Annotated in this window: 53 protein-coding genes and 1 riboswitch (2 of these 54 only partly in view); of the genes, 13 read left to right on the top strand and 40 right to left on the bottom strand. The window is 71.6% G+C overall.

Annotated elements, in window-relative coordinates; translation table 11 throughout:
• The 5 genes in view from ribH to ribD are tightly spaced (at most 54 nt apart) and all read right to left on the bottom strand, a layout consistent with a single transcriptional unit that may run on beyond the window.
• On the bottom strand, positions 1–86 hold the beginning of the coding sequence (ribH, locus tag DSC45_RS08015) for a 6,7-dimethyl-8-ribityllumazine synthase (RefSeq protein ID WP_119288567.1). 400 nt of this gene lie to the left of the window's left edge; the window shows 86 of its 486 coding nt (coding positions 1–86); its start codon is at positions 84–86; the stop codon falls past the left edge of the window.
• Between the two features lie 54 nt (positions 87–140).
• Positions 141–1,418, bottom strand: a complete 1,278-nt coding sequence (locus tag DSC45_RS08020; RefSeq protein ID WP_119288569.1) for a bifunctional 3,4-dihydroxy-2-butanone-4-phosphate synthase/GTP cyclohydrolase II — start codon at positions 1,416–1,418, stop codon at positions 141–143.
• On the bottom strand, positions 1,415–2,065 hold the full coding sequence (locus tag DSC45_RS08025; protein WP_119288571.1) for a nicotinamide mononucleotide transporter family protein: 651 nt from the start codon (positions 2,063–2,065) through the stop codon (positions 1,415–1,417). Before DSC45_RS08025 ends, DSC45_RS08020 begins: the two co-directional genes overlap by 4 nt.
• Positions 2,062–2,676: a riboflavin synthase gene (locus tag DSC45_RS08030; protein ID WP_119288573.1), complete on the bottom strand. Its 615-nt coding sequence runs from the start codon at positions 2,674–2,676 to the stop codon at positions 2,062–2,064. Before DSC45_RS08030 ends, DSC45_RS08025 begins: the two co-directional genes overlap by 4 nt.
• A gap of 1 nt (position 2,677) precedes the next feature.
• The gene (ribD, locus tag DSC45_RS08035) at positions 2,678–3,763 is read right to left on the bottom strand and encodes a bifunctional diaminohydroxyphosphoribosylaminopyrimidine deaminase/5-amino-6-(5-phosphoribosylamino)uracil reductase RibD (RefSeq protein WP_119289181.1); all 1,086 of its coding nucleotides are present in this window, start codon (positions 3,761–3,763) and stop codon (positions 2,678–2,680) included.
• Positions 3,764–3,951: 188 nt separating this feature from the next.
• A riboswitch (FMN riboswitch) is annotated at positions 3,952–4,082 on the bottom strand.
• Between the two features lie 216 nt (positions 4,083–4,298).
• On the opposite strand from ribD, the gene DSC45_RS08040 reads away from it, so the two are divergent.
• Positions 4,299–5,060 carry an SDR family oxidoreductase gene (locus DSC45_RS08040; protein WP_119289183.1) on the top strand — a complete coding sequence of 254 codons (762 nt, stop codon included), beginning with the start codon at positions 4,299–4,301 and terminating at the stop codon, positions 5,058–5,060.
• A gap of 45 nt (positions 5,061–5,105) precedes the next feature.
• Here the strand turns inward: DSC45_RS08040 and DSC45_RS08045 are convergent, their stop codons facing one another.
• Positions 5,106–6,290, bottom strand: a complete 1,185-nt coding sequence (locus tag DSC45_RS08045) for an ROK family transcriptional regulator (protein ID WP_119288575.1) — start codon at positions 6,288–6,290, stop codon at positions 5,106–5,108.
• 135 nt (positions 6,291–6,425) lie between these two features.
• Between DSC45_RS08045 and DSC45_RS08050 the strand changes: the two genes are divergently transcribed.
• Together DSC45_RS08050 and DSC45_RS08055 are read left to right on the top strand one after the other, a co-directional pair.
• A complete protein-coding gene (locus tag DSC45_RS08050) occupies positions 6,426–7,640 on the top strand; it encodes an MFS transporter (protein ID WP_119288576.1) in 1,215 nt (404 codons plus the stop codon).
• 121 nt (positions 7,641–7,761) lie between these two features.
• On the top strand, positions 7,762–9,195 hold the full coding sequence (locus tag DSC45_RS08055) for a uracil-xanthine permease family protein (protein ID WP_119288578.1): 1,434 nt from the start codon (positions 7,762–7,764) through the stop codon (positions 9,193–9,195).
• Here DSC45_RS08055 and DSC45_RS08060 read toward each other — a convergent pair.
• The gene (locus DSC45_RS08060) at positions 9,171–10,355 is read right to left on the bottom strand and encodes a glycoside hydrolase family 6 protein (protein ID WP_240434535.1); all 1,185 of its coding nucleotides are present in this window, start codon (positions 10,353–10,355) and stop codon (positions 9,171–9,173) included. The genes DSC45_RS08055 and DSC45_RS08060 overlap by 25 nt on opposite strands.
• Positions 10,356–10,554: 199 nt before the next feature.
• Between DSC45_RS08060 and DSC45_RS08065 the strand changes: the two genes are divergently transcribed.
• Both DSC45_RS08065 and DSC45_RS08070 read left to right on the top strand, forming a co-directional pair.
• On the top strand, positions 10,555–11,247 hold the full coding sequence (locus DSC45_RS08065; protein WP_119288580.1) for a DUF5995 family protein: 693 nt from the start codon (positions 10,555–10,557) through the stop codon (positions 11,245–11,247).
• Between the two features lie 120 nt (positions 11,248–11,367).
• A complete protein-coding gene (locus DSC45_RS08070) occupies positions 11,368–12,297 on the top strand; it encodes a TIGR03619 family F420-dependent LLM class oxidoreductase (protein ID WP_119288581.1) in 930 nt (309 codons plus the stop codon).
• A gap of 61 nt (positions 12,298–12,358) precedes the next feature.
• On the opposite strand, the gene DSC45_RS08075 is transcribed toward DSC45_RS08070, so the two are convergent.
• Complete coding sequence (locus tag DSC45_RS08075) at positions 12,359–14,068, bottom strand: flavin monoamine oxidase family protein (protein ID WP_119288583.1); 1,710 nt, start codon at positions 14,066–14,068, stop codon at positions 12,359–12,361.
• 441 nt (positions 14,069–14,509) lie between these two features.
• Between DSC45_RS08075 and DSC45_RS08080 the strand changes: the two genes are divergently transcribed.
• Complete coding sequence (locus DSC45_RS08080; protein WP_240434536.1) at positions 14,510–15,193, top strand: hypothetical protein; 684 nt, start codon at positions 14,510–14,512, stop codon at positions 15,191–15,193.
• A 93-nt stretch (positions 15,194–15,286) separates the two neighbouring features.
• On the opposite strand, the gene DSC45_RS08085 is transcribed toward DSC45_RS08080, so the two are convergent.
• Together DSC45_RS08085 and DSC45_RS08090 are read right to left on the bottom strand one after the other, a co-directional pair.
• Positions 15,287–15,739, bottom strand: coding sequence for an Lrp/AsnC family transcriptional regulator (locus tag DSC45_RS08085; RefSeq protein WP_119288584.1), 453 nt, complete (start codon positions 15,737–15,739; stop codon positions 15,287–15,289).
• A gap of 112 nt (positions 15,740–15,851) precedes the next feature.
• Positions 15,852–17,255, bottom strand: coding sequence for an amino acid permease (locus DSC45_RS08090; protein ID WP_205571291.1), 1,404 nt, complete (start codon positions 17,253–17,255; stop codon positions 15,852–15,854).
• 411 nt (positions 17,256–17,666) lie between these two features.
• Here DSC45_RS08090 and DSC45_RS08095 point away from each other — a divergent pair, with 411 nt between their 5' ends.
• Genes DSC45_RS08095 through DSC45_RS08105 form a run of 3 tightly spaced genes read left to right on the top strand, consistent with a single transcriptional unit; the run spans position 17,667 to position 20,556 of the window.
• Positions 17,667–18,779, top strand: coding sequence for an LLM class flavin-dependent oxidoreductase (locus DSC45_RS08095; RefSeq protein ID WP_119288588.1), 1,113 nt, complete (start codon positions 17,667–17,669; stop codon positions 18,777–18,779).
• Positions 18,776–19,594 (top strand): SDR family NAD(P)-dependent oxidoreductase, encoded by an 819-nt coding sequence (locus DSC45_RS08100; RefSeq protein WP_119288590.1) that lies wholly within the window; start codon positions 18,776–18,778, stop codon positions 19,592–19,594. Before DSC45_RS08095 ends, DSC45_RS08100 begins: the two co-directional genes overlap by 4 nt.
• Complete coding sequence (locus tag DSC45_RS08105) at positions 19,591–20,556, top strand: GDSL-type esterase/lipase family protein (protein ID WP_240434537.1); 966 nt, start codon at positions 19,591–19,593, stop codon at positions 20,554–20,556. The genes DSC45_RS08100 and DSC45_RS08105 overlap by 4 nt, the downstream gene beginning before the upstream one ends.
• 21 nt (positions 20,557–20,577) lie before the next feature.
• On the opposite strand, the gene DSC45_RS08110 is transcribed toward DSC45_RS08105, so the two are convergent.
• The 5 genes from DSC45_RS08110 to DSC45_RS08130 form a co-directional block, all read right to left on the bottom strand.
• Entirely contained in the window at positions 20,578–21,471 is an 894-nt protein-coding gene (locus DSC45_RS08110) for an IclR family transcriptional regulator (RefSeq protein ID WP_162929169.1), read from the bottom strand.
• A gap of 77 nt (positions 21,472–21,548) precedes the next feature.
• On the bottom strand, positions 21,549–23,015 hold the full coding sequence (locus DSC45_RS08115; RefSeq protein ID WP_119288595.1) for a GuaB1 family IMP dehydrogenase-related protein: 1,467 nt from the start codon (positions 23,013–23,015) through the stop codon (positions 21,549–21,551).
• Positions 23,016–23,276: 261 nt separating this feature from the next.
• The gene (locus DSC45_RS08120; RefSeq protein ID WP_119288597.1) at positions 23,277–23,957 is read right to left on the bottom strand and encodes a GntR family transcriptional regulator; all 681 of its coding nucleotides are present in this window, start codon (positions 23,955–23,957) and stop codon (positions 23,277–23,279) included.
• Between the two features lie 87 nt (positions 23,958–24,044).
• The gene (gene cynR, locus DSC45_RS08125) at positions 24,045–24,965 is read right to left on the bottom strand and encodes a transcriptional regulator CynR (RefSeq protein ID WP_240434538.1); all 921 of its coding nucleotides are present in this window, start codon (positions 24,963–24,965) and stop codon (positions 24,045–24,047) included.
• Between the two features lie 69 nt (positions 24,966–25,034).
• A complete protein-coding gene (locus tag DSC45_RS08130) occupies positions 25,035–25,529 on the bottom strand; it encodes a macro domain-containing protein (RefSeq protein WP_119288600.1) in 495 nt (164 codons plus the stop codon).
• A gap of 461 nt (positions 25,530–25,990) precedes the next feature.
• Between DSC45_RS08130 and DSC45_RS08135 the strand changes: the two genes are divergently transcribed.
• Positions 25,991–26,563 (top strand): ankyrin repeat domain-containing protein, encoded by a 573-nt coding sequence (locus tag DSC45_RS08135; RefSeq protein ID WP_119289191.1) that lies wholly within the window; start codon positions 25,991–25,993, stop codon positions 26,561–26,563.
• Positions 26,564–26,988: 425 nt separating this feature from the next.
• Here the strand turns inward: DSC45_RS08135 and DSC45_RS08140 are convergent, their stop codons facing one another.
• Together DSC45_RS08140 and DSC45_RS08145 are read right to left on the bottom strand one after the other, a co-directional pair.
• Positions 26,989–27,420, bottom strand: coding sequence for a barstar family protein (locus DSC45_RS08140; RefSeq protein ID WP_119288602.1), 432 nt, complete (start codon positions 27,418–27,420; stop codon positions 26,989–26,991).
• 37 nt (positions 27,421–27,457) lie between these two features.
• On the bottom strand, positions 27,458–27,976 hold the full coding sequence (locus tag DSC45_RS08145) for a guanyl-specific ribonuclease (RefSeq protein ID WP_119288604.1): 519 nt from the start codon (positions 27,974–27,976) through the stop codon (positions 27,458–27,460).
• Positions 27,977–28,041: 65 nt separating this feature from the next.
• Here DSC45_RS08145 and DSC45_RS08150 point away from each other — a divergent pair, with 65 nt between their 5' ends.
• Entirely contained in the window at positions 28,042–29,577 is a 1,536-nt protein-coding gene (locus DSC45_RS08150; protein WP_119288606.1) for an ATP-dependent DNA ligase, read from the top strand.
• A gap of 50 nt (positions 29,578–29,627) precedes the next feature.
• Here the strand turns inward: DSC45_RS08150 and DSC45_RS08155 are convergent, their stop codons facing one another.
• The 4 genes from DSC45_RS08155 to fmt form a co-directional block, all read right to left on the bottom strand.
• Positions 29,628–30,677, bottom strand: a complete 1,050-nt coding sequence (locus DSC45_RS08155) for a sugar-binding transcriptional regulator (RefSeq protein WP_119288607.1) — start codon at positions 30,675–30,677, stop codon at positions 29,628–29,630.
• 85 nt (positions 30,678–30,762) lie between these two features.
• On the bottom strand, positions 30,763–31,449 hold the full coding sequence (gene rpe, locus DSC45_RS08160) for a ribulose-phosphate 3-epimerase (protein ID WP_119288609.1): 687 nt from the start codon (positions 31,447–31,449) through the stop codon (positions 30,763–30,765).
• Positions 31,450–31,535: 86 nt separating this feature from the next.
• A complete protein-coding gene (locus DSC45_RS08165; RefSeq protein ID WP_119288611.1) occupies positions 31,536–32,966 on the bottom strand; it encodes an RsmB/NOP family class I SAM-dependent RNA methyltransferase in 1,431 nt (476 codons plus the stop codon).
• A 120-nt stretch (positions 32,967–33,086) separates the two neighbouring features.
• Positions 33,087–34,019 carry a methionyl-tRNA formyltransferase gene (gene fmt, locus DSC45_RS08170; protein ID WP_119288612.1) on the bottom strand — a complete coding sequence of 311 codons (933 nt, stop codon included), beginning with the start codon at positions 34,017–34,019 and terminating at the stop codon, positions 33,087–33,089.
• Positions 34,020–34,309: 290 nt separating this feature from the next.
• On the opposite strand from fmt, the gene DSC45_RS08175 reads away from it, so the two are divergent.
• Entirely contained in the window at positions 34,310–34,843 is a 534-nt protein-coding gene (locus DSC45_RS08175) for a hypothetical protein (RefSeq protein WP_119289193.1), read from the top strand.
• Positions 34,844–34,994: 151 nt separating this feature from the next.
• Here DSC45_RS08175 and DSC45_RS08180 read toward each other — a convergent pair whose 3' ends face one another.
• The 16 genes from DSC45_RS08180 to pyrR form a co-directional block, all read right to left on the bottom strand.
• Positions 34,995–37,052: a HelD family protein gene (locus tag DSC45_RS08180; protein ID WP_119288614.1), complete on the bottom strand. Its 2,058-nt coding sequence runs from the start codon at positions 37,050–37,052 to the stop codon at positions 34,995–34,997.
• 55 nt (positions 37,053–37,107) lie between these two features.
• Complete coding sequence (locus DSC45_RS08185) at positions 37,108–37,737, bottom strand: TetR/AcrR family transcriptional regulator (RefSeq protein WP_119288615.1); 630 nt, start codon at positions 37,735–37,737, stop codon at positions 37,108–37,110.
• Positions 37,738–37,809: 72 nt separating this feature from the next.
• On the bottom strand, positions 37,810–39,963 hold the full coding sequence (locus DSC45_RS08190) for a primosomal protein N' (protein WP_119288617.1): 2,154 nt from the start codon (positions 39,961–39,963) through the stop codon (positions 37,810–37,812).
• Between the two features lie 104 nt (positions 39,964–40,067).
• Positions 40,068–41,276, bottom strand: coding sequence for a methionine adenosyltransferase (gene metK / locus DSC45_RS08195; protein WP_119288619.1), 1,209 nt, complete (start codon positions 41,274–41,276; stop codon positions 40,068–40,070).
• 233 nt (positions 41,277–41,509) lie between these two features.
• Positions 41,510–42,718 carry a bifunctional phosphopantothenoylcysteine decarboxylase/phosphopantothenate--cysteine ligase CoaBC gene (gene coaBC, locus DSC45_RS08200; RefSeq protein ID WP_119288620.1) on the bottom strand — a complete coding sequence of 403 codons (1,209 nt, stop codon included), beginning with the start codon at positions 42,716–42,718 and terminating at the stop codon, positions 41,510–41,512.
• 92 nt (positions 42,719–42,810) lie between these two features.
• Positions 42,811–43,083, bottom strand: a complete 273-nt coding sequence (rpoZ, locus tag DSC45_RS08205; protein WP_119288622.1) for a DNA-directed RNA polymerase subunit omega — start codon at positions 43,081–43,083, stop codon at positions 42,811–42,813.
• Positions 43,084–43,125: 42 nt separating this feature from the next.
• Entirely contained in the window at positions 43,126–43,755 is a 630-nt protein-coding gene (gmk, locus tag DSC45_RS08210; protein ID WP_119288624.1) for a guanylate kinase, read from the bottom strand.
• 38 nt (positions 43,756–43,793) lie between these two features.
• Entirely contained in the window at positions 43,794–44,117 is a 324-nt protein-coding gene (locus DSC45_RS08215; RefSeq protein WP_119288626.1) for an integration host factor, read from the bottom strand.
• A 381-nt stretch (positions 44,118–44,498) separates the two neighbouring features.
• Positions 44,499–45,338 carry an orotidine-5'-phosphate decarboxylase gene (pyrF, locus tag DSC45_RS08220; protein WP_119288628.1) on the bottom strand — a complete coding sequence of 280 codons (840 nt, stop codon included), beginning with the start codon at positions 45,336–45,338 and terminating at the stop codon, positions 44,499–44,501.
• Positions 45,335–46,438: a quinone-dependent dihydroorotate dehydrogenase gene (locus DSC45_RS08225; RefSeq protein ID WP_119288630.1), complete on the bottom strand. Its 1,104-nt coding sequence runs from the start codon at positions 46,436–46,438 to the stop codon at positions 45,335–45,337. The genes pyrF and DSC45_RS08225 overlap by 4 nt, the downstream gene beginning before the upstream one ends.
• 67 nt (positions 46,439–46,505) lie before the next feature.
• Complete coding sequence (carB, locus tag DSC45_RS08230) at positions 46,506–49,814, bottom strand: carbamoyl-phosphate synthase large subunit (protein ID WP_119288632.1); 3,309 nt, start codon at positions 49,812–49,814, stop codon at positions 46,506–46,508.
• Positions 49,807–50,964: a glutamine-hydrolyzing carbamoyl-phosphate synthase small subunit gene (carA, locus tag DSC45_RS08235; protein WP_119288634.1), complete on the bottom strand. Its 1,158-nt coding sequence runs from the start codon at positions 50,962–50,964 to the stop codon at positions 49,807–49,809. The genes carB and carA overlap by 8 nt, the downstream gene beginning before the upstream one ends.
• Complete coding sequence (locus DSC45_RS08240; protein WP_119288636.1) at positions 50,961–51,584, bottom strand: PH-like domain-containing protein; 624 nt, start codon at positions 51,582–51,584, stop codon at positions 50,961–50,963. The genes carA and DSC45_RS08240 overlap by 4 nt, the downstream gene beginning before the upstream one ends.
• A 20-nt stretch (positions 51,585–51,604) precedes the next feature.
• The gene (locus DSC45_RS08245; RefSeq protein WP_119289195.1) at positions 51,605–52,891 is read right to left on the bottom strand and encodes a dihydroorotase; all 1,287 of its coding nucleotides are present in this window, start codon (positions 52,889–52,891) and stop codon (positions 51,605–51,607) included.
• A 5-nt stretch (positions 52,892–52,896) separates the two neighbouring features.
• Positions 52,897–53,943 carry an aspartate carbamoyltransferase catalytic subunit gene (locus DSC45_RS08250; RefSeq protein WP_119288638.1) on the bottom strand — a complete coding sequence of 349 codons (1,047 nt, stop codon included), beginning with the start codon at positions 53,941–53,943 and terminating at the stop codon, positions 52,897–52,899.
• 85 nt (positions 53,944–54,028) lie between these two features.
• Entirely contained in the window at positions 54,029–54,604 is a 576-nt protein-coding gene (gene pyrR, locus DSC45_RS08255; protein WP_119288640.1) for a bifunctional pyr operon transcriptional regulator/uracil phosphoribosyltransferase PyrR, read from the bottom strand.
• Between the two features lie 220 nt (positions 54,605–54,824).
• On the opposite strand from pyrR, the gene bldD reads away from it, so the two are divergent.
• Positions 54,825–55,325, top strand: coding sequence for a transcriptional regulator BldD (gene bldD / locus DSC45_RS08260; RefSeq protein ID WP_119288641.1), 501 nt, complete (start codon positions 54,825–54,827; stop codon positions 55,323–55,325).
• 142 nt (positions 55,326–55,467) lie between these two features.
• On the opposite strand, the gene nusB is transcribed toward bldD, so the two are convergent.
• The 3 genes in view from nusB to DSC45_RS08275 are tightly spaced (at most 50 nt apart) and all read right to left on the bottom strand, a layout consistent with a single transcriptional unit that may run on beyond the window.
• Positions 55,468–55,902 carry a transcription antitermination factor NusB gene (nusB, locus tag DSC45_RS08265; protein ID WP_119288643.1) on the bottom strand — a complete coding sequence of 145 codons (435 nt, stop codon included), beginning with the start codon at positions 55,900–55,902 and terminating at the stop codon, positions 55,468–55,470.
• Positions 55,903–55,904: 2 nt separating this feature from the next.
• Positions 55,905–56,471 carry an elongation factor P gene (gene efp, locus DSC45_RS08270; RefSeq protein WP_119288645.1) on the bottom strand — a complete coding sequence of 189 codons (567 nt, stop codon included), beginning with the start codon at positions 56,469–56,471 and terminating at the stop codon, positions 55,905–55,907.
• 50 nt (positions 56,472–56,521) lie between these two features.
• Positions 56,522–56,782, bottom strand: partial view of an aminopeptidase P family protein gene (locus DSC45_RS08275; protein ID WP_119288647.1) — the end only. It continues 846 nt past the right edge of the window; 261 of the gene's 1,107 nt are visible here — the last part of the coding sequence; the start codon falls outside the window, past its right edge; the stop codon is at positions 56,522–56,524.

Consider the following 56,782-nt stretch of genomic DNA (forward strand, 5'->3'; position numbering starts at 1 on the left):
TGGGTGTGCCACTGGGCCGCGATGACCGCGACCCGCAGATCGCCGCAGTTCTTCACACTGAGTTCGGGTGCGCCCTTGCCGCTCACGTCTCTCCTCGGGGTGGTGGTGCCTGGTCGTTCGGTCGGTGCTGTCGGAATGTCTCAGCGGGCGTCGAGCCACGGCAGGTCGTGACCCATCCGGTCCCGCTTGGTGCGCAGGTAGCGCAGATTGTGCTCGCCCGCCTCGACGGGCATGGTCTCCCGGCCGCTGACGCGCAGTCCGTGGCGGACCAGGGCTGCCGACTTCTCCGGGTTGTTGGTCATCAGGCGTACGCCCTCGACACCGAGGTCGCGCAGGATCTGCGCGCCCGCACCGTAGTCGCGGGCGTCGGCGGGCAGGCCGAGCTCCAGATTGGCGTCCAGGGTGTCGCGGCCGCGCTCTTGAAGTTCGTAGGCGCGCAGCTTGGAGAGCAGGCCGATGCCGCGGCCCTCGTGGCCGCGCAGGTAGACGACGACTCCGCGGCCCTCCTGGGTGATCCGGGCGAGCGCGTTCTCCAGTTGGGGGCCGCAGTCGCAGCGCAGGGAGTGGAAGACGTCACCGGTCAGGCACTCGGAATGCAGCCGGACCAGTACGTCCTCGCCGTCCTCGGCGCCGTTCAGGTCGCCGTGGACGAGCGCTACGTGCTCCACGCCGTCGACGGTGGAGCGGTAGCCGTACGCGGTGAACTCGCCGTAGGAGGTGGGCAGTCGGACCTCCGCCTCGCGGCGCACGGTGGGTTCGCTGGTGCGCCGGTAGGCGATCAGGTCCTCGATGGAGATGAGCGTCAGGCCGTGCTTGCGGGCGAAGGGGACGAGCTCCGGCAGCCGCAGCATCCGGCCGTCCTCTCCGGCGATCTCGACGATCGCGCCGGCCGGCCGCAGACCGGCGAGGCGGGCGAGGTCGACGGCGGCCTCGGTGTGGCCGTTGCGCGCCAGTACGCCGCCGGGCCTGGCCCGTAGCGGGAAGATGTGGCCGGGCCGCACGAAGTCGTCGGGCGCCGCCTCGCCGCCGGCCAGGAGCTGGAGCGTGGCCGCGCGGTCGGCGGCCGAGATGCCGGTGGTGACGCCGTGCGCGGGCCCGGCGTCCACCGAGACGGTGAACGCGGTGCCCATCGACTCGGTGTTGTCCTGGACCATCTGCGGCAGCCGCAGCCGGTCCAGTTCGGCGCCTTCCATCGGCGCGCAGATCAGGCCGCGGCACTCGCTCATCATGAAGGCGACGACCTCCGGGGTCGCCATCTCGGCCGCGATGACGAGGTCGCCCTCGTTCTCGCGGTCCTCGTCGTCGACCACGACGACCGGGCGTCCGGCCGCGATGTCGGCGATGGCCTGCTCGACCGGGTCGAGGCCCGGTGCGCCGGCGTCCGTGGCGTCCGTGGGCCGCAGGGGGATGGCGTTCATGCCGGGGCTCCTTCGAGGACGGGTGCGGTGGCGCGGGACCGCTGCCACCAGTCGCGCATCCCCCACAGCACGAGGGCGAGGTAGATCACGTACACGAGACCGGAGAAGGCCAGGCCGCTGTGGAAGGCGAGCGGCACGCCGACCAGGTCGACGAGGAGCCAGGCGAACCAGAACTCCACCAGACCGCGGGCCTGCGCGATCATCGCGACGAGCGTGCCGACGAAAATGTAGGCGTCGGCCCACGGGCTCCAGGACAGGGTCGGGAACGCCGAGAAGATCCCGCCGACGGCGAGGGTGCCGGCGACGGCGCCCGCGACCAGCAGTCCGCGTTCCTTCCAGCTCGCGAAGCGCACCGCGATGGTGCCGTCCTGTGCCTGCTGTCGGCCGCGCTGCCACTGCCGCCAGCCCCACAGGGCGACGCCTATGACGAGCAGTTGCTTGCCGACACCGCCGGGCAGGTCGGCCCAGGCGTACGCGCTGACCAGGATCAGGCCGGAGAGGAACTGCACGGGCCAGGTCCAGATCGAGCGCCACCAGCCGAGTGCGAGGGCGGCCAGGCCGATGCTGTTGCCTGCCATGTCGGACCAGATGACCTCCTGGCCGAAGACGTGGAAAGCCTCGGAGTTCAGCCAGTCGAGGATGCTCATCGGGCGGTCTCCCGGTCCTGGCCGTCGGCGCCGAGGAGTCGCTCGACGTACTTGGCGATGATGTCGACCTCGAGGTTGACCGGGTCGCCGGTCTGCTTCACGCCGAGGGTGGTGAGGGCGAGCGTGGTGGGGATGAGGCTGATGGTGAAGTAGTCGGGTCCGGCCTCGACGACGGTGAGGCTGACGCCGTCGACGGTGATGGAGCCCTTCTCGACGACGTAGCGGGCGAGTTGCGCCGGCAGGCCGATCCGGACGATCTCCCAGTGCTCGGAGGGCTCCCGGCCCAGGATCGTGCCGGTGCCGTCGACGTGGCCCTGCACGATGTGTCCGCCGAGCCGCGCGCCGACCGCGGTGGGCCGCTCCAGGTTGACCCGCGAGCCGGATTCGAGGACGCCGAGGCTGGACCGCTGCAGGGTCTCGGCCATCACGTCGGCGGTGAACTCGTCGCCGTCGTGCTCGACCACCGTGAGACAGACGCCGTTGACGGCGATCGAGTCTCCGTGGCGGGCGCCGTCGGTGACGACGGGGCCGCGCAGGCGAAAGCGCGAGGAGTCGCCGAGATTCTCCACGGCGGTGACCTCACCCAGCTCTTCGACGATTCCGGTGAACACGTCAGTGCTCCTTCGAGTTCGAGGCGGGGACGGCGGGGACGGCGGTCAGGCGAAGATCGGGTCCGATGCGGATGGACTCCGTCAACTCGAGTCGCAACGCGGCGGACAGCGTGCTGATTCCGGCGTCGCCGAGTGCCGCGGGTCCGGAACCGAGCAGTACGGGGGCGAGATAGCCGACGACACGGTCGACGGCACCGGCCGCGACGAAAGCGCCCGCGAGGGTGGGGCCGCCTTCGATCAGCACGGAGCGGATGTCGCGCGCGTGCAGCGCGGCGAGCAGTGCGGTCACGTCGAGGCCGCCGGCGGCGCGCGGCAGTCGCAGCAGCTTTGCCGGGGAGCCGGCGGCCCACTCGGGCTCCGGTGCGTCCTGGGCGATCGCGACGAGGGCGGGCGCCGCGTCGTCGAGGATGCGGGCTCCGTCGCGTACCGCGGTGGCGTGGGTGTCGACGGCCACCCGCAGGGGCTGTACGGCCACGGGGACATCGCGGACCGCGAGGTGCGGGTCGTCGGCGGTGACCGTGCCGGAGCCGACGACGACGGCGTCGCTCTCGGCGCGCAGCCGGTGGACGTCGGCGCGTGACTCGGCCGAGGTGATCCAGCGGCTACTGCGGTCGGCGGCGGCGATACGCCCGTCGAGGGTGGCGGCGTACTTCCAGGTGACGTGCGGGCGGCCGAGGCGGATCGAGGTGAGCCAGGCGGCGTTGCCGGTGGCGGCCTCGTCCTCCAGGAGTCCGGCGGCCACGTCCACACCCGCGTCGCGCAGGGTGCGAGAACCGCCGGTGGCGGAAGGGTTGGGGTCGCCGACCGCGTAGACGACGCGGGCGATGCCGGCGTCGACGAGGGCCTGGGCGCACGGGCCGGTGCGGCCGGTGTGGTTGCAGGGTTCGAGGGTGACGACGGCGGTGCCGCCGCGGGCGCGCTCGCCGGCCGCGCGCAGGGCGTGGATCTCGGCGTGCGGTCCGCCGGCCCGCTCGTGGTGGCCTTCGCCCGCGGTCCGCCCGTCCGCGTCGAGGACGACGCAGCCGACGACCGGATTGGGGCTCGTGGCGCCGAGGCCGCGTGCGGCGAGGGCCACGGCGCGGCGCATGGCGGCACGCTCGTGGTCGGGCACTGCGGGTGCGGTGGCGGCCACCGGGTCCTCCTGCCTCTGTGGGCACGGACTCCGGGGCCTGTCGATGACGACAGAATTCAACGGAACAACGCATGAAGCTCGCCGGACACCGGCTGCCCACGAAGGGCGAAACCGACGGCGGCGCACCTCGGGGTGCTGATCCGCCGCGCACTGCCTCCCATCCGGACTTTCACCGTCGGTCCAGGAATTTCACCTGGTCAACCGGCCACTGGATGCGGCCGGGTCGCGGACTGTAACCGCCGGTTCGGAATTACACCGACCCCGGAGTGCGCTGCTTCTGGTACACGGTCAGTGTGCCACGCCTGATCGTCGGCCAGGCGGGTGAGGGCTGTGGCCTCACTCACAGCGATCGTGGGCATACCTTCGGGACGCGGGTGTCGGGGGCGCCTGCCGGGGTCCGATGTCACGTCCGTGGGTACCCGGCGCGTCCTCGTTGCGTGCGGCGGCAGGCCGCCACGACAGCGCAGGCCCAGTACCGGGAGAGATGCAGATGACCACCACCCTCGTGACCGGCGGCACCGGGACACTCGGCCGGCTCGTGTGCGACCGGCTGCGCGCACAGAGCCATGCCGTACGGGCGCTGAGCCGGCATGCCGAGGACTTTCCGGTGGACCTGATCAGCGGCACCGGCCTCGACCGCGCGGTACAGGGGGCCGAGGTGATCGTGCACTGCGCCAGCTCCCCGAAGGGCGGCGACGAACAGGCCGCGCGCCGTCTGATCGAGTCGGCCCGCCGGGCCGGAGCCGGACACATGGTCTACATCTCGATCGTGGGCGTGGACGACGTACCGCTCGGCTACTACCGCACCAAACGCCGGGTCGAGCGCCTCGTGGAGGAGTCGGGCCTCGGCTGGACGGTCCTGCGCACGACGCAGTTCCACGACCTGATCCTGCAGATCTCGCGGTACGCCGCCCGGCCGCCGCTCGCTCCGTTCCCGTCGGGGGTGTCGAGCCAGCCCGTCGCAGCGGCCGAAGTGGCAGACCGGCTCGCGGAGTTGGCGCTCGCGGGACCGGCGGGCAGGGTGGCGGACATGGGTGGGCCCGAGGCGCGCACCCTGCGCTCGCTCATCGGGGCGTACGCGGCGGCGGCCGGGGTGCGGCGTACGTTCGTTCCGGTCCGGCTGCCGGGTCGTACGTTCGCGGCGATGCGTGCGGGCGGGCTCCTCGCTCAGGACCGGGCGGTGGGCCGGACCACGTTCGAGGAGTTCCTGGCCGAGCGGGTGGCGGGCAGGCGGACGAGCGACAGGACTTAGGGCTTGCCCGGCTTCAGGGTTCACTCGGCCCAGGGCTTGACCGGCTCAGGGCTTCCCCGGCGCGAACAGGTCGTTGTGGGCCATGTCCTGGGCGGTGAGCAGGGCGCCGCGGAGAACCGCGGTGCCGCCGAGTGCTCCCGCCCGTACCTCCGTGCGCAACGGTGAGAGCGCGGCGGCCCGTCGCTCGACGCGGTCCGCGAGGGCGGCGGCGCCGGCCCGGCCGATCGCGCCGCCGAGCAGCACGCATCCGGGGTCGAGGATCGCGGCGACCGAGGCGACGCCGATGGCGAGCCGGTCCGCGAGGGCGTCGAGGTAGGCGGCGTAACGGCGTTCACCGGGAGCGGAGGCGGCCTGGCCGACCGCCGCGACGGCCGCCGCCTCGTCCCCGGCACCGGCTTCGATCCCGTACTCGGCGGCCAGCGCACACACCGCGGCGGCACCGACGAGCGAGTGGAAGCCGCCGTCGCAGGAGCTCGCGGACGGCATCCCGATGGCGCCCGGCACCGGTAGAAAGCCGATCTCGCCGGCCCCGCCGCCCGCTCCGCGGCGCAGGCTGCCGTCGAGCATCACGGCGGCCCCGATGCCGTGGCCGAGCCAGAGCATGACGAAGGTGTCGCGGTCCTGGACGGCGCCGACCCGCTGTTCGGCGACGGCGGCGAGGTTCGTCTCGTTCTGCACGACGACGGCCGCGGGAAGGCGTTCCCGCAGCACGTCCACGAGCCGGCGGTGCCAGGCGGGCAGGCCGGTGGTGTCGCGGAGTTGACCGGTGGCGGGGTCCACCAGGCCGGGCGCGCCGATCCCGACGCTGTGCAGCCGCCCGGCGCCCGATTCGGCGACGGCGGCCTCGAGCAGGGCTACGGCGTGCTGCACGGCGGGTTCGGTCCCGGTGTCGTCGTCGATCGGCAGTGACTTCTCGGCCAGGACGGTGCCGAGCAGATCGGCGACGACGGCGGAGAGCCCCTCGGTGCGTACGTCGAGTGCGGCCAACTGGGCGCGGTCGGCAACGATTCCGTAGAGCCGGGCATTCGGTCCGCGGCGCTCCGCGCCCGCTTCGCCGACGACCGTGATCAGGCCGGACTCCTGGAGGCGTTCCACCAGGCCGGCGATGGTCGGCCGGGAGAGTCCGGTCAGCTGCTTCAGTTGCCCTGCGGTCAACGGGCCCTGCTGCCGCAGCAGTTCGAGGGCCGACCGGTCGTTGATCGCCCGGGCCGTACTCGGGGAAGCGGGCATGCCGAGATCCTCTCAGGCGCGTCTGCCGGAACGGCACCGAGTCGGCCGGAAGGCGACCACGGCTCATCTATTTATCAGGCAAGGTTCCTGATAGTTTACGGCGCTGGATCTGGCGGGCTGGTCGGGAGGGGCCGCATGAGCGGGACGGACGGCGGCGCGGTGATCGACGCCGGGCGGCTGCGGCGGGCACGCTACGCGGTGGCCGCGGTGTTCTGTGTGCACGGCGCGGTCACCGGCTCCTTCGCGACGCGGGTGCCGTGGATCCAGGACCACGCGGGCGTCAGCGCGGGCCAGTTGGGCCTCGCACTCGCCTTCCCCGCGATCGGCGCCTCGCTCGCGATGCCGCTGGCCGGCAGCGTCACCCACCGCTTCGGGGCGCGCACCGCGCTGCGTGGACTGCTGGCCCTGTGGACGACGGCGCTGATCCTGCCGTCCCTGGCGCCCAATCTGCTCACCCTGTGCCTCGCCCTGTTCGTCTACGGCGCCACGGCCGGCATGTCCGACGTGGCGATGAACGCCCTCGGGGTCGACGTGGAGAACCGCCTCGGTCGTTCGGTGATGTCCTCGCTGCACGGCATGTGGAGCGTGGGGACCCTGATCGGCTCGGCGGCCGGCACGCTCGCCGCACACCTCGGCTCGGACGCCCGGCTGCACCACGTGCTCGCCGCCGTCACGCTGACGGTGATCGGAGCGGTCGCGTGCCGGGGCGTCCTCGATCTGCGTAGTTCGCCCGAGGAGGAGGCACCCCCGCGGTTCGCGCTGCCGCCCAAGTCGGCCCTGGTGATCGGGGCGGTGGGGTTCTGCGCGGTGTTCGCCGAGGGAGCGAGCCTGGACTGGTCGGCGGTCTATCTGCGCGACGTGATGAGCACTTCGCCGGGGGCCGCGGCCGCGTCCACCACGGCGTTCGCCCTGACGATGGCCGTCGCACGGCTGGTGGGCGACGCCGTGGTCGACCGGTTCGGCGCGGTGCGCACCGTGCGGGCCGGCGGCGTACTGGCCACGGCCGGCGGGCTGCTCGTGGTGGTCGGCCCGAATCCGTGGGCGGCGATGGCCGGCTTCGGACTGATGGGGCTCGGGATCGCCGTCGTGGTGCCGCTGGCCTTCGCGGCCGCCGCCCGCAGCGGCGACAACGCCTCGCTCGCGATCGCGGGCGTCGCCACCATCACCTACACCTCCGGGCTCGTCGCCCCGTCGGCGATCGGAGCGATCGCGGACGCCACCTCGCTCGTGGTGTCGTTCGGCCTGGTCACCGTGCTCGCGTTCGGGCTGCTGCTCTTCGCCGGAGTGCTGGCTCCCGGGCGGAATCCGGCATCGGTCAGGCGGAGCGCGGCACCGGCCGGTAAGGACTGAGGCGCCGCCATCCGCGCCGGGCGCAGCGCCCCGGACCTGCGGTGCGGCCCCGCGCGCAGGCCTCCACCGTGCCCCGTAGCATTGCCGGGTTCACGCACCCCTTGAGAAAGCGAAACCCACGATGAAGCTCGGCGTGCGCTGGTCCCTGCACGGTGATGGGCGCACCCCCGCGCCCGGTGCCGTGGTCCGTCCGGACGAGCGGCTCTCGTGGCCCCGTACGGCCGGGCTCGGAGCCCAGCACGTGGTGGCCATGTTCGGTGCGTCGTTCGTCGCTCCGGTCCTCATGGGTCTCGACCCGAACCTGGCGATCATGATGTCCGGTGTCGCCACGGTGATCTTCCTGCTGGCGACCCGTGGAGCCGTGCCCAGCTACCTCGGCTGCTCCCTGTCGTTCGTCGGCGTGGCCGCGGTGATCAGGGCGCAGGGCGGCAGCAGTGCGACGGTGACCGGCGCGGTCTTCGCGGTGGCGGTGGCGCTGTTCCTGGTCGGCCTTGCGGTGCGGAAGTTCGGTGCGCGGATCATCCACGCCACGATGCCGCCGATCGTGACCGGCGCCGTGGTGATGCTGATCGGCTTCAACCTGGCGCCGGTGACGGCCAGTACGTACTGGCCGCAGGACCAGTGGACAGCGCTGCTCGTCATGCTGTTCACCGGGCTCGCCGTGGTGTGCCTGCGCGGCTTCTGGTCGCGGATCGCGATCTTCCTCGGCCTGATCTTCGGCTACGGGATCTCCTGGCTCTTCGACCGGGTCTTCGGGCAGATCCACTCGGTCAACGGCGGCACCGAGGCGGTCGACCACTGGCGGCTCGACTTCTCCGCGGTCGGCAAGGCGGACTGGGTGGGCCTGCCGTCCTTCCACGCCCCGAGCTTCGAGTGGTCGGCGATCCTGGTCGCGCTGCCCGTCGTGATCGCCCTGATCGCGGAGAACGCCGGGCACGTCAAGGCGGTCGGCGAGATGACCGGCGACAACCTGGACGGAAAGCTGGGCACCGCGATCTCCGCGGACGGCGCCGCGTCCATGCTGTCGACGGCCGTGGGCGGCCCGCCGAACACCACGTACTCCGAGAACATCGGCGTGATGGCCGCGACACGCGTCTATTCGACGGCCGCGTACTGGGCTGCCGCGGGCTTCGCCCTGCTCTTCGGCCTGTGCCCGAAGTTCGGTGCAGTGGTGGCGGCGATCCCCGGCGGTGTCCTGGGCGGCATCACGGTGATCCTCTACGGCATGATCGGCCTGCTCGGCGCCCAGATCTGGATCAACGCCAAGGTGGACCTGCGCAATCCGCTGAACCTGGTGCCGGCCGCGGCGGGCATCATCATCGGCGTCGGCAACGTGAGCATCAAGATCAGCGACAACTTCGAGCTGAGCGGTATCGCGCTCGGCACCCTGGTCGTCATCACCGGCTACCACGCCTTGCGCGCCATGGCCCCGCCCCACCTCAAGTCGCAGGAACCACTGCTCGACGAGGGCACCTCGCGCTACGACGCGGCGGCGGGCACGAAGTCGGACGAGGAGCGGCCCGGCGACGGTCAGCCGCCGGTCACCAACTCGTAGGCGTAGTCCGGGGTGAAGGAGCCGGCCGAGCCCTTGCAGCCGTCGGACTCGCCCGGGAGCTTGATCCACAGATAGGCGTCGATGCGGGACGCCCCGGTGCTCAGACTGGGCGGCTGCCCCAGCTTGCGGCCCGCCGGGTCGCACCATTTGCCGGCCGGGGGCGCACCGTTGCCGTTGCGGCTGGTGTCGATGACGGCGCCGTGGCTCGCGGGACCGCCGAGCGCGGCGAGCACCGAGCGGGCGTAGGCGGTCTCGTCGGCGGTGGTGTGGAAGTTCGAGACGTTGGTGAAGATGCCGTCGGACGAGGCGGCGGAGGCGGCGCCCGCCTTGCGCAGCTCGGCCGCCTGCTTGGCGGCCGGGTGCCAGCCGGAGTGGCCGGCGTCGAAGTAGACGCGCGCGTTGGGGTTCGCCGCGTGCAGGGTGCGTCCGGCGCGGGCGAGCGAGGCGAAGCGCGCCGAACGGTCGGCGGCGGAGAGGCAGTCGGAGAGGGCGATCGCGTCGGGCTCGAGTATCACCACGACCTCGCGGGAGCCGAGCCCCGCCGCGAACTTCTCGACCCACCGGTCGTAGGCGCCGAGCGAGGGCGCGCCGCCCTGCGAGGCGCCGCCGCAGTCCCGGTCGGGTATCGCGTACGGCACGAGCACCGGCACCTTGCCGCCGGCCGAGGAAGTGACGGCGCTGACCCGGGAGGTGATCGTGTCCGGGGCGTACTCGGCGAACCAGACGGCGGCCGGCCGGTCCGCGATGCGCTGCTCGATCAGCGGCCGCCGCGGGTCGTCGCGGTTCGCCCGGACCCAGTCGAGTACCTGCGAGTCGCCGTGCCGGTAGAGGCCGTTGCTCTTCGGGGCCGGGGCCGGTCGCGGGGTCTTCGGCGGGGCGGCCGTCTTGGACGGCTTCGGCTTCGGCTTCGACGACTTGGACGTCTTGCTCGGCGAGGGCGACACCGGCGTCGGTACGGCCGGCAGCGGCTCGAGCGTCGGCTCCGGCGATTCGGTCCGCCGCGACTCGTGCTGCTCGCCACCGCCCTCGGCAGCCGAGATCAGTCCTGCGGCCGCGCCGACCGCCACCACCACCGAGGCGGCGGCGGATATGGCGTGATGCCGTGCGGTGCGTCTGCGTGCGGCGCGCTGTGCGCGTCGCTGCGCGCGATGACCTGCCACGGTTTCGTACCCCCCTGAACGTGCTGTCGTACGTGTGCTGTTGGTGCCTCGTGCTGCTTACGGCGCGTGTGCCGCCGGGTCTCCGGAATCGGACACACTCACCCCCCCTGGGCCCGGTGCCGCCTCCGAGGTCCCCCGTTTCGGGGAAGCTCCGGGCCGGACGCGCCCGGCACCAGCCTATGACTGTCACGCTGCGTCCATGATGCGCTTGGAGCAGTTGTCGACCGCCACGGAGGGTGTCGACGCCGTGGTGGAGCGGATGCGGACGCTCGACGAGCGTCTCCATCCGGCCGACGGGGTGGCCGTCTTCAACCGGGTGTATCTCTCTGTGACCGAAGAGGTGGACCGGTCCATCGACTCGGGCGGATTCCCCGATCCACGCTCGGCTGCGACCCTCGACGTCCGCTTCGCCGAGCGCTATCTGGACGCGGTCGACTCGGCGGCGGACGATCGTCCTCCGGCGCACTCCTGGCGCCCTCTGTTCCAGTACCGGCGCCATCCCGGAGTACGCCCGCTGCAGTTCGCGCTCGCGGGCATCAATGCGCACATCGGGCACGATCTGGCGCTCGCCGTGGTGGACACCTGCCGTACGCTCGACTGCGAACCCGCCGATGTCGAGGCGGACTTCGACCGGGTGGGCGCTCTGCTCGTCTCGCTCGAGGAGCGGATCAGGGACGATCTGATGCCCGGCCCGGACCTCCTGGAGGTCGCCGATCCGCTGACGCATCTGCTCGGCTCCTGGAGCCTGAACCGCGCCCGCGACGCCGCCTGGGCCGCGGCGCGCGTCCTGTGGGGGCTCAGGCATCTGCCGGATCTGGCGGAGGACTGTGTCGAGCGGATGGACGGGGCCCTCGGCCTGGTCGGCCGTTGCCTGCTCACGCCCTGGCGCTGAGCGGCGGGTCCCGCATCGCCCCCTGGTAGGAATCGCCCAAGTCGCCTTGGATGGCGGGGAGTCGCCGCCCCGATCACCCGTCGTCCGGCGGCGGCACGGCCGTTCACCAGGAGGACGCGGATGACCATCAAGCTCGGACTCGGGCTCCCCCAGATGAAGCAGTACGACATCGGCCGGGACGTGCCCGCCGTGGCGCGGGCCGCCGAGGAGATCGGCTACGACAGCCTCTGGGTCTTCGAACGGATCCTCTTCCCGACACCTGCCACCCAGGGCCTGTACGGGATCGAGGGGCTCCCCTGGCCCGACGCGTACCGCTCGGTGTCCGACCCGCTGATGACGCTGGCGCTCGCGGCCGCCGCCACGGAACGGGCGACTCTCGGCACCAGCGTCCTGGTGGCGCCGCTGCATGTGCCGTTCCAGTTGGCCCGTTCCCTTGCCACACTGGACGCGGCCGCCGGCGGCCGGGTGGCCGCCGGCCTCGGCACGGGCTGGTCGAAGGACGAGTACGCGGCCTCGTCGATCGTGCCGTTCGACCGGCGGGGCCGGGCGCTGGACGAGCTGATCGACGTGTGCCGCGCGGTGTGGGGGCCCGATCCGGTCGCCTACGAGGGCGATTTCACCCGGATCGCGCCCGCCGAGGTGGGACCCAAGCCGGCCCGACCGATCCCGGTGTACCTGCCGGCGAACAGCCCGCGCGCCGCCCGGCGCCTGGTGGACCGCGGGGACGGCTGGATGCCGGTGGCGATGGGCGCCGATGCGCTGGCCACGTCCTGGGCGCGGCTGCGGGAGCTGGCCGACGAGCGCGGCCGGGACCGGCCGATCGCCGTGTCCTTGCGGGCGAACGCGCGGTACTCCCCGAAGCGTGACGAGCGGGCGGACCGTGCGCCGTTCCACGGGAGTGTGGAGCAGATCGTCGAGGACCTGACCGGGTACGCGCAGGAGGGCGTCGACGAGATCTTCATCGAGCTGCAGGGCACGACGCGGGACGCGTCGGAGCTCACGGACGTCGCGGCCGCGGTGTACGCGAAGGCCCGGGAGGCCGGCGTGTAGGCGCCGGGCGGGACCGTATCGCCGGAGGGCACGCCTCGTCCCCTCCGGCGATCCGCAGTCCTCAGTCCTCCGGCAGTTCCACCGGCGCGATCTCGTCGTAGCGGTCGCCGGGCCCGGGGTTGGACGGATCCGTCGTGCCGCCGAACTGGTGCATCACGCCCCAGACCGCGTTGAGCGCCGTCTGCACCGCGCCCTCGGCCCAGCCCGCCGTCCACGAGATGTCGTCGCCCGCGAGGAAGATGCCGCGCTTGTCCTCGGGCAGCAGGTCCTGCATGAAGTGTGTGAACAGACGGCGCTGGTAGCGGTAGTGGCCCGGCAGGTTGGCCTTGAAGGCGCCCATGAAGTAGGGCTCGTTCTCCCAGGAGACGGTGACCGGGTTGCCGATGATGTGCCGTCGGATGTCCACGGTGGGGTAGATCTCGCCGAGCGACTTCAGCATGACCTCCATCCGCTCGTTCGCGGACAGCGGCAGCCACTTCAGGCTGTCGTCGCACCAGGTGTACGAGAGGCAGATGACGGCGGGCTTGTCCGGGCCGTCGTCGAGGAGGTAGGTGCCGCGCGTCATCCGGTCGGTGAGCGTCATCGACATGGTGTCCCGACCGGTGGCGTTGCCCTCGCCGTCGACGGCCTCGTCCAGCCAGAACGGACGGTCGACGGGCACGAACAGCTTGGAGCTCTCCATGTAGTGGGTGCGCTCGATCGCCGTCCAGTGGTCGATCGGGAAGAGCGAGTCGTCGCAGTCGATCTTGGACAGGAGCATCCAGGACTGCGCGGTGAAGATCGCCGCCGGGTAGGTGCGGATGTCGCCGCTCGCGTCGGTGACCGTGATGCGGTTGCCCGCGGTGCGGTGCAGACGGGTCACTGCGGGGCGGGGCTCGCCGTTCTCGTGCAGCGCTGCCAGTGACGTGTCGGGGGCCCAGTGCACGATCTTCTGGGGCTCGCGCTCCCACAGGCGCAGCGGGAGCTGCTGGCTGCCGCCGACGATGCCGCGGTGGTGGTCGTCCGCCTCGGTGTAGACGACGCGGAGGATCTCCAGGATCGAGTTGGGGAAGTCGGTGTCCCAGCCACCGGTGCCGAAGCCGACCTGGCCGAAGATCTCGCGGTGCCGGAAGGAGGCGAAGGCCTCCGAGTCGCAGAGGAACCCGTAGAAGGTCTGGTTGTCGAGCTTCTCGACGAGCCGGGACCAGATCTCACGGATGCGCGGGACGTCGCGCTCGCGCAGTGCCTGGTTCATGTCGGAGAAGTCGGCGCCCTCCTCCAGGCAGGCGTTCCAGGCGTGCATGACGTCCCGGTAGACCTGCGGCAGGTCGTCGACGGTCTCCGCGTAGTGCGACTCCCCCTTGAGGTCGACGACGGTCGACGGGGTGTCGGGCGCGAGCGGGTTGGGGAACGGCTCGGTGCGCAGGCCGACCAGGTCGATGTAGTGCTGCAGCGCGGTGGACGACGGCGGGAAGCGCATCGCGCCCATCTCGGCGGTCAGTTCGGGATCGCACCCGTCGAAGCCGACGGTGCGCAGCCGGCCGCCGATCCGGTCCGCCTCGTAGACGACCGGCTTCAGGCCCATCTTCATCAGCTCGTACGCCGCGACGATCCCGGAGAGACCGCCACCGATCACCGCGACCTCGCGCCCGTGCTCGGTCGCGGGTATCTGCCCGAGTCCCGCGGCACCGGCCAGATAGTCGTCGTACGCATACGGGAAGTCCGGCCCGAACATGGTGATGGGCGGCTGGGCGTCGGTGTGCTGGACGGCGGTGGGCACCGTGGACGTCATGGGGCAGGGACTCCTCGCGGAACGGGTGGAACGGCCGGGCCGGACCGGACGGCGGGCGCACCGCGCGCGTCGGCGCCGTCCGGAGCCGTCGCTGCGGTGACCTCCGGAGCACGGCCCTGCCACGATCTAGACCGTACGGGCGGCCGGCGAGCCCGGACAAGCGGCGACTCTTGCGCACCGACCGTTGATCCGTTGCGTGCCAGGACTCTTCTCCGACGATTCGTTGCGCCCGGCGCCAGCGGGGCCTCCGGGTGCCGCCCTGTGGGCCGCCCGCGGGGTGCGCACTGCCTGTCATCCGCGGGTCTCAGTCCGCGACGGGTGGCCCCGCCGCACGGGGGAGGCGGTACCGCCCGCGGGGCGATGTGGCGGGCGGGTGCGCGACGCGAGGCTGAGGTCACCCGGAAGGTCCGGGCGAACCCGTCGTCACCACGGAGGACTCTCGTGAGCCGAAGCTCCAACGGCCACCACCGCGCACCGAGCCGTACGGCCCGCCGTACCCGAGTCGTCAACACGCTGGGCGTCGCCGTACTGGTGACCACCGTCCTGATCACGGGCGGTGTGGCAGGTGCCGTCGCCCCTTCCGAGAAGGAGGCACCGCCCGTCCGTACCGGGGCCGTCGCCGCCGCGGCGCCGCACCACAAGGAGGCGGCCGCCCTCACGGGGACGGCGAAACTGGACCGCCCCACCACCGAGGACATCACCTTCACCTTCGACGCCCACTTGGCCGAGAAGGACCGGATGGATCCGAGCCAGGCCACGGGCACCTTCCACTTCGAGCACCTCGACAAGCCCGGCGGTGAGGGCGCCGAGGCCGAGGGACGGATCGACTGCCTGGTGACCGGCGGCAAGGTGGCGACCGCCACGGGTGTCGTGACCAAGACCGATATGCCGGGCCTCAAGGGCCTTCGGGTCGGTTTCAGCGTGCACGACGTCCGCGGCCAGGACCGGCTCGGCTACAGCTGGGCGGCGTACGGCACGCCGCTCGACCAGCCGGGCGAGCTGTCCAAGTGCACCAGCGCCGCCCCGTTCGAGAAGGTCCGCAAGGGCACCGGGGACTTCGAGGTGCTGCCCTGGGCGCCGGACTTCTCGGGGACGCCCGAGGGACAGGACCGCCGCCCGCGCTGACGGGTGGGAGGGGGCCGGGCAGGGGCACACGGGGGTGGTCCCAGCCCACTCCTGCCTGCGGGCACGATCCGGCGCCGGTCCGAGCGACAAGCCCTAACCCGGCGCCCCCGAAGAGAACCGGCGCAGCAGCGGCGAGAGGACGAGGACGGACTTGGTGCGTTCCACGAAGTGTTCGCCCGCGATCCGTTCCAGTACGCGCTCGAAGTGCCGCATGTCGGAGGCGAAGACCTGCGCGATCGCGTCCGCGTCACCCGTGACGGTGGAGGCGGAGACGATCTCGGGGTAGCGCTCCAGACCGCGTTTGATGGCCTCGGGCGAGGTGTTGCGGCGACAGTGAATCTCGATGAAGCCCTCGGTCTCCCAGCCGAGGGCCGCCGGGTCCACGCGCACGGTGAATCCCGTGATCGCGCCGCTGGACCGCAGCCGGTCCACGCGCCGCTTCACCGCGGGGGCCGACAGGCCGATCTCCTGGCCGATGTCGGCGTAACTGCGGCGTGCGTCCTCGGCCAGGGCGTGCACGATCCGTTCGTCGAGTTCGTTCAGCACGGCGGGCGGTTCACTTCTCTTCGTTCCGGTTCTCTCGTTCACCGCGCAGGCGGGGAGGCCAGGCAGGCGGGGGTTGTGGGGGCCCGGGTCCGCGGCGGCCCGGGCCCTGCGGTCAGTTCTGCGGGGCGGCGGACTCCGTCGCCAGGCGGGAGCGGCGGTAGCCGTAATTGAAGTAGAACACGAGGCCGACGGCCATCCAGATGCCGAACACCACCCAGGTCACGGCCTGCAGGCTGAACATCATCCAGACGCAGAAGCCGAAGCCGAGCGCCGGGACCAGCGGCGACAGCGGCACCTTGAAGCCGCGTGCCATGTCGGGACGGTTCCGCCGCAGGACCACGACCGCGACGTTGACCAGGGCGAACGCGAAGAGAGTGCCGATACTGGTGGCGTCGGCGAGTTGGCCGAGCGGGACCGCCGCGGCGAGCACGCCGCAGAACAGCGAGACGAGCACGGTGTTGGCCCGCGGCACCCCGGTGCGCCGGTCGACCTTCGCGAACACCTTCGGCACCAGTCCGTCGCGCGACATCGCGAACAGCACACGCGTCTGGCCGTACAGGACGGTCAGAACCACGCTGGCGATGGCGATCACCGCGCCGGCGGCGAGGATCACCGCCCAGAAGCCCTGCCCGGTGACCTCGCGCATGATCGAGGCCAGTGCGGCCTCGGACTCGCCGAACTTCTGCCAGGGCCGCGCGCCGATCGCCACGGCCGCGACCAGCACGTACAGGCCGGTCACGATGACGAGGGACAGCATGATCGCGCGGGGCAGGTCGCGCTGCGGGTTCTTCGCCTCCTCGCCGGCCGTGGAGGCCGCGTCGAAGCCGATGTACGAGAAGAACAGTGTGGCGCCTGCCGCACTCACGCCTGCCATGCCGAGCGGCATGAAGTCCGCGTAGTTGCCGGAGCGGAAGCCCTGCAGGCCGATGGCGCAGAACAGCAGCAGAGCGGCGATCTTCACCGCGACCATGATGGTGTTCGCCCGGGCGGACTCGCGGGCGCCGCCGAGCAGGAAGACCATCGCGAGCAGCACCACGATCAGGGCCGGCAGGTTGAAGAACCCGCCGTCGCCGGGAGGTGCGGAGATCGCACTGGGCAGGGTGACCCCGATGGTGCCGTCGAGCAGTTCGTTGACGTACTCGCCCCAGCCGACGGCGACGGCCGCGACGGACACCCCGTACTCGAGGACGAGGCACCAGCCGCAGATCCAGGCGACGAGCTCGCCCATGGTGGCGTAGGCGTACGAGTACGAGGAGCCGGCCACGGGAATGGTGCCGGCCAGTTCGGCGTAGGACAGCGCCGAGAAGAGGGCCGTGAGGCCGGCGATCACGAAGGACAGGGTGACGGCGGGGCCTGCCTTCGGTACGGCCTCACCGAGGACCACGAAGATGCCGGTGCCGAGCGTCGCGCCGATGCTGATCATCGTCAGCTGCCACATGGACAGGGACCTGCGCAGTGTGCCGCCCTCACCCTGGCCGCCCTCGGCTACGAGCCGCTCCACGGGCTTGCGGCGCATGACACCGCCGCCTGAGGTGGCGGGCTTGGGTGGCGCTTGGCCTCGGTCCGGCACGGGTGTGCTCCTTCATGACTGCGGACGGTCGGCGGTGACCGCGGCAGCCCGGCGGTAGGGACCACCGAGCAGACGGTCCCCGCCACACGAAGTACAGCGCCTGACTGTATGAGGCGCGGCTCACCTCGCGAAATGCGGGAACCTTGCGCGTTCGCGGAGAAATGTTGCGCTGCCCGCCCGGATACGGGAGTTCGTTGCGCCGTGCCGTCTCCGCGTCCGCCCCGACGTGAGTATTGACACGTCGAGGGTCAGGCCTCATCCTCCTCGCCGCCCGAGCGAAACGTTCTTCGACATCTCGAAAACGACGGAAGAAACACCCCTGTCGCGATGCTCTTCCCTCTTCTTCCGGAGGCTCAGATGGACCTCGACGTCCTGTACGAGATCGACGTGCCCAAGCCCTGGAACGGTCCGCATCCGCACGGCCAGCGCGCCGCCGAACAGCGCGCGTACCGCGAGGCGGTGGAGCAGATCCGGCTCGCCGACCGGGTCGGGTTCCGGACGGTGTGGGCCGTGGAGCACCACTTCCGCGAGGGGCGCTCGCACTGCCCCGCGCCCGAGGTGCTGTTGGGGCATCTGGCGGCGCTGACCGAGCGGATACGGCTCGGCTTCGGGGTGACGCTGACGCCGTTCGGGTTCACTCCCCCGCAGCGGATCGCGGAGAAGGTGGCGGCGGTCGACGTGCTGTCCGGCGGGCGCGTCGAGTGGGGTACGGGGCGGTCGACTCCCATGGAGCAGACGGCTTTCGGCGTGGACCGCGAGCAGTCACGGGCCGACTGGAAGGAGGCCGTCGAGATCGTCACGGGCATGTGGCGCGAGGAGTATTTCGAGTACGCCTCCGAGCGGTTCACCTTCCCCCGCCGGATGGTCACGCCGAAGCCGGTGCAGGATCCGCATCCGCCGGTCTGGATGGCGGCCACCTCCGAGGGTTCGGCGGAGGTGGCGGGAGCGAGTGGACTCGGCCTCCTGTCGTTCTCGATCATGCAGCCGCTCGAGTCGATGGCCCGGCAGGTCGCCGCGTACCGGGAGGCGGCGCGCAGCCCGTTGCCGATATCCGACGTGACCACGGACCGGGTGAGCGCGTACACCTTGGTGCACGCGGCCGAGCGGCCCTCCCGGCGGGTGTGGGACTCGGTCGCCTGGTGGTACTCGAACCTCGCGCAGTTCACGCTCGACTGGGAGCTGCCGCATCTCGGCCCCGAGGAGCGCGAGAAGACGTTCCCGCTGCTCACCCCGATCATCCGGGGCGAGGTCCCGGTCCGGGACTTCGACGAGGGCGACATGATCCTGATCGGCGACGCCGAGACGATCGTGCGCAAGGCCAAGCGCTATGCGGATCTCGGCGTCGACCAGCTGATCTGCTACGTCCAGTGGGGCTATCTGGAGCACCAGGAGATCCTGCGGACGATCGAGATCCTGGGCAAGGAAGTCCGCCCGGAACTCGCCCGCTACCGGCCGGCGAGGGCCGCTTGAACGGGCCCGCGGAACCGGCGGACACCTCCCCCGTCCCCGACTACGCGACGGCCGCCCGCCTCGACGACCGCGTGTTCGTGCTGCTCGGAGCGGGCAACGGCATCGGACGCCAGACGGCGCACGCGCTGGCCGCGGCGGGCGCGCGGGTGTGGTGCGTCGACGTGGACGAGGAGCGCGCGCGGTCGGTGGCCGACGAGACGCAGGGGGTGCCCTACGTCGCCGATGTCACCCGGCGCCCCGCGATGCGCACGCTCTTCGCCGATGCGGTGCGGGATGCGGGCGCGGTGCACGGTGTCGTCGACATCGTCGGCATGGCCCGCTACGCACCGCTGGCGGGTCTGGACGACGCGGCCTGGGACTGGCATTTCGACCTGGTCCTGAGACACGCACGGCTCGCGGTCGAGTACGGCGCGGAGGCCGTCGCCGCCTCCGGCGGTGGCCCGCTGGCCTTCGTCGCCTCGGTGTCGGGCCTCACCGGGGCGCCGCAGCACGCCGCGTACGGCGCGGCCAAGGCGGGCCTGATCTCCCTGGTCAGATCGGCGGCCGTGGAGTACGGGCCGCGCGGAGTCCGGGTCAACGCGGCGGCACCCGGGGTGGTGTGGACCCCCAGAGTGGCGGGCCTGCTCGGCGACGGAGGCCGGGACCTGAACGCGGCGAACGCACCGCTCGGCCGGGTCGCCGAGCCGTCCGACATCGCCTCCGCCCTGCTGTTCCTGGTGTCCCCGCTGTCCTCGTACGTCACCGGGCAGACGCTGGTGGTGGACGGCGGGGTCGGCGTGAAGTTCCCGTATCCGACGATCGGGGGTGCGCCGTGACGGTGCCACGGGAACTGCTGCGCGGGGTGGGGTGGTGGGACGGGGAACGGATGCTGCGGGCCGATCCGGCGGACCTGGACCGGCTTCCGGGTGACACGGGGGAACGGGCGACCGTGCCCGCGGGCGTGCGGATCGCGTTCACTGCGCGGGGCGCGGACGCGGTGGAGATCGCCTGCACGGCATCGGAGCCGCTGCCCGCGGACACCTTCCGGCCGTTGCACCACGCGTTCACGCTGCTGTGCGGAGACCGCGCGGTGGCGGAGGCTCCCGTCGACCCGGGCTCGTCCGTCGTGCGCCTTCAACTCCCCTCCGCTGACGGGGCGTTCGCGATTCATCTGCCGGAGGCGCTGCGGCCCGTGGTGCGGTCCGTGCGCCTCGTTCCGGACGCCGCGACGCTGACGCCCGCCCCCAGGGCGCCGCGCTGGCTGGTGTACGGCGACTCGATCGCTGAGGGCTGGTCCGCCTCCCGGCCGGATCTCGCCTGGCCGGCCGTAGCCGGGCGGGCGCTCGGGCTGGATCCGGTGAACCTCGGCTACGCGGGTGCGGCGCGCGGCGCACTCGCCTGCGCCGAACAACTCGCCTCTCTGCCCGGCGAGTTCATCACCCTCGCCTTCGGTACCAACTGCTGGTCGCGGACACCGCACTCGGCCGAGCTGCTGCGGGCGACGGTCCGGGCGTTCCTCGGCACGGTGCGCCGTCGCCGGCCGGGCACCCCGGTCCTCGTCGTCTCACCGGTACTGCGGCCCGACGCGGAGTCCACGCCGAACGCCCTCGGCGCCACGCTCGCCGAGCTGCGCGAGGCGGTGGAGGAGGCCGCGGTCTCCCGCGCGGACGACCGCGTACAACTACTGCCCGGCACGGGCCTGTTGCGGCCCGAGCACCTGGTCGACGGGGTGCATCCGGGCGACGAGGGGCACGCGCGGATCGCGGCGGCGGTGGCGGAGGTACTGCGGGAGGGATGAGGGTGTGCGCGCACAGCCCGCTCAGTGGCCGTTCACCTCGGGCGGCCGTCCTCCGATCTCGCTCGCCAACGACCTGGCACGTGTGATGAGTTGACCGGCCAGTGCGAGGAGCCGAGCACCGCTGATCTCGGGCAGTCCGGTCCCGGTGAGGGCGAGGGCGACGTTGCCGTGCTGGTCGAAGACGGGCGCGGACAAGGTGGTGAGGCGATAGCGCTCGGCGGGTTCGACGCGCAGTACCTCGTAGTCGTCGCCGAGCGCCGTCACCAGGTCGGCCACCCGACGGCGCAGTCGGGCGTCCTGCGGCAGGTCGGAGAGCCGCACCAGCGCCTCGCCGAGTGCGGTACGCCCGGGGGTGTCGCGGTTCGCCGACCAGCCGCGCCCGCGTACGGCGGACATGGCGGTGTCCAGATGGGCGGGCAGCCGCATGCCGGGGCCGATGCGATCGAGCCATCTCCGGATCTCCCCCGGCCCCGACCAGGCGAGGAAGACCTGCCCGAGTGGCGGCAGCAACGGCAGCCGCTGCCCCGCCCACACCTCGGGCGTACGCCCGGACAACCGGCCCTCGACCGCGAGGACGACAATGCTGTCGCCCGCCACCGCACTCACCACGTACGCGCAACCCGACTCGGCGGCGAGCAGCCGCAGTTCGCGCCGCGCACGGTCCACGACACGGTGCCGGGTGAGCGCGGCATGCCCGGCGGCGACCAGGGACATCCCGAGTCCGTACGTCTTGCGCCGCGGATGCCGGACGAGATAGCCGGCGTCGGTGAGCGACTGCAGCACGGACAGGAGCGAGGCCAGGTTGATGTCGAGCGCCTTGCTCAACTCGCTGAGCGAGTAGGACTGTTCGGGATGGGCGGCGAAATGGTCGAGCACGGACAGCGCACGGCTCGCCGCGAGCGCGGGACGGACCACGGCCCCGATCGTAAGCAGCGATCGGGGCCGTGGCGAGGGTGCGTACCGAGGCACCACCCAGAGTCACTGACGCGGCGTCAGTTCCAGCTGTTGTGCAGCGGCTTGCCCTCGGCGTAGCCCGCGGCACTCTGCACGCCGACGACGGCGCGCTCGACGAACTCCTGGACGGAGTTCGCGCCCGCGTAGGTGAAGGAGGACCGGACGCCGGCGATGATCGAGTCGATGAGGTCCTCCACACCCGGACGCGCCGGGTCGAGGAACATCCGCGAGGTCGAGATGCCCTCCTCGAACAGCGCCTTGCGGGCGCGGTCGTAGGCCGACTCCTCCGACGTGCGGTTGCGCACGGCGCGGGCAGAGGCCATCCCGAACGACTCCTTGTAGAGCCGTCCGTCGGCGGACTGCTGCAGGTCGCCCGGGGACTCGTAGGTGCCGGCGAACCAGGAACCGATCATCACGTTGGACGCACCGGCCGCGAGGGCCATCGCGACGTCGCGCGGGTGCCGCACTCCGCCGTCCGCCCACACGTGCTTGCCGAACTTCTTGGCCTCCGCGGCACATTCGAGCACCGCGGACAGCTGCGGACGGCCGACGCCGGTCATCATGCGCGTGGTGCACATCGCGCCCGGTCCGACACCCACCTTGATGATGTCCGCGCCGGCCTCGATCAGGTCGCGCACCCCCTGCGCGGAGACCACGTTGCCGGCGACGACCGGCACCTGCGGGTCCAGTGCACGGACCGCCTTGACCGCGGAGATCATCGACTCCTGGTGGCCGTGCGCGGTGTCCACGACCAGGGTGTCGGCACCGGCCTCGAGCAGCTGCTTGGCCTTGCCCGCCACATCGCCGTTGATGCCGATGGCGGCGGCGATACGCAACTTGCCGTCGGCGTCGAGGGCGGGGGTGTAGAGCGTGGCGCGCAGCGCACCCTTACGCGTGAGGATCCCGACGAGGCGACCCTCGGCGTCGACTGCGGGGGCGACCTTGCGGTGGCCGGCGTCGAGCTTGTTGAAGGCTTCGCGCGGGTCGATGTCCGCGTCGATGAGCAGCAGCTCCGTGGACATCACCTCGGAGAGCTGGGTGAAGCGGTCGACGCCGGTCAGGTCGGACTCCGTGACGATGCCCACCGGGCGCCGCTCGCCGTCGACGACCACTCCGGCGCCGTGGGCGCGCTTGGCGAGCAGCGCCAGCGCATCGGCGACGGTGCCGGTCGGCGCAAGGACGATCGGGGTGTCCAGGACGTGGTGACGCGTCTTGACCCAGGAGACCACCTCAGTGACGACCTCGATCGGGATGTCCTGAGGGATCACGACGAGGCCGCCGCGGCGGGCCACGGTCTCCGCCATCCGGCGTCCGGCGATCGCGGTCATGTTGGCCACGACCAGCGGGATCGTGGTGCCGGTGCCGTCGGAGGCGGACAGGTCCACGCCCTGTCGCGAGCCCACGGCCGAACGGCTCGGCACCATGAAGACGTCGTCGTAGGTCAGGTCGTAGGGAACCGGGGACGTGGTGACGTGCTGTCCGGTGCCGGGCTCAAGAAAACGCATAAGTCTCACATTTTCACGCGAAACGGCGCAGGTCACTCCCACGGTGACACAACAAAACACCCCCGCCGTCGTCTGTTCCTCCAAGGAGGTGCGGGGGCTCCGGTGCCAGGCCAGGAATCCTGCCTTACGTCGAGAGCTTACCCGGCGTTGCGCCATTCGGGCCTGCCGGTGGGTGAGCAGTGGCCGCCGGACACGGTCCGGGCGCTCCGTGCACCCGGGTTCGGCGCCGGACGGCCCGGCGGGCCTCGCGAAGGCGGCTCGCTACTCCTCGGACCTGCCCAGATGTTCCGCGCGGGCGGTGCGGCCCGACGCGAGGTGGTTCAGGACGAGGCTGTCGACGCGCGGGACGTCGCGCGCCGCGATCGCCTCATAGAGGTCCGCGTGCTCCTGGGCGACGGCGAGCAGGTCGTCGTGCCGTCCGAGTACCCAGCGCATTCTGCTGCGCAGCGTGCGCTCCAGTTCGCTGAGCAGCTCGTTGGCCGCGAGCGCGGTCACCGCCTCGTGGAAGTCGGCCGCGGCCCTGCGCGCCCGCACGGCGTCGCCGCGACGGGCTGCCGCCAGCTCGGCGTCGAGGGCCTCGCGCAACCTGTCGAGTCCGGCGCGCGTACTGCGCTGCGCCGCGAGCCGGAACGTCAGTGTCTCGAGCGCCCCGCGCACCTCGTCCAGGTCCGCCAGGTCGGTCGCACTGAATTCCCGTACGACCGCCCAGGTCCGGGGCCTGGGCGTGACCAGGCCCTCGGTGACCAGCGCCTTCAGCGCCTCGCGGACGGGCAGCCGGCTCACGCCTAGTTCGGCGGCCAACTCTCGCTCCACGAGCCTGCTGCCCGGGCCGCGTTCACCGTCGAGGATCTCGTCGCGGATCCGACGGGTGACCCGGTCGGACTCCGGCTCGAACTCCGGGGTGTCCGCGCCGGTGACTCGGGCGCCTTCGCTACGTGCCATGCGGTGCATTCTTCCATCGGCTCAGGTGGTCCGGTCGGGGGCGGCCCGGTGACGAAGGGACACTGCCGTCACGGTGCGCTCGGCAGGTCAGGGCGAGGCGTAACCGCGGTCGCGTACGACCTCGGCGACCAGCTCCCGATACGCCTCGATGGAGGATCCGAGGGGGGCGCCGTCGCGCACCAGCAGGGCCGCACGGCGACTGGGCAGCGGCGGCTCGACGGGGACCGGCCGCAGGTGGGGACTGTCGTCGGTGACCGCGTCGGGGAGCACCGTCACGAGCGCGGGGGTGCGCTGCACCAGTTCGGTGAGCGCCTGGACGGAGTTGGTCTCCACCGCGACCCGTGGGGCCACGCCGTGTTCGGCGAAGTACCGGTCTGTGCGTTCCCGGATGTCGAAGTCGGTGCTGAGCAGCGCCAATTGACGGTCCGCCAGTTCCCGTACGGCCACGGGCCTCGACTCCACACGGCCGGCGTCGGAGGCGGCGACCACCAGGCTCAGTGTCTCGGTGAACAGCGCGTGCGCGGCTATCCCTCGGGCGTGCCTCCCGATGAAAGCCACCCCCGCGTCCAGCTCGTCCGCGAGGAGACCGGCCTCGATGCGGTCCTGGGGCATCTCCGTGATGGTCACGGTGATGCCGGGATGCCGGAGGTTCAGCTCGGCCACCAGCGGGCCAATCAGGTACGCGGCGAACGTCGGAGCCATCGCGAGGCGCAGCGTGCCGCCCGCGACGTCGGCGGCACGGTGCACCGCGCGGTCGGCCGCCGCCAGGTCGCTCAGTGCACGCCGAGCATGGTCCGCACAGACCTGGCCGGCCCCGGTGAGCCGGAGGCTCGGACACGCGGAGTCGACCAGTCGTGCGCCCACGGAGTCCTCGAGGTGGCCGATCTGCTGCGACAGGACGTGCGGCGAGATGCCCAGTTGCGCGGCGGCACCCGCTCCACTGCCGTGCTCGGCGACCGCGACCAGGCAGCGGAGCTGGAGCAATTCGGCGCCTTCGGCCGCGGTCACGCAGGTGGACCGGAATCCGATGTCCCCCCATCGCCGCGGCTGACCGCCGGCCGGCATGAACCCCACCCCTCAGCCCTCGAAGTCGTACACGGTCACCGGTACCCCGCGGGCGGCGAGGCGACGGCGGACGAGCGGCTCGACCTCGGACCACTTCCCACCCGCGAGACCGCACCCGATCCGCGGCATGTGGACCGAGGCGCCGAGCTCGAGGGCCCGGTCGCCGACGGCGCCGAGCGCGCTGTCGATCGCCTGGTACCGCACCGGCGCCGCCCCCTCGCTGCCGGAACGGATCCCCCGTTGCCCCACCATGTTGGCCACCCGTACCAGGCCGTCCGCCCGGACGAACTGCACGGCGCCGAGGCCGAAATCGTTCGCCGCGCGGTCCCGGTGCCAAGTCCGGTAGGCCGCCTCCGGCTCCGGCCACCGTCGCGACAACGCGAGGACGAAGCCCGCTCCCCAGCCACCCACGTCGTTGCACACATGGGCCACGATCTTGACGCCCTCGCCCTGCGGCGCCGTGGCGTCGCCCTGCACGTACGCGATCTCCGTCGCTCTCCCCGTCATACCGGCCACGCTACGAGGCCCCACTGACAATCGCCGTCGAGCCGAACCCGGGAGCATTTGGTCAACCACAAGAGCGCCCATAAGGCAGGTGCAATAACAACTTCCATTTAACGCTCCCTTACCGAGAGGAACGTACGGTATCCCAAATACCCCGTCGCCCTCGACACCATCGTCGTTCTTCTCCACTCCCCCACTGCGACGCCCCGAGGAAGGACACCCGCGCACGGCCGCCGGGCCCCACGCAGAGAGGCACCACCATGGCTCCACCCCCCAGCACCACCCGCCTGTTCGTCTCCCTGGCCGGACTGGCCGTCCTCGCGACGGCCTGCAGCACGCAGTCCGACGGCGGCAGGGGCGAACGCCGTACGTCCTCGGCCACCACCGAGGCCGCCTCACCGGCCGACCGGCAGGACGGTGAGAAGCGCGGCAAGAAGGGCGACCCCGCAGCCGGCCGCGACCTCCTGCACGCAGCGGAACAGGGTGACGCCGACGCCGTACGCAAGGCGATCGGGCAGGGCGCGGACCTGGAGACGCGGGACGACCGGCGCCGCACGCCGCTGCTGCTCGCCGTCACCGGCGACCATGTGGAGACCGCGGAGGCGCTCGTGGCGGCCGGGGCCGACCCCGACGGCAAGGACAGCAGGCAGGACACCCCCTGGCTGGTCACGGGTGTGACGGGCAACGCCGCGATGGCCAGGACCCTGGCGAAGGCCGACCCCGACTACGGCCTGGTCAACCGCTACGGCGGCACCTCGCTCATCCCGGCGGGTGAGCGCGGCCACGTGGACTACATCCGCGAGGTCACCACCAACCCGGACATGGACGTCGACGTCGACCACGTCAACAACCTCGGCTGGACCGCCCTGCTGGAGGCGGTCATCCTCGGCGACGGCGGCAAGGACCACCAGGAGTCCGTACGCCTCCTCCTGGAAGCCGGCGCCGACGCGTCCATCGGCGACGGTTCAGGAGCCACCGCACTCGATCACGCGGAGGACCGCGGCTTCGACGAAATCGCCCGCATCCTGCGCAAGTGACCCGGCCCGGCCCCCGACGGCGGCGGATCCGGCGGGGGTGGCGGCCCGGTCCCCCACGCCGGCCACCGCCGCGCCACCGCCGCGCCACCGACGGCGAGCGTGTCGACGACCGCCGAGCCGACCGAAGCACCCACCTGCTTGTTTGACAGCGCCGGACCGCGGTGCCGATCGCGAACGTCACGAGGACGGGCAACACCTGTGCCGCGTACGGGAGATGGGACCGAGCAGGGCGAGCTACCAGCCACTCGGCATCAGCCTTGAACAGACGCTGTGCCCCGTTCAACCAGCGCTTCCATGATCGCGCCAACGTCCACCGGCGCCCCTCCAGAACTGCCTCGGACACTCCACGCGACATGGTCACCCCGAGGACGGACATCGTGGGCGGTCTTGTCGATCCCTCCGGGTGGTGCGGCCGGCGTCCGTGGTCAGGCCGGAGTGAGCAGCACCGTCAGGGGCGTCGCCCGATCCCTCCAGTACTCGGACGCCTCCGCCAGCACCTCGCGCGCGACCGTCCACTCCCGCGGCTGCTCCCGCGCGTACTCGGTCCAGCCGCCCAGCACCAGGACCCGTCCCTGCGCCGCAGGCAGCCAGGACAGGTCCGTCAGGCTGTCGGCGAGGGCGTCCCAGTTCCGCCCGAACCAGGCGGGCAGGCCGAGCGCGCTCGTACACCGGTCCATGAAGCCCGCCTTGTCGCGGACACCGGTCAGATCGAGGAACACCACGGCACGCCCGGAGTCGGCCGCGAGCGCAAGGAGAGGGGCCGGGTCCCCCGGGGCCACCGCTCCGGCCGCCCGGTCAACGCCGTATGCCCGCCGTGCTTCCCCGGGGCCGGCGCTCTCTTCGCCCGCAGCCGTCATCGCAGGACCGCCTTCGTCATCACAGGGCACCCCGTGGTCATCGCAGGACCGCCTTGAACGTCTCGTAGTGGTCGTCGGTGTAGTAGATCTCTCCGCCCGACCCGGTGACGATACGCCGGGCGCCGCGATCCCCCTCATGGGGCGTGCGCACCGTGAACTCCCGGTAGTAGCCCCGTCGTTGATCCGGCAGCAGCCCCTCGAAATTGCCGAACCGGGACCCGTCCTTCTCGTACGGGAACGGCCCCGATGCGTCGATCAGGCGCAACGTCTCCCGGGCCTCGGCGGGCAGCTCCTCGACCGTCACCGCCCGGAAGCCCGCTGCCCAGGCGGGCATCGGCGCGGAGGTGGCGGGTACCGATGAGGAGCTGGCCTCCCGGGTGGCGGCGCTGCGCCCGCCGTCCTCGTCGTCGGCGGCGGTGCACCCCGACAGGAGTATCGCGACAAGGAGCCCGCAGCACGTCACCAGGAGTGACCCCAACCAGCCCCGGCCACCGGCGGCCCCGTGGCTCTCGAACGGTCGCGCGGCGGCCTCCACGGCCGGGTACCGGTGGCGCATGAGGCCGATGCTGCCACAGGGGCCTAACCTGTGCGCGCCGCCGCGGTCCGGGGGACGATGACGGCATGCTGCTCTCCGATGTGGCCGGTGCCTCCCGGGAGATCGCCGCCACCACCGCACGCTCGCAGAAGGTCGCCCTGCTCGCGGAGCTGTTCCGCGGGATGGCACCCGAGGAGGCGCCGCTGGTGGTGAGCTATCTGTCCGGCAGGCTGCCGCAACGCAGGACGGGCATCGGCTGGACCGCGTTCCGGCAGATACCGCCGCCCGCCGCGACCGCGTCCCTCACCGTGGCGGACGCCGACGCCGCCTTCGGCCGCATCGCGGCGGTCGCCGGCAAGGGAGCGCAGGCCGAGCGCAAACGCCTCCTGGACGCCCTGCTCACCGCCGCCACAGCGGACGAACACCGACTCCTGCTCGGCCTGGTCAGCGGCGAGCTGCGCCAGGGCGCCCTGGACGCGCTGGCCGCGGAGGGCCTGGCCGCGGCCGTCGGCGCGGAGCCCTCCGCCGTACGCCGCGCGGTGATGCTGGCAGGCCGACTGGACACCGTGGCCCGGGCGTTGGCGGCGGAGGGTGTCACCGCGCTCGACGCGTTCCGGCTCGACGTGGGCCGTCCGGTGCTCCCGATGCTGGCGAAGACAGCGAAAGACGTGGACGAGGCGGTCGAGCTGCTGGGCGCGTGCGCGGTGGAGGAGAAACTCGACGGCATCCGGGTACAGGTCCACCGCGACGGCAACGAGGTCCGCGTCTTCACCCGCACCCTCGACGAGATCACCGACCGTCTGCCCGAAGTCGTCGCGGCAGCACGGGAGTTGACCACCGACCGGGCAGTCCTCGACGGTGAGGTCATCGCCCTGGACGAGCAGGGTCGGCCGCGGCCGTTCCAGGAGATCGCGGGGCGGGTCGGGTCCCGGCTCGATGTGGCCGGTGCGCAGGCCTCACTGCCGCTCGTCCCGGTCTTCTTCGACCTGCTGTCGGCCGACGGCCACGATCTGCTCGACCTGCCCGCCCGCGAACGTCACGCCCGGCTGGCCCGCATCACGCCCGAGCCGCGCCGGGTCGGACGGCTCGAGGTCCGCGATCCCACCGACGAGCAACTGCGCGAAGAGGTACGCCGGTTCGCCGCGTCCGCTCTCGAACGGGGCCACGAGGGCGTCGTCGTGAAGGCCCTCGACGCGCCGTACAACGCCGGGCGCCGGGGTGCGTCCTGGCTCAAGGTGAAACCCGTGCACACCCTGGACCTCGTCGTGCTCGCGGCGGAGTGGGGGCACGGGCGGCGCACCGGCAAGCTGTCCAACCTGCATCTGGGAGCGCGCCGGTCCGACGGGACGTTCGCGATGCTGGGCAAGACGTTCAAGGGGCTCACCGACGCCCTCCTGACCTGGCAGACGGAGCGGCTCGGCGAACTGGCGACCGAGGACGACGGCTTCGTCGTACGGGTACGGCCCGAGCTGGTCGTCGAGGTGGCCTTCGACTCCGTACAGCGCTCTCCGCGGTACCCGGAGGGTGTGACCCTGCGCTTCGCCCGCGTGGTCCGCTACCGCGAGGACAAGGCGGCGGCGGAGGCGGACACGGTGGAGTCGGTGCTCGCGCTGCACCGGTGAGCGGGTGACGGGGCAGCCGCAGCGGCGGCGCCCCGCGCACCCGCGCGCTCCTACTCCGACTCGTCCGGGTCCTCGCGGTCCAGGGCGGGGCGCGGTTCGGGGCCCGCCTCGAAGAGGTAGTCGGCGGCCGCGGTGTCGGTGACCAGGCTGGTCACCAGGCCGGACCGCAGCACCGCGTCGATGGCCTCCGCCTTGCGCCGGCCGCCCGCGATCGCCACCACCTCGGGGATCCGCCGCAGCCGGTCGGCCTCGACGGTGATGCACCGCTCCCCCAGATCGCGTCCGACCCGGCGTCCCTCGGCGTCGAAGAGGTGCGCGGACATCTCGGCGGCGACGCCGAGCGAGGCGTAGTGGGCCCGCTCCTCGTCGCTCAGCATGTCGTGCACGGTGGAGATACCGGGCTCCCAGGAGCCGATGGAGACTGCCGCGACCGTGACCTTGTCGAAGTACTCGAAGGCACGGGCGATCCCGGTCTGATTGCGCAGCGCGGCCGCGGTGGCCGGGTCGGGAAGCAGCATCGGTGCGTAGATCGGGTGCGCCTCGCCGCCGGACACCTGGGCGGCGCGGCGGACCGCCTCGACGGAGCCGCGCTCGGCGGTCCCCGCGTCGTACACCCCCGTCAGCTGGACGACCGTGCACGGCGGCAGCCGGTCGAGGGCTGCGGCCATGTGGATGGTGGAGCGGCCCCAGGCGAGGCCGAGGACGTCGCCCTCGTTCACCAGCTCACCGAGCAGGTCGGCTGCCACCTCGCCGAGGTTCTCCGGGTCGGGCGACTCCTCCACGTCCTCCGCGGGTGACTCCACGACGACCGCGTGCCGCAGTCCGTACCGCGCCCGCAGGCGGTCGGACCGCTCCGCGTCGAGCTCCGCGGGCACCCTGATCTCGATCCTCACGAGGTCGCGCTCTAGCGCTGTCTCCAGAACCCGCGCGACCTTGAACCGGCTGACGCCGAACTCCTCCGCGATCTGGATCTTGGATTTGCCCTCGAGGTAGAAGCGGCGGGCCATGGCCGCCGCCTGCACCAGTTCAGCGGGGCCCATCCGAAGGGCTGGCCGACCCGCCGACATGCCAGACACGGCGATCTCCTCACTGCTGTTCACAATTTCACTTCGGCTCGCCGTTCATCCTTGCAGATCCGGCGGTACTTGATCAGTCCTGAGGGGCAGCAGTTCACCGAGCCGTGGCTCAGTGGCCGCACGCCCAGGCCGCGGAGGCGGTTGTGGCGGCGGCCTTCTCCCGCAGGGCGCGCACGGCGGCGGCCGGGTCGTCGGCGCCGTAGACGGCCGATCCGGCGACGAACACATCCGCGCCGGCCTCCGCGCACCGCTCGATCGTCGAGTCGGAGACACCGCCGTCGACCTGCAGCCAGAGCTCGAGGCCGTGCTTGGAGATGAGCTCACGAGTACGGCGGATCTTCGGCAGCATGATGTCGAGGAACGCCTGCCCGCCGAAGCCCGGCTCCACGGTCATGACCAGGAGCATGTCGAGCTCGGGAAGCAGATCCTCGTAGGGCTCGATCGGAGTGGCCGGCTTCAGGGCCATCGAGGCGCGGGCACCCTTGGCACGGATCTCCCGGGCCAGCCGCACGGGCGCGGCGGCGGCCTCCGCGTGGAACGTGACCGAGCCGGCGCCGGCTTCGACGAAGCCCGGAGCCCAGCGGTCCGGTTCGTCGATCATCAGGTGGCAGTCCAGCGGGGTGTCGGTCGCGCGGCTCAGCGACTCCACGATCGGAACCCCGAGCGTCAGATTCGGGACGAAGTGGTTGTCCATGACGTCGACGTGGAGCCAGTCGGCGCCGTCGACCGCCTTGGCCTCGTCGGCGAGCCGCGCGAAATCCGCGGACAGGATGCTGGGGCTGATCTGAACTGCCATGCCCCAAGCCTGCCATGCCCCAGGGCGGTTGCCACCGGCGGTCCGCCACGGCTCGTCCCCGAGGCGGTGACGGGGCGCGGCCGTCGCTACGCCGTGCGCCGGATCAGCGCCAGGTACATGGCGTCCGTGCCGTGCAGGTGCGGCCAGAGCTGGACGTCGGGGCCGTCGCCGAGGGCCGGGACGCCGGGCATGAACGGGCGGGCGTCGAGGAGTTCGGCGTCGTCCCGCGCGCGCAGTACGTCGTCCACGACGGCCCTGGTCTCCGCGAGGTGCGGCGAGCAGGTGGCGTACCCGACGACCCCTCCGGGGCGCACCGCCGCCAACGCCTCGGTCAGCAGCGCCCGCTGCAGCGGCGCGAACCCGTCGAGGTCCGCGGGCCGACGGCGCCAGCGGGCCTCCGGGCGGCGGCGCAGGGCGCCGAGGCCGGTGCACGGCACGTCCATCAGGACCCGGTCGAAGCTGCCGGGCCGCCACGCCGGACGCGTCCCGTCGGCGGCGATCACCTGGTACGGCCCCGGATTCCCCGCCAGTGCCTGCTGCACGAGCCCCGCACGGTGCGGCTGCAGCTCGGAGGCGACGAGGAGCGCGTCGCGCTCCGCGGCGAGCCCGGCGAGCAGCGCCGCCTTGCCTCCGGGGCCCGCACAGCCGTCCAGCCAGCGCCTGTCGGTTCCTTCCACGGGGGCCGCGGCCAGCGCGAGCGCGACCAGCTGGCTGCCTTCGTCCTGCACGCCGGCGAGCCCGTCGCGCACCGCTTCGACAGCGCCCGGTTCACCGCCCTCGGCCAGGCGTACGGCGAGCGGGGACCAGCGTCCGGGCAGTGCCGCGTCGGAGCCGGCGGAGGTGAGGAGGTCGTCGGCCGTGGTGCGGCCGGGGCGGGCGACCAGGGTGACCTCGGGCCGTTCGTTGTCCGCCTCGAGCAGGTCCTCGATGCCGGCGCGTGGCCCGCCCAGCGCGTCCCACAGCGCGGAGACGATCCACCGCGGGTGGGAGTGGACCACCGAGAGATGGTCTTCGGGGTCGTCGTCCCAGGACGGAGCCACCTTCTCCAGCCAGGTGTCCAGATCGTCCGCGGAGACCTTGCGCAGCACGGCGTTCACGAACTTGGCACGGCCGTCGCCGAGGACGACCCTGGCCAGTTCCACACTGGCCGAGACCGCCGCGTGGGTGGGGATCCTGGTGCCGAGCAGCTGGTGCGTGCCGAGGCTCAGTACGTCGAGCACCGGCGGGTCCACCTCGCGCAGCGGCCGGTCGATGCAGGCTGCGATGACCGCGTCGTAGCTGCCCTGCCTGCGGAGCGTGCCGTAGACGAGTTCGGTGGCGAGTGCGGCGTCGCGGTTGTCGAAGTCGCCCTTCTCGCGGGCCTTGCGGAGCAGCGGCGGCAGCACCAGGTTCGCGTAGGCGTCCCGCTCGTCCACCGCCCGCAGCGCCTCGAAGGCGAGGATGCGTACCGGGTCCTTCTGCGGTCGGCGGTACGGCTTGGCCGGCTTCTTTGGGCGGCGACGCTGCTGGTCAGACACGAAAAAGGTGCTCCGGATCCTGGATGAACTGGCCCGTCAAGGCTAACGGGTGGCAACCCGCCGGCCACCCGCGCGAGGCCCCCTGCCCGACGGGCGCCGACCGCCGTCACGCGTGCCCGGTCAGCCGCCGAGCGTCTCCCCCGCGGCGATACGGACACCACGCGCCCAGTCCGCGGCACGCATCGGCTTCTTCCCCTGCGGCTGCACCCAGAGCGGTTCCACGGCGTGCGAGCCGGTGCCGACGTACACATTGTTCTTGCCGGCGTCGAGCTGCCCCGGCGCCAGATCGGTACGGTCCGCCAGCAGTTGGGCGGCGATGATTTTCAGCCGCTCGCCGCGGAACTCCGTCCAGGCGCCCGGCGCCGGAGTACATCCGCGCACCACCCGGTCCACTCGCAGCGCCGGCGCCGACCAGTCGATCCGCGCGTCCTCCACGGTGATCTTCGGCGCGAGCGAGATCCCGTCGATCGGCTGCGGCACGGCCTGCAGACTGCCGTCCTCGATCCCGTCCATCGTGGCCGCGAGCAGCCCGGAGCCCGCGAAGGCGAGCCTGGTGAGCAGGTCACCACTGGTGTCGGTGGCACGGACCTGCTCGGTGACCGTGCCGTAGACCGGGCCCGAATCGAGCCCTTCCTCGATCAGGAACGTGGACGCTCCGGTGATCTCGTCACCGGCCATCACGGCGTGCTGCACGGGCGCGGCACCACGCCAGGCGGGCAGCAGCGAGAAGTGCAGATTGACCCAGCCGCGGGCCGGTACGTCGAGGGCGGCCTTGGGGAGCAGCGCGCCGTAGGCCACCACCGGACAGCAGTCGGGGCCGATCTCGCGGAGCCGGGCCAGGAACTCCTCGTCGCGCGGACGCTTCGGCTTGAGCACCTCGATACCGGCGTCCTGGGCGCGTTCCGCCACCGGACTCGCCACCAGCCGGCGCCCGCGCCCGGCCGGTGCGTCGGGGCGGGTGATCACGGCGGCCACCTCGTGCCGGCCGGAGTCGATCAGGGCGTCAAGCGCGGGGACGGCGACCTCGGGGGTGCCTGCGAAGACCAGCTTCATCGGTGGGCGACTGCCTCTCGGGCGGGGTACTTGGCGAGCAGCGCACCAGTCTATGGGCCACTCGCCGCGTACGTACGAGGCGGCCGGGCGCTGCGGGACGAGCCGGCTGCGACTGTGTCCGCGCCCGGGCACAAGGGGGCGCGGGATGCACCGTGCGCCCCGTACGTATGCCCACACGCCCCTGCACCGTGACTACATCGACGGGTGGCGCGTTGGTCAAGAAAGATTTGACCCCGTGGGCCGCGCAGACGGCCCTCTTCCTTTTCAACGCCGGTTCGAGAGGCTTGTTCATGGCCGACCACGCAACCCACGACGCACAGGCACGGGCCAGCCTGCACCTCCTGGTGCGGGACATCGAGCGGGTCCGCCGGCAGGTGGACGCACTGCGCACCCTCACCGCCCAGCTCGGCAACGTCTACCGACCGCGCCGCTCAGGACCCTCCACAGGATTCGTCGTCTACGGTCGGGCGCCCGCGCCGACCGTCCGTCTCGCCCAGGAACTGCGCGACAGCGTGGAGACCCTGGTCACGGCGGCCGTCGACTTCGACCGCTCCCTCGGCTTCTCGTGGGACGCGGTGGGCTCCGCGCTCGGCGTCACCAAGCAGGCGGTGCACCGGCGGTACGGCGCCCGGCGTGCCACCACCCAGGCCGCTGCCGAGGCAGAGCGAGCCACCGACGGCTCGTCCCGTCCGGTCTCCGTCGCAGGCACTCCCCTGCCGTCGGTTCCGGCGGCTCGCGCCATGCCGACCCAGCCGACCTCGGGCAGTCCCGTGCTGCGCGAAGAGCCTCGGCCCGGGGCGTTCCCCGGCCCGCGCCACGGCTGACCCCCGCGCTGCGCCCTGGTCCCGGGCCACCTGCTCGGCAGCAGTCGCCGACTCTGCTCGCCACGGCCCTGGTCCGGTCGTACGGATGCCCCCGCTTCCTCCTGGCGGGGGCATCGGCATGTCCGCTCGGCCTCGACGGGGCCCACCCGCGTCAGGCCGGGCGCAGCGCGGACGGCAGCGGTTCGCGGTGGACGATGTGCAGGTACGAGACGGCCCGGGTGACCGCCACGTAGAGCCGGTTCAGGCCGCGCCTCTCGGCCCGGACGATCGCCGCCGGCTCGACCACGACCACATGGTCGTACTCGAGGCCCTTGGCCGCCGATGCGGGGACGACGGTGACGCCGGCCCCGAGCGATTCCGGGCCCGCCGCATGGAGGCCGGCCGCGCTCAGCGCCGCGTGGAGCCCCGGGGCGTCCGCGTCGGCGGCGATGACGCCGACCGACCCGGCTCGTTCCCGGGCGGTCCGTACCGCCGCGACTGTCGCCGCCGCCGTGTCGTCCGCCGCCTCGATCGTCACCTCGCCGTCGCGGCGCAGCGACCGGGCGGGAGCCACCTCGGCATCCAGCTGCCCGAGGATCCCGTTGGCCAGCTCCGCGACAGCGCCCGGGAGGCGGAACCCGGTGGTGAGCGGGGCGATCGTGGCGTCCGGCTTCCCGAGCTGCGCGAGGAACCCCGCCCAGCCGCCGGCAGCCCACGGCGCGGTTCCCTGCGCCAGGTCGCCGAGCACGGTGAGCGATCCGGAGGACGAGCGCCTGGCGATGGCCCTGCACTGCATGGCAGACAGGTCCTGCGCCTCGTCGACCACCACATGCCCGTAGCCGGCGGGCCGTTCGACGAGTCCGGCGAGTTCGTCGAGCAGCACCAGGTCGGCCTCCGACCAGCCGCCCGCGCGCCGGGGTGTGTCGCGCAGCAACTCCCGCTGCTCGTCCGGTCCGAGCAGCCCGTCGGCCGCTGCCGCCAGCACGTCGGCACGGGTCAGCAGATCACCGAGCACCCGCTCCGGCTGTACGGAGGGCCATACGGCGTCGAGCAGTGCGGTGAGCGGCCGGGCCCGGGAGATCTTCTGGGTCCAGGCGCGGGTACGGGGTCCCGCCCGGCGCTCGGCCTGCACCTGGACCGCGCCGACGATGCGCGTGCGGACGCGCTCCCGCCCCACCGCGTGGGCGGGCCCTTCGGTGCGCACGTCGAGCACGATCCGCTGCAGTTCGTCCCCCGACACCCGCCAGCGGTAGGAGCCGTCAGGCACGACGAGCGGCGTCGCCAGGTCCGTCCGTACGCATGCGTAGAGCGCGCGGTGCAGGACGTCCGCCATGCGGGCGTCGTGCTTGAGGATCTCCGCGGCCTCGCTGTCCCGCACGGTCACCGGATGGCGGGCGATCTCGTCGCCGAGCGTGGACTGCCGCACTCCGGTCTCGCCGAGCGAGGGCAGGACCTCGGAGATGTAGGAGAGGAAGGCGCGGTTGGGCCCGAGGATCAGCATGCCGGCGCGCTGGATGCGCCGCGGGGAGGTGTAGAGGAGGTACGCGGCGCGGTGCAGCCCGACGGCGGTCTTGCCTGTGCCCGGGGCGCCCTGGACGCAGAGGCTGACGCCCAGCCCTTGACGTACCAGGTCGTCCTGCTCCGGCTGGATCGTCGCCGCGATGTCGCGCATCGGACCGATCCGCGGGCGCTCGATCTCTCCGGTGACGATGCGGCTCTCGTGCGTCTCGCCCCCGGACCCGCCCTCGTCCAGATGCTCGTCCTCCAGGCCGGTCAGCTCGTCGGATTCGCCCCGGCCGGACGGCGACCAGCCGAATCGGCGCCGGACCGCGACGCCTTGCGGTTCGCCGGCGCTCGCCTGGTAGAAGGCACGCGCCACCGGTGCCCGCCAGTCGACCACGAGCGGCGGGGCCGACGGGTGGTCGGTGATGCGCATACGACCGATGTGGTACGTCTGCCCGGCGTGGTCCGCCGCGGTGCGCGGGTCCGCTGCGAAGTCGAGGCGGCCGAAGAAGAGCGGACCGGGCGGCAGTTCCCGCAACTCCTTGTACTGGGTGCGGAGTTGACGGCCGAGGACTTCGGCGTCGGCGCCGGACGCGGAGACGTTCTCGCCGACCACGACCTGATCACGGGCGCCGTCGACCATACGGTCGAGCGCGGCGCGGCACGCGTCGTGGTGGGCGCGCTCCTGACTGAGGGCGTCACTGAGTGCGGAGTCGGGGCTTGGCATTCCACCAGCATAATGCAACCGAGTAACGTTTTTTATCCGGTTGCCTCACGCGCACTCACGCCAGCCGCGGCAACCCGGCCTCGAGCTGGGCGAACGCGGCATCGGCCACCTCGGCCGCCTCGGGGTGGAGATCGTCCGCCGCTCGGCCGTCCTTGATCTGCCGCCAGTTCTCCTGCGCGAGGATGCGCTGCACGGCGACGATCTGCCCGGCAGCGAGCCGGGCCTGGACGGCGCCGCCCGCCGCTGCGCGCAGGGCGTCGGCCAGAGCGCTTTCATTCCGTTCCACATACGCGTGCAGCCGAGCCACGAGCGACGGGGTCGTGTAGACGAGGCGGTGGTAGGCGAGCACTTCGGCGTCGTCGTTGAGACCGGTCACCGGATCGCGCCGGTCGAGGCCGTCCAGGAAATGCCGCCGCAGCGCCGCGAGCGGCGAGTACTCGTCGGCCCGCCCCGCGACCACCTGGGCGGCCTCCCCCGCATGGTCGGCGAGACGGTGCAGGACGAGGTCCTCCTTGGCCGGGAAGTAGCGGAAGAGCGTCGGCTTGGAGATGTCCACGGCGGCCGCGACGTCGGCGACCGTCACGCCTTCGAAGCCCTTCTCCAGGAACAGCCCGATGGCCGTGTCCGACAGCCGTCGGTACATCTGCAGCTTCTTGCGTTCACGCAGCCCGCCAACCTCACTCATGCCGAGGAGCCTACGCAGCCCGGGCGCGGGGCCGTGCCACGGCCGACGTCCGCACAAGCATCCGGTGCGCGCTCACCCGATGTCCGGCGGATCGATCCTGATCCGTACCGCGTCGCCGTCCGCCCGGTTGTTCCGTGCCATCCGGGCGGCCTGCGCCGCCTTCAGAGCTGCGGCGAGCGCCGCTCCACTACCCGGCGGCACCCGCACCAGCGCCCGCTCCCACTGCTCGCCCGGCGGCGGTCCACCGGCCCTGCTCGGCCGTCCCGGATCGGTCACCGGCAGCGGGACGGGGCCCAACACCTCGGCGGCATCAGGCAGTTCAGCAGTAGCCAGGAACTCGGCGAGCGCCTCGTCCCGCCCGGACACCGCGGCCATCCGCGACACCGGCGGAAAACCCAGCTCCGTACGGTCCGCGAGTTCCCGCACCGCGTGCCCGACGGGATCCCAGCGCACCAGGGCCTGCACCGGCCGCAGCGTCGGCTCGGCGACCACCACCACGGTGCCGCCCGCGCTCTGCGGCCGCACCAGGGACGACGCCCCGATCCAGCGGCGCAGCGCCTCCTCACCGGCCCGTAGGTCGGGCCGCCCCAGCATGGCCCAGCCGTCCAGCAGCAGCGCGGCCGCGTAACCGCCCTCGGCCACCGGCTCGGCCCCCGGTGTGCAGACGACGAGCGCGGGACCACCCGGCACGGTGTCCAGGATCTGCTCACGCCCCGAGGTCCGCACCGGCACCGCCGGGAAGGCCCGCCCGAGCTCCTCCGCGGTCCGCCGCGCCCCCACCACCTGGGCGCGCAGCCGAAATCCGCCGCACTCGGGGCAGTGCCAGTCACTCTCGCCACGTCCGCACCAGGTGCAGGTCGGCGGCCCCGTGTCGTGCGCCTCGAGCGGCCCCGCGCAGTGCCGGCAGCGGGCGGGTGCCCGGCACCGGTCGCAGGCGAGCCGCGGCACGTATCCGCGCCTCGGGACCTGCACCAGTACAGGCCCGGCCTCGAGCCCCTTGCGTACGGTCTGCCAGGCGAGGGTGGGCAGCCGGGCCGCGCGCGCCGCCTCGTCGCGGGCCAGATCGCCGTCACCGACCGTCCGCACCAGCGGCGCCGCGGCCCGCACTTGGGAACGCTCGGCCACCAACGGCCGTGCCCAGCCGCTCTCCACGAGCTGCGCGGCCTCCACCGTGCAGCTGTGACCGCCGACCAGGAAGGCGCATCTGTCGAGCGCCGCACGGAGTTGCAGGACCTCGCGGGCATGCGGCTGCGGCGCGTGCAGTTCGCTGTGGCTGCCGTCCCCGTCGTCCCAGACGGCCACCAGACCGAGGTCCTGTACGGGAGCGAACATCGCGGCCCGGGTGCCGACCACGGCTCGCAGCGCACCGCGGCGGACGGCCAACCACTCGCGGTAGCGCTTCTCCGGTCCCGCGTCCGCGGTCAGCAGGGCGTGCCGTCCGGTGCCCAGCAGCTCGGTCAGCGCACCGTCGACCCTCCCCGCGGTCCTTCCGTCCGGTACGACCACGAGCGCGCCCCGCCCGGAGGCGAGGGTCGCGGCCACGGCCCGCGCCAACTCCTCGGCCCAGTACGGCCCCGGCAACGCGTTCCACACAGCCCGGGGGGAGCCGCCGCCGGCCAGGGCGTCAAGGAACGCCGGCCCGTTCTCGTAGCGCGTGAAGGTGCCCGGCTCGGGCGCCGGCGGCGGGGGCAGCGGATCCGGCGACGGTTTGCGCTCGGCGCGGGCGTTGCGCGGCGGCACGGCCAGGGTGAGTACGTCGGCGAGGCTGCCCGCGTAACGGTCGGCGACGGCACGGGCGAGCCCGAGCAGTTCGGGCCCCAACACCGGCTCCGGCGAGACGACTTGGGCGAGAGCCGCGAGCGGGCCCGAGTAGTCCGACTCGGCCCGGCGCTCGATCAGGAAGCCGCTGATCAGGCCACCGCCCTCGCGGCGTCCCCCACGTACCTGGTGCCGGCCTGCCCCGAAACGGACCCGGACCCGGACTCCGGGCTGCGCCTCTGCGTCGAGCTCCTCCGGGACTGCGTAGTCGAAGTAGCGGTCGAGATGGAGGACGCCCTTGTCCACCAGGACGCGCGCGACCGGGAGTTCGGCGGCAACGTTGGCGCCGCGCCAGGTCCGGGGCTTCGCCCGGGGCACCTTGGCCTGGCGCACCGACTCGCGGATGAGCGCGAGCTGCTCGGGCGGCGCGGTTTCCGCGCCCTCGCTGTCCTCGTTCTCGCTGCTCACAGCCCCATCCCTATCAGACCCCTCCGACAACGGCCCCGCCGGCGACAGCACGAAGCCCCCTGCCGCCACGGGCAACAGGGGGCTTCGCGATGACGCTGCAGGTGTTACACGCCGACAGCTGCCCGCAGGGCGTCGACGCGGTCGGTGCGCTCCCAGGTGAAGTCCGGGATGGCGCGGCCGAAGTGGCCGTACGCGGCGGTCTGCGCGTAGATCGGCCGCAGCAGGTCCAGGTCGCGGATGATCGCCGCGGGACGCAGGTCGAAGACCGTGGAGATCGCGGCCTCGATCTTGTGCACGTCCACCGTCGCCGTGCCGAAGGTCTCGACGAACAGACCCACCGGCTCCGCCTTGCCGATCGCGTACGCGACCTGCACCTCGCAGCGGGCCGCGAGACCGGCGGCCACCACGTTCTTCGCCACCCAGCGCATCGCGTACGCGGCCGAACGGTCCACCTTGGACGGGTCCTTGCCGGAGAACGCACCACCACCGTGCCGGGCCATGCCCCCGTAGGTGTCGATGATGATCTTCCGGCCGGTCAGGCCGGCATCGCCCATCGGGCCGCCGACCTCGAAGCGCCCGGTCGGGTTGACCAGCAGCCGGTAGCCGTCGGTGTCCAGCTTGATGCCGTCGTCGAGCAGCGCCTTGAGCTCGGGCTCCACCACGAACTCCCGGATGTCCGGGGCGAGCAGCGAGTCCAGGTCGATGTCACTGGCGTGCTGCGAGGACACCACCACCGTGTCGAGCCGGACGGCCTTGTCGCCGTCGTACTCGATGGTGACCTGCGTCTTCCCGTCGGGACGCAGGTAGGGGATCGTGCCGTTCTTACGGACGTCCGAGAGCCGCTTGGACAGCCGGTGCGCCAGGTGGATCGGCAGCGGCATCAGCTCGGGAGTCTCGTCCGACGCGTACCCGAACATCAGGCCCTGGTCGCCCGCGCCCTGCTTGTCCAACTCGTCCTCGTCGCCCTCGACCCGCTTCTCGTACGCGGTGTCTACACCCTGAGCGATGTCCGGGGACTGGGCGCCGATCGACACCGAGACCCCGCAGGAAGCTCCGTCGAAGCCCTTCTTCGACGAGTCGTACCCGATGTCCAGGATCTTCTCGCGCACCAGCTGCGGGATGGGCGCATAAGCCTTGGTGGTGACCTCGCCGGCCACGTGCACCAGGCCGGTGGTGATCAGCGTCTCCACGGCCACACGGGAGGAGGGGTCCTCCCGCAGAAGCGCGTCGAGGATGGTGTCGCTGATCTGGTCAGCGATCTTGTCGGGGTGACCTTCGGTCACGGACTCCGAGGTGAACAGACGACGGGACACAACGCTCCCTGGGGTTGCAGCGGCTGCTGGCTATTCATTGGCGGAACCGCCGGGAGCTGCGCCCGGCATGTACCGCCACCAGTTTATCGGTCGCTTCCGGCCACTGGGCTCTGTGTCTCGCTTATTGGAAGCCCTGTGACCTGCAGCACGGCATTCTCCGGTACGAAGATACGTCTTCGCCAGAGGGCAGGTGCCCCAAATCCCGTGTTTTGGGAGGCCCGGACGGGCGAAAGTCACCCGTGATCGAGCCGGGCAGCCACCAGATCCCACACCGTGTCCGCGAGACCTTCCTTCGGACCGTACGGCACCGTGGTCTCGCTGCCGTCCGCGCCGAGCACGACGGCCTCGTTCTCCTCGGAGCCGAAGGTCTTGCGCTCGCCGACCTCGTTGACCACGAGCAGATCGCAGCCCTTGCGCCGCAGTTTGGCGCGGCCGTTGACCAGAACGTCGTCGGTCTCGGCGGCGAAGCCCACCACGACCTGGCCGGACCGGGAACGCTCGGCCGCCACCTCGGCGAGGATGTCCGGGTTGCGGGTCAGGGCGACCGGATCGGGATCCTGCCCGTCCTTCTTCTTGATCTTGCCGGTGACGTAACTGGCGGGCCGGAAGTCGGCCACTGCGGCGGCCATGACCACGGCGTCCGCGTCGGCGGCGGCCTTCAGGACCGCCTCACGGAGCTGTACGGCGGTGCCCACGTGGACGACGTCGACACCGGCCGGGTCGGGCAGCCCGGCGTTGGCCGAGAGCAGCGTGACCCGGGCTCCGCGGGCGGCCGCGGTACGAGCCAGCGCGTATCCCTGCTTGCCCGACGACCGGTTGCCGAGGAAACGGACCGGGTCGAGGGGCTCGCGCGTGCCGCCCGCGCTGACGACGACGTGCCGCCCCGCGAGGTCGGGCTCGGCCGAGCCGCGCGCGAGGACGCGACGGCAGACCTCGTAGATCTCCGCCGGGTCGGGCAGCCGGCCCTTACCGGTGTCGACGCCGGTGAGCCGGCCGACGGCGGGCTCGACGACCACCGCACCGCGGCGGCGCAGAGTGGCGACGTTCTCGCGGGTGGCCGGGTGCTCCCACATCTCGGTGTGCATGGCGGGGGCGAAGACGACCGGACAGCGGGCGGTGAGCAGGGTGTTGGTGAGCAGGTCGTCGGCCATGCCGTGAGCGGCCTTGGCGAGCAGGTCGGCGGTGGCAGGGGCGACGATCACCAGGTCGGCGCCCTGGCCGATGCGCACGTGCGGGACCTCGTGCACGTCGTCCCAGACCTCGGTGGACACCGGGTGCCCGGACAGCGCCGACCAGGTCGCGGCGCCGACGAAGTGGAGCGCCGACTCGCTGGGGACGACGCGAACGTCGTGCCCGGACTCGGTGAGCCGGCGCAGCAGCTCGCACGCCTTGTAGGCGGCGATCCCGCCGCTGACCCCCAGAACGACCTTCGGCTTGTCCACTGCGTCTCCCCTGCTGGCGAACCGTACTCACTCATGACACACCACAGGCCCGGCGGTTGCTCCGCCGGGCCTGTGGTGAGAAGCGTTCTGGATTACTGGGCCGGGCCCTCGATGGCCTCGGAGGTCAGCAGCCCCGCGTTGATCTCACGCAGCGAGATCGAGAGCGGCTTCTCGTGGACATGGGTGTCGACCAGCGGACCGACGTACTCGAGGAGGCCCTCGCCGAGCTGCGAGTAGTACGCGTTGATCTGGCGGGCACGCTTGGCCGCGTAGATCACCAGGCTGTACTTCGAGTCGGTGGCTTCGAGGAGCTCGTCGATCGGCGGGTTGATGATGCCCTCGGGCGCAGTCATGGAAGAGGACACGCTCTACCTTCCGAAAGGGGGTGGAAATGACCAGACAACTGATCAGTCAACGTTCATCAAGGCTAGCAGCTCGCGGGAGACGTCTCCGACGGAGGTGTTGACCAGGGTGGCGTCGAACTCCGCCTCGGCCGCCAGCTCGACGCGTGCCGCCTCCAGGCGCCGCTCCACGACCTCGGGCGCCTCGGTGCCGCGACCGGTGAGCCGGCGGACCAGCTCTTCCCAGCTTGGCGGTGCGAGGAAGACGAGCTGCGCCTCGGGCATGGACTCGTGCACCAGGCGGGCGCCCTGCAGATCGATCTCGAGGAGTACGGGCTCGCCGTTCTCGAGACGCTCTGCGACGGCCCTGCGGGGGGTGCCGTAGCGGTTGCCGGCGAACTCGGCCCACTCGAGGAGATCACCGTTGGCGATGAGCTTGTCCATCTCCTCGTCGGAGACGAAGAAGTAGTGGACGCCGTGCTGCTCGCCCGGGCGGGGCCGCCGGGTCGTGGCCGACACCGAGAGCCAGACCTCGGGATGCTCCTTGCGCAGATGCGCGACGACCGTGCTCTTGCCGACCCCTGAGGGGCCGGAGAGCACGGTCAGCCGCGGACGCGAATCCTGGGGGACGGGAGCCGCCCCCTGCGAAGCCACTGCCGGGGGTACGGGGGTTTCCCCCCGGGATGTTGCTGCCATGCAGCGATTATCCAGGTTCGCGGGAGTGCCCGGGACCGTCAGGCGGCAGTTGAGCCGAACTCACGCTCCAGGGACGCGATCTGGTTGGACCCGAGACCCCGCACGCGGCGGCTCTCGGAGATGCCCAGACGCTCCATGATCTGCTTGGCGCGGACCTTGCCGACGCCGGGCAGGGACTCCAGGAGAGCGGAGACCTTCATCTTGCCGATCACATCGTTCTCCTGGCCCTGCTTGATCACCTCATGCAGAGACGCACCGGAGTGCTTGAGTCGATTCTTGACCTCGGCCCGCTCCCGGCGAGCCGCGGCGGCCTTTTCGAGCGCGGCTGCGCGCTGTTCAGGGGTAAGGGGCGGAAGAGCCACGCCTACGTCACCTCGGTAGTCGAACTGTCGGATACGGACCGGTGAGGAACCTAGTTGCCCCACACCTGGGGAGCAACGAGCAACGCGTGCCCGACCTCCCGTAAGGGACGACGGGCGTGGGCGGTGCCCCCACCCGACGGAGACTAGCGGTCAACACCTCTCGAGTCAGCGAGAACAGCGGAAAAGTCCTGGTCAGCCTGCGCCGAACCGCACATATCCGACAAAACGCACGAGATTTCGGCTGTGAAGAGGGATCCGGTGGCCGCCATGCGCCCTACCCCATCCCCGCGGAACGCGAAAGACCGCCTTCCCGGCGCCGGTTTCGCCCGCATCCGGCGCCGAGGGCGGCCCTTCGTGTCCGTGGCTCGTCGCGGCTTGGACTCAGCCGGCGACGGCCGCACGCACCTCGTCACTGAAACGGTCCGCGGCGTCGCGGAGCGCGGCGGCGTCCGGGCCGTGCCGCAGCACCCCGCGGCTGACGGACGGCACCACGTTCCGTACGGAGTCGCCGAAGACGCCGGGCAGATCGGCGGGCGTCGCGCCCTGGGCGCCGATACCCGGTGCGAGCAGCGGCCCGTTGATCGCGAGATCGGCGCGCGCGTCGCCCAGGGTCGCGCCGACGACGGCGCCGACCGAGCCGAGCGGCGTCGCGCCCGCGTTCTCGGCCGCCATGTGGTCGAGCATGACCTGGGCGAGCGAGGAGCCCCCCGCTGCCGTGGCGCGCTGTACTTCGGCGCCCTCCGGGTTGGAGGTGAGCGCCAGGACGAAGACACCCGCGCCGGAGACGACCGCCGCGTCCAGCGCCGGCCGCAGAGACTCGAAGCCGAGATACGGGGAGACGGTGAGCGCGTCCGAGAACAGCGGCGAGTCCTTGTCGAGGAAGGCCGCCGCGTAGGCACCCATGGTCGAGCCGATGTCGCCGCGCTTGGCATCCATCAGGACCAGCGCGCCCGCGGCCCGCGCCTCCTCGACGGCCTTCTCCAGGACGGCGACCCCCCGCGAGCCGAACCGCTCGAAGAACGCGGACTGCGGCTTGAGCACCGCGACCCGGTCGGCGAGCGCCTCCACGCACGTGCGGGTGAAGCGTTCCAGGCCGCCGATGTCGTCGCTCAGGCCCCAGGCCTGGAGCAGCGAGGCGTGCGGGTCGATGCCCACACACAGGGGGCCCCGGGTGTCCATGGCGTGGCGCAGGCGGGCACCGAACGGTTCGAGCGAGGTCATGGGGTGGCCTTTCGGGTGTCGGCGCCGACCGCCTCGGCGAGCGTGGCGTAGGGGCTGGTACGCAGACGGGCGGCGAGGCCCTTGTGCATCGAGCGCATCCAGAAGGGGCCCTGGTAGATGAAGGCGCTGTAGCCCTGGACCAGCGTGGCGCCGGCCAGGATTCGCTGCCAGGCGTCCTCGGCGTCCTCGATCCCGCCGACGCCGATCAGCGTCAGATCGTCCCCCACGCGCGCGTAGAGGCGTCGGAGTACCTCGAGGGAACGCTCCTTGAGCGGGGCACCGGAGAGGCCGCCGGTCTCCTCGACGAGCGAGGGCGCGGAGGTGAGGTCCGCACGGGTGATGGTGGTGTTGCTGGCGATGATTCCGTCGAGGCCGAGCTCGACGGCGAGATCGGCCACTGCGTCGATGTCCGCGTCGGCCAGATCGGGCGCGATCTTCACCAGGAGCGGGACCCGGCGGTCGGTCACCGTGCGGTCGGCGGCCTCGCGTACGGCGGTGAGCAGCGGACGCAGGGACTCGGTGGCCTGGAGGTTGCACAGGCCCGGCGTGTTCGGCGAGGAGACGTTGACGACGAGGTAGTCGGCGTGGCGGGCGAGACGCTCGGCGGACTTGACGTAGTCCTCGGCGGCCTCCGACTCGGGGACGATCTTGGTCTTGCCGATGTTGACGCCGACGGTCGCCCTGAAGGCCGGCCTGCGGGTGCGCAGACGCTCGGCGACGGCCGCCGAGCCCTCGTTGTTGAAGCCCATGCGGTTGATCAGGGCGCGGTCGGCGACCAGGCGGAACAGGCGCTTCTTGGGGTTGCCCGGCTGCGCCTCGCCGGTGACCGTACCGATCTCGACATGGTCGAAGCCGAGCATGGTCATACCGTCGATCGCGACGGCGTTCTTGTCGAAGCCGGCGGCGAGCCCGAACGGGCCGTGCATCCGCAGGCCCAGCGCCTCGGTACGCAGCTCCTCGAAGCGCGGCGCCAGGACGGCGGCGACGAAGGTGCGCAGTACGGGGACGCGGGCCGCGAGTCGGATCCAGGCGAAGGCCAGGTGATGGGCCTGCTCGGGATCCATCCGCTTGAAGAAGGCGGTGAAGACGAACTTGTACATGGTGGTCGTGTCCTCGTGAACCTCATGAAGAGGGGGACACCGTTCCCGGTGTCCCCCTCGTCGGTCGCTAGTCGCGGGCCGCGGTCAGGTGGTGCGCGTGTTCCTGGAGTGAACGCACGCCCACGTCACCGTGGTTGAGCGCGTCGATGCCCTGCACCGCGGCGGCGAGCGCCTGGACCGTGGTGAGGCAGGGCACGGAGCGTGCGACGGCGGCGGTGCGGATGTCGTAGCCGTCGAGGCGGCCGCCGGTGCCGTAGGGCGTGTTGACGATGAGGTCGACGTCGCCCTCGTGGATCAGCTGGACGATCGTCTTCTCGCCGTTCGGGCCCTCGCCCTCGGACTGCTTGCGTACGACGGTGGCGTTGATGCCGTTGCGCTTGAGGACCTCGGCGGTACCGGAGGTGGCGAGCAGCTCGAAGCCGTGCGCGACGAGTTCACGCGCCGGGAAGATCATCGAGCGCTTGTCCCGGTTGGCGACGGAGATGAAGGCGCGCCCCGAGGTGGGCAGCGGTCCGTACGCACCGGCCTGCGACTTGGCGTAAGCCGTGCCGAAGACCGAGTCGATGCCCATGACCTCGCCGGTGGAGCGCATCTCCGGGCCGAGCACGGTGTCGACGCCGCGGCCGTGGATGTCGCGGAAGCGCGACCACGGCATGACCGCCTCCTTGACGGAGATCGGCGAGTCCATCGGCAGCGTGCCGCCGTCACCGGTGGCCGGGAGCAGGCCCTCCGCGCGGAGTTCGGCGACCGTCGCGCCGAGCGAGATGCGGGCGGCCGCCTTCGCCAGCGGCACGGCGGTGGCCTTGGAGGTGAAGGGCACGGTGCGCGAGGCCCGCGGGTTCGCTTCCAGGACGTAGAGGATGTCTCCGGAGAGCGCGAACTGGATGTTGATCAGTCCCCGGACGCCGACGCCCTTGGCGATGCCCTCGGTGGAGGCGCGCAGGCGCTTGATGTCGTGCCCACCGAGGGTGATCGGGGGCAGCGCGCACGCCGAGTCGCCGGAGTGGATGCCGGCCTCCTCGATGTGCTCCATGACGCCGCCGAGGTAGAGCTCGTGGCCGTCGTAGAGGGCATCAACGTCGATCTCGATGGCGTCGTCGAGGAAGCGGTCCACGAGCACCGGCCGCGAGGGGCTGATCTCGGTGGACTCTTCGATGTACGCGGAGAGCCGGGTCTCGTCGTAGACGATCTCCATGCCGCGGCCGCCGAGCACGTAGCTCGGGCGCACGAGGACCGGGTAACCGATCTCGTCGGCGATCGTCTTGGCCTCGGTGAAGGTGGTCGCCGTGCCGTGCTTGGGCGCCGGCAGTCCGGCCTCGGCGAGCACCCGGCCGAAGGCCCCGCGGTCCTCGGCGGCGTGGATGGCCTCGGGCGAAGTGCCCACGACCGGGACGCCGTTGTCCTTGAGCGCCTGCGAGAGGCCGAGCGGGGTCTGGCCGCCGAGCTGTACGACCACACCGGCGAGCGGGCCCGCCTGCTGCTCGGCGCGCACGACCTCGAGGACGTCCTCGAGGGTGAGCGGCTCGAAGTAGAGGCGGTCGGAGGTGTCGTAGTCCGTGGAGACGGTCTCCGGGTTGCAGTTGACCATCACGGTCTCGTAGCCGGCCTCGCTCAGGGCGAAGGAGGCGTGCACACAGGAGTAGTCGAACTCGATGCCCTGCCCGATGCGGTTGGGCCCGGAACCCAGGATGATCACCGCGGGCTTCTCGCGGGGCGCGACCTCGTTCTCCTCGTCGTAGGAGGAGTAGAAGTACGGGGTCTTCGCGGCGAACTCGGCGGCGCAGGTGTCGACCGTCTTGTACACGGGGCGCACGCCGAGCGCGTGCCGGACCTCGCGGACGACGTCCTCGCGCAGGCCGCGGATCTCGGCGATCTGGTGGTCGGAGAAGCCGTGCCGCTTGGCCTCGGCGAGCAGGTCGGCGTCCAGGCGCTCGGCGGCGGCCAGTTCGTCGGCGACCTCCTTGATGAGGAAGAGCTGGTCGACGAACCAGGGGTCGATCTTCGTCGCGTCGAAGACCTCTTCCTGGGTGGCGCCGGCACGGATGGCCTCCATGACGAGGTTGATCCGGCCGTCGGTCGGTCGGACCGACTCGCGCAGAAGCTCCGTCTTGTCGCCGGTCTCGCCGACGAAGGTGAACTGTGAGCCCTTCTTCTCCAGCGAGCGCAGCGCCTTCTGGAAGGCCTCGGTGAAGTTGCGGCCGATGGCCATCGCCTCGCCGACGGACTTCATGGTGGTGGTGAGCGTCGAGTCGGCCGAGGGGAACTTCTCGAAGGCGAAGCGCGGGGCCTTGACCACCACGTAGTCGAGCGTCGGCTCGAAGGACGCGGGGGTCTTCTCGGTGATGTCGTTCGGGATCTCGTCCAGCGTGTAGCCGACGGCCAGCTTGGCGGCGATCTTGGCGATCGGGAAGCCGGTGGCCTTGGAGGCGAGCGCGGAGGACCGCGAGACGCGCGGGTTCATCTCGATCACGATGACCCGGCCGTCCACGGGGTCGATCGCGAACTGGATGTTGCAGCCGCCGGTGTCGACGCCGACCTCGCGGATGATCGCGATGCCGACGTCGCGCAGCCGCTGGTACTCACGGTCGGTGAGCGTCATGGCAGGCGCGACGGTGATCGAGTCGCCGGTGTGCACGCCCATCGGGTCGAAGTTCTCGATGGAGCAGACGACCACGACGTTGTCGTTCCTGTCGCGCATCAGCTCCAGCTCGTACTCCTTCCAGCCGAGGATCGACTCCTCCAGGAGCACCTCGGTGGTCGGGGAGAGCGTGAGGCCCTGTCCGGCGATACGGCGCAGCTCCTCCTCGTCGTGCGCGAAGCCGGAGCCGGCGCCGCCCATGGTGAACGAGGGGCGTACGACGACGGGGTAGCCGCCGAGGGTGTCGACGCCGGCGAGTACCTCGTCCATGGAGTGGCAGATGACCGAGCGTGCGGACTCGCCGTGCCCGATCTTGGCGTTGACGGCTTCGACGACCTCCTTGAAGAGGTCGCGGTCCTCGCCCTTGTTGATCGCCTCGACCTCGGCGCCGATGAGCTCGACGTCGTACTTCTCGAGCGATCCGGAGTCGTGCAGCGAGATCGCGGTGTTGAGCGCGGTCTGGCCGCCCAGGGTGGGCAGCAGCGCGTCAGGGCGCTCCTTGGCGATGATCTTCTCGACGAACTCGGGCGTGATCGGCTCGACGTACGTGGCGTCGGCGATCTCCGGGTCGGTCATGATCGTCGCGGGGTTGGAGTTCACCAGGATGACGCGCAGGCCCTCGGCCTTGAGTACGCGGCAGGCCTGGGTGCCTGAGTAGTCGAACTCGGCGGCCTGGCCGATGACGATCGGGCCGGAGCCGATGACCAGGACGGACTGGATATCGGTGCGCTTAGGCACGCTGGGCTCCCTTTTCTGCCATGAGCTCTACGAAGCGGTCGAACAGGTAGGCGGCGTCGTGCGGTCCTGCCGCCGCCTCGGGGTGGTACTGGACGCTGAAGGCGGGCTTGTCGAGCAGCCGCAGGCCCTCGACCACGTCGTCGTTGAGGCAGACGTGGGAGACCTCGGCGCGTCCGTAGGGAGTGTCGGAGACCTTGTCGAGGGGCGCGTCCACGGCGAAGCCGTGATTGTGCGCGGTGACCTCGACCTTGCCCGTGGTGCGGTCCTGAACGGGCTGGTTGATGCCCCGGTGGCCGTACTTCAGCTTGAAGGTGCCGAAGCCGAGGGCCCGGCCGAGGATCTGGTTGCCGAAGCAGATACCGAAGAGCGGGGTGCCGCGCTCCAGGACGCCCTGCATCACGGAGACCGGGTGCTCGGCGGTCGCCGGGTCGCCGGGGCCGTTGGAGAAGAACACTCCGTCGGGCCGGATCGCGTAGATGTCGTCGAGCGTCGCGGTGGCGGGCAGCACATGCACCTCGATGCCGCGCTCTGCCATCCGCTGCGGGGTCATGCCCTTGATACCGAGGTCGACTGCGGCGACGGTGAACCGCTTGGTGCCGATCGCGGGGACGACGTAGGTCTCCTTGGTGGCGACCTCGGCGGAGAGGTCGGCGCCCTTCATCTGCGGGACGTTCTGCACGCGCGCGTGGAGGGTGTTCTCGTCCGCAAGGGCGTCACCGGAGAAGATGCCGACGCGCATGGCGCCGCGCTCGCGCAGGTGCCGGGTCAGGGCACGGGTGTCGATGCCGCTGATGCCGACGACGCCCTGCTGGTCGAGCTCCTCGTCGAGGGAACGACGGGAGCGCCAGTTGGAGGGCACGCGCGCGGGGTCGCGCACCACGTACCCGGACACCCAGATCCGGGCGGACTCGGGGTCCTCGTCGTTGACGCCCGTGTTGCCCACGTGCGGTGCGGTCATCACGACGACCTGCCGGTGGTACGACGGGTCGGTCAGGGTCTCCTGGTAACCGGTCATGCCGGTGGAGAACACGGCTTCGCCGAAGGTCTCCCCCACGGCCCCGTAGGCGCGGCCGCGGAAGATCCGGCCGTCCTCGAGGACGAGTGCGGCGGGAGCCGCCTGGCGGGCGGTTCCCCTGGTGGAGGTCGTCATCGTGCGGCGCCTTCCGTCGTGTCGGTGTGCTTGGTGGTGTCGATGGAGTCGGCCGTGTCCGTGGAACCGGCCGTGTCGGTGGAGCCGGCGGTCGCCGTCATGGAGTTGACGGCCTCGACCCAGGCGGCCTGCTCGGCCGCGTGGTCGGAGCGGAAGCCGGAGTCGATCAGTCGCTCGCCGTGGGCCCAGGTCACGATGAGCAGTCCGCCCTCGGTGAGCACCTTCCCGGCGATGCCCTTGTCGAGCCGCGCCTCGCGCAGTGCGGCCCGCGGGACGAAGAAGTCCGTGGCTCCGGGGCGTACGACGTCGAGGCCGGCGTCGCTGAGCGTCAGTTCGGCCCGGCTGCGGGTACCCAGTCCGTGCGCGACGATCCGGTCCAGCCACTGCCCGGCGGTGGTCGAGCCGTGGTAGCGGCCGCTCATGGTCAGGGTGGCGGTCCCGGCGTCATCGGGGGTGGCCGGCAGCTCGGGCAGGTCGCCCTGCAGGGTGCCGCGCCACTTCCAGCCCTGGCGCATCAGCCAGTAGACGAGCGCGACGAAGAGGGCCAGCCCGACGAGCCAGCCGATACGTGCGGACCAGTCCGTGACCTCGGCCGACTTCTTCTCGGCGGCAAGGAGCACCTGGGTGAGTCGATCAGTTGTCACGCGAGATTCCCGTCCATGAGCGTCGGCCGGCCCCGCAGGAACGTGTGGGTGACCCGGCCCGGCAGCTCGCGGCCCTCGTAGGGAGTGTTGCGGCTGCGGGACGCGAAGCCCGCGGGGTCCACCGCTCCACGGTATGCCGGATCGACCAGGGTGAGGTTCGCGGGCTCGCCTGCCGAGACGGGGCGTCCGTGCCCGGCGAGACGGCCGATACGGGCCGGGGCGAGGGACATCCGCTCGGCGACGCCGGCCCAGTCGAGGAGCCCCGTGTCGACCATCGTCTCCTGGACGACGGACAGCGCGGTCTCCAGGCCGACCATGCCCATCGCGGCCGCGGCCCACTCGCAGTCCTTGTCCTCGCGCGGGTGCGGCGCGTGGTCGGTGGCCACGATGTCGATGGTGCCGTCGGCGAGCGCCTCGCGCAGCGCGAGCACGTCGGCCTCGGTGCGCAGCGGCGGGTTGACCTTGTAGACGGGGTTGTAGCTGCGGACCAGCTCGTCGGTGAGGAGCAGGTGGTGCGGGGTGACCTCGGCGGTGACGTTCCAGCCCTTGGACTTGGCCCAGCGCACGAGCTCCACGGAACCGGCCGTCGAGAGGTGGCAGATGTGCACCCGGGAGTCGACGTGCGCGGCGAGCAGCACATCGCGGGCGATGATCGACTCCTCGGCGACCGCGGGCCAGCCGCCGAGGCCGAGTTCGGCGGAGACCAGGCCCTCGTTCATCTGGGCGCCTTCGGTGAGCCGCGGCTCCTGGGCGTGCTGGGCGACGACTCCGTCGAACGCCTTCACGTACTCGAGGGCCCGCCGCATGATCACGGCGTCGTCCACGCACTTGCCGTCGTCGGAGAAGACCCGCACGCCGGCGGCGGAGTCGTGCATCGCGCCGAGCTCGGCGAGCTGCTTGCCCTCGAGTCCGACGGTGACGGCGCCGATCGGCTGTACGTCGCAGTAGCCGGACTCCTTGCCGAGCCGCCAGACCTGCTCGACGACGCCGGCGGTGTCGGCGACGGGGAAGGTGTTGGCCATCGCGTGCACCGCGGTCCAGCCACCGCGTGCGGCGGCCTTGGTGCCGGTCAGTACGGTCTCGGAGTCCTCGCGGCCGGGCTCGCGCAGATGCGTGTGCAGGTCGACGAGTCCCGGGAGGAGCACCTTGCCCTCCGCCTCCACGACCTGGGCGCCCTCGGCCTCGAGACCGGTACCGACTGCCTCGATCGTCTCGCCGTCGATCAGAACGTCCTGCGCTTCGCCGCCGAGTACCTTCGCACCACGGATCAGGATCTTGCTCATGGTCGTCACTTCTCCTCGAAGTCTGTGGTGGCGGCACGGCCGGCCTCGTCAGCCGTCGGGCGCGTGTGGGTGACGGCGGGCTCGTTGCCGCCGAGCAGCAGGTAGAGGACGGCCATGCGGATGGAGACGCCGTTGGTCACCTGCTCGATGGCGGTGCAGCGGTCCGAGTCGGCGACGTCGGCGGTGATCTCCATGCCGCGGACCATCGGGCCGGGATGCATCACGAGGGCGTGGCCGGGCATCTTGGCCATCCGGTCTCCGTCGAGCCCGTACCGTCGCGAGTACTCGCGCTCGGTGGGGAAGAAGGCGGCGTTCATCCGCTCGCGCTGGACGCGGAGCATCATCACGGCATCGGACTTGGAGAGCACCCGGTCGAGGTCGTAGGAGACCTCGCAGGGCCAGGTCTCGACGCCGACGGGCAGCAGCGTGGGCGGGGCGACCAGGGTGACCTCGGCTCCGAGGGTGTGCAGCAGGTCGACGTTGGACCGGGCGACCCTGCTGTGCAGCACGTCGCCGACGAGTGTGATGCGGCGGCCGGCGAGGTCCTGGCCGAGTCCGGCGTCACGCCCGAGCAGGCGTCGGCGCATGGTGAACGCGTCGAGCAGAGCCTGGGTGGGGTGCTGGTGGGTGCCGTCGCCCGCGTTGATGACGACTGCGTCGATCCAGCCCGAGGTGGCGAGCCGGAAGGGAGCCCCGGAGGCGCCGTGCCGGATGACGACGGCGTCGACACCCATCGCCTCGAGGGTCTGCGCGGTGTCCTTCAGGGACTCGCCCTTGGAGACGGACGAGCCTTTCGCGGTGAAGTTGATGACGTCGGCGGAGAGCCGCTTCTCCGCCGCCTCGAAGGAGATCCGGGTACGGGTGGAGTCCTCGAAGAAGAGGTTGACCACGGTACGTCCGCGCAGGGTGGGCAGCTTCTTGATGGGCCGGTCGGCGACCCGGGCCATCTCCTCCGCGGTATCGAGGATGAGAACGGCGTCGTCGCGAGAGAGGTCGGCGGCCGAGATCAGGTGGCCGGTGGTCTGGGGGTGTCCCCCGGGAGAACTCAGCATCTGGAGAGCTCCATGCGGAATCTGGAGGTTTCGGGCATGCGGGCGCGCAGCGCTCGCACTCGGGCGGAGTGGGTGAACCGAGGCGCTACTGCTCGCCGGCCGGGACGGTCGGCTTGTCACCGAGCAGCACGGTGTCGCGACCGTCCTCCTCGGCGAGCTGGACCTTGACCGTCTCCCGCAGCGACGTGGGGAGGTTCTTGCCGACGTAGTCGGCACGGATGGGCAGTTCGCGGTGGCCGCGGTCGACGAGGACCGCGAGCTGCACGGCGCGCGGTCGGCCGATGTCGCCGAGCGCGTCGAGGGCCGCGCGAATCGTGCGGCCGGAGAACAGGACGTCGTCGACGAGCACGACGAGCCGGCCGTCGATGCCGTCGCCGGGGATGTCCGTACGAGCGAGGGCCCGCGGCGGATGCATCCGCAGATCGTCGCGGTACATGGTGATGTCGAGCGAGCCGACCGGAGTGGAGCGGCCGGTGATCTCGTCGAGCTTGGCCGCGAGACGCTGGGCCAGAAAGACGCCGCGGGTCGGGATGCCGAGCAGTACCACGTCGTCGGCGCCCTTGGCGCGTTCCACGATTTCGTGGGCGATGCGGGTCAGTGCCCGCGCGATGTCGGGGCCCTCGAGAACGGGCCGAGCGGCACCGGAATTCTTGGTGTCCATATGAAAACGGACCTCCTTCTCCGCCTCACGGGACGGACCTTAAAGGACGTCGAGATTGCGCCATCTACCGTACCAGGATTGGCAACGCCGCCGGTCACACCCCTCTAATGGGGCGGTACAGACCATTCGGCTTGACGCATCCAAGTAACGCTGCGTAACCTCACAGTGAGTTACAAGGCGAGCGGTGAAGCCGCACGTGTCACAGCGTCCGGGGAGCTATATGTCCAGCGAATACGCCAAGCAGCTCGGGGCCAAGCTCCGGGCCATCCGCACCCAGCAGGGCCTTTCCCTCCACGGCGTCGAGGAGAAGTCCCAGGGCCGCTGGAAGGCGGTAGTGGTCGGTTCGTACGAGCGCGGAGACCGAGCCGTCACGGTGCAGCGCCTCGCCGAACTGGCTGATTTCTACGGGGTCCCGGTCCAGGAACTCCTCCCCGGCACCACGCCTGGCGGAGCGGCCGAGCCGCCGCCGAAGCTCGTGCTCGACCTGGAGCGCCTGGCCCACGTCCCGCAGGAGAAGGCGGGCCCGCTGCAGCGTTACGCGGCCACGATCCAGTCCCAGCGCGGCGATTACAACGGCAAGGTGCTCTCGATCCGTCAGGACGACCTGCGCACCCTGGCCGTCATCTACGACCAGTCCCCTTCGGTACTCACCGAGCAGCTGATCAGCTGGGGCGTGCTCGACGCCGACGCCCGTCGCGCCGTGGGTCACGACGACGTCTGACCCTTGGCCCGGACGTTCTGCAGAAACGTACCGTCGGGCGTCCGGGAGGCATCTCCCCCGGGACTGCGACGAGGGGCCCGCACCACACTCTCCGTGTGGTGCGGGCCCCTCGTCGTATCGGGCCTCGCTGCTCCTCGAGCGCTCAGGCCCCGTCCCGCCTCAGCCCCGGCTTGAGGTCTTTGAAACGGCCGAGCAGGCCGTTCACGAAGGCCGGGGAATCGTCCGTGGAGAACTCCTTGGCGAGCTGCACGGCCTCGTCGAGCACCACGGCGTCGGGGGTCTCGTCCACCCAGACCAACTCGTAGGTGCCCAGACGCAGGATGTTGCGGTCGACGACCGGCATGCGGTCGAGCGTCCATCCCACCGCGTACTGCGCGATCAGATCGTCGATCCGCTCGGCGTACCGCGTGTACCCCTCGACGAGGTCCATCGTGTACGCGCTGACGGGCGGCTGGCGGGTGTCGCTGCGCGCGTGCCGCACCCAGTCGGCGAGGACGGTCTCGACGTCGGTGCCGCGCTGGTCCGCCTCAAAGAGAATCTGGAAGGCGCGCTTACGGGCCGTGTTACGGGCAGCCACGGTTAGCTGTTCACCCGGCCGAGGTAGTCGCTCGAGCGGGTGTCGACCTTGATCTTCTCACCGGTGGTGATGAACAGCGGAACGCTGATCTGGTGACCGGTCTCCAGGATGGCGGGCTTGGTGCCGCCGGTGGAGCGGTCGCCCTGCACGCCGGGCTCGGTCTCCTTGATGACCAGTTCGACCGCGGCGGGCAGCTCGACGAAGAGCACCTCGCCCTCGTACTGCGCGACGGTCGCCTCGAAGCCCTCGATGAGGAAGTTCGCGGCGTCACCGACGGCCTTGCGCTCGACGTGCAGCTGGTCGTACGTCTGCATGTCCATGAACACGAAGTAGTCGCCGTCCATGTACGAGAACTGCATGTCGCGCTTGTCGACGGTGGCAGTCTCGACCTTGACGCCGGCGTTGAAGGTCTTGTCGACGGTCTTGCCGGACATCACGTTCTTGAGCTTGGTGCGCACGAAAGCCGGGCCCTTGCCGGGCTTGACGTGCTGGAACTCGACGACGGACCAGAGCTGGCCCCCGTCGAGCTTGAGCACCAGGCCGTTCTTGAGGTCGTTCGTGGAAGCCACGGTTGCGGAATCTCCTGGACTGCGGGTGGGACCACGAAGGCAGGCGCGCCCTAGAGCGCGAGCAGCTCCTTGGTCGTGATGGTGAGTAGCTCGGGTCCGCCGTCCGCCTCGGGACGAACGACGAGCGTGTCATCGATCCGGACTCCGCCCCGGCCCGGAAGGTGAACCCCGGGTTCGACGGTGACCGGCACACGAGCGTCCAGTTTACCCATGGCCGTGGCGGCGAACTGAGGGTCCTCGTCGATTTCGAGCCCCACACCGTGCCCGGTGGTCTCCGGGAGCCCCTCCCCGTACCCCGCGGAGTTGAGCAC

It is taken from the genome of Streptomyces sp. YIM 130001, from assembly GCF_003574445.1.
Lineage (GTDB): Bacteria > Actinomycetota > Actinomycetes > Streptomycetales > Streptomycetaceae > Streptomyces.

Coding starts and splice junctions, on each gene's coding strand:
- DSC45_RS08020 (WP_119288569.1), bottom strand. CDS start 1,418: ATGAACGCCATCCCCCTGCGGCCCACGGACGCCACGGACGCCGGCGCA.
- DSC45_RS08025 (WP_119288571.1), bottom strand. CDS start 2,065: ATGAGCATCCTCGACTGGCTGAACTCCGAGGCTTTCCACGTCTTCGGC.
- ribD (WP_119289181.1), bottom strand. CDS start 3,763: ATGCGCCGCGCCGTGGCCCTCGCCGCACGCGGCCTCGGCGCCACGAGC.
- DSC45_RS08040 (WP_119289183.1), top strand. CDS start 4,299: ATGACCACCACCCTCGTGACCGGCGGCACCGGGACACTCGGCCGGCTC.
- DSC45_RS08045 (WP_119288575.1), bottom strand. CDS start 6,290: ATGCCCGCTTCCCCGAGTACGGCCCGGGCGATCAACGACCGGTCGGCC.
- DSC45_RS08050 (WP_119288576.1), top strand. CDS start 6,426: ATGAGCGGGACGGACGGCGGCGCGGTGATCGACGCCGGGCGGCTGCGG.
- DSC45_RS08055 (WP_119288578.1), top strand. CDS start 7,762: ATGAAGCTCGGCGTGCGCTGGTCCCTGCACGGTGATGGGCGCACCCCC.
- DSC45_RS08065 (WP_119288580.1), top strand. CDS start 10,555: ATGATGCGCTTGGAGCAGTTGTCGACCGCCACGGAGGGTGTCGACGCC.
- DSC45_RS08070 (WP_119288581.1), top strand. CDS start 11,368: ATGACCATCAAGCTCGGACTCGGGCTCCCCCAGATGAAGCAGTACGAC.
- DSC45_RS08075 (WP_119288583.1), bottom strand. CDS start 14,068: ATGACGTCCACGGTGCCCACCGCCGTCCAGCACACCGACGCCCAGCCG.
- DSC45_RS08090 (WP_205571291.1), bottom strand. CDS start 17,255: ATGCGCCGCAAGCCCGTGGAGCGGCTCGTAGCCGAGGGCGGCCAGGGT.
- DSC45_RS08095 (WP_119288588.1), top strand. CDS start 17,667: ATGGACCTCGACGTCCTGTACGAGATCGACGTGCCCAAGCCCTGGAAC.
- DSC45_RS08115 (WP_119288595.1), bottom strand. CDS start 23,015: ATGCGTTTTCTTGAGCCCGGCACCGGACAGCACGTCACCACGTCCCCG.
- DSC45_RS08120 (WP_119288597.1), bottom strand. CDS start 23,957: ATGGCACGTAGCGAAGGCGCCCGAGTCACCGGCGCGGACACCCCGGAG.
- DSC45_RS08130 (WP_119288600.1), bottom strand. CDS start 25,529: ATGACGGGGAGAGCGACGGAGATCGCGTACGTGCAGGGCGACGCCACG.
- DSC45_RS08140 (WP_119288602.1), bottom strand. CDS start 27,420: ATGACGGCTGCGGGCGAAGAGAGCGCCGGCCCCGGGGAAGCACGGCGG.
- DSC45_RS08145 (WP_119288604.1), bottom strand. CDS start 27,976: ATGCGCCACCGGTACCCGGCCGTGGAGGCCGCCGCGCGACCGTTCGAG.
- DSC45_RS08150 (WP_119288606.1), top strand. CDS start 28,042: ATGCTGCTCTCCGATGTGGCCGGTGCCTCCCGGGAGATCGCCGCCACC.
- rpe (WP_119288609.1), bottom strand. CDS start 31,449: ATGGCAGTTCAGATCAGCCCCAGCATCCTGTCCGCGGATTTCGCGCGG.
- fmt (WP_119288612.1), bottom strand. CDS start 34,019: ATGAAGCTGGTCTTCGCAGGCACCCCCGAGGTCGCCGTCCCCGCGCTT.
- DSC45_RS08175 (WP_119289193.1), top strand. CDS start 34,310: ATGGCCGACCACGCAACCCACGACGCACAGGCACGGGCCAGCCTGCAC.
- DSC45_RS08180 (WP_119288614.1), bottom strand. CDS start 37,052: ATGCCAAGCCCCGACTCCGCACTCAGTGACGCCCTCAGTCAGGAGCGC.
- DSC45_RS08185 (WP_119288615.1), bottom strand. CDS start 37,737: ATGAGTGAGGTTGGCGGGCTGCGTGAACGCAAGAAGCTGCAGATGTAC.
- gmk (WP_119288624.1), bottom strand. CDS start 43,755: ATGGCAGCAACATCCCGGGGGGAAACCCCCGTACCCCCGGCAGTGGCT.
- pyrF (WP_119288628.1), bottom strand. CDS start 45,338: ATGACCTCGCTCGAACCGTTCGGTGCCCGCCTGCGCCACGCCATGGAC.
- DSC45_RS08225 (WP_119288630.1), bottom strand. CDS start 46,438: ATGTACAAGTTCGTCTTCACCGCCTTCTTCAAGCGGATGGATCCCGAG.
- carA (WP_119288634.1), bottom strand. CDS start 50,964: ATGACGACCTCCACCAGGGGAACCGCCCGCCAGGCGGCTCCCGCCGCA.
- DSC45_RS08245 (WP_119289195.1), bottom strand. CDS start 52,891: ATGAGCAAGATCCTGATCCGTGGTGCGAAGGTACTCGGCGGCGAAGCG.
- DSC45_RS08250 (WP_119288638.1), bottom strand. CDS start 53,943: ATGCTGAGTTCTCCCGGGGGACACCCCCAGACCACCGGCCACCTGATC.
- pyrR (WP_119288640.1), bottom strand. CDS start 54,604: ATGGACACCAAGAATTCCGGTGCCGCTCGGCCCGTTCTCGAGGGCCCC.
- bldD (WP_119288641.1), top strand. CDS start 54,825: ATGTCCAGCGAATACGCCAAGCAGCTCGGGGCCAAGCTCCGGGCCATC.